This window comes from Polaribacter sp. HA6-7 (genome assembly GCF_055693625.1).
Map to the genome: position 1 here is coordinate 403,700 of NZ_CM146338.1, position 57,671 is coordinate 461,370.

The 57,671-nt window shown below is 31.2% G+C and carries 42 protein-coding genes and 14 pseudogenes (2 of these 56 running past the window's edge); 30 read left to right on the top strand and 26 right to left on the bottom strand.

The genetic code is table 11. The features are described 5' to 3' along the window. Both apaG and ACZ1HD_RS02345 read right to left on the bottom strand, forming a co-directional pair. Nucleotides 1–133 carry the start of a Co2+/Mg2+ efflux protein ApaG gene (apaG, locus tag ACZ1HD_RS02340; protein WP_472688545.1) on the bottom strand. 254 nt of this gene lie to the left of the window's left edge, so 133 of the gene's 387 nt are visible here — the first part of the coding sequence; the start codon lies at nucleotides 131–133; its stop codon lies off the left edge, out of view. 50 nt (nucleotides 134–183) lie between these two features. Beyond that, nucleotides 184–1,409: pseudogene (locus tag ACZ1HD_RS02345) on the bottom strand (type IX secretion system plug protein). 284 nt (nucleotides 1,410–1,693) lie between these two features. Between ACZ1HD_RS02345 and ACZ1HD_RS02350 the strand changes: the two are divergent. The 9 genes and pseudogenes from ACZ1HD_RS02350 to ACZ1HD_RS02390 all read left to right on the top strand — a co-directional run bounded on the left by ACZ1HD_RS02350 (nucleotide 1,694) and on the right by ACZ1HD_RS02390 (nucleotide 9,564). Further along, nucleotides 1,694–3,040, top strand: a pseudogene (locus ACZ1HD_RS02350) (Na(+)-translocating NADH-quinone reductase subunit A). A 4-nt stretch (nucleotides 3,041–3,044) separates the two neighbouring features. Next, on the top strand, nucleotides 3,045–4,256 hold the full coding sequence (locus ACZ1HD_RS02355) for an NADH:ubiquinone reductase (Na(+)-transporting) subunit B (protein ID WP_077811030.1): 1,212 nt from the start codon (nucleotides 3,045–3,047) through the stop codon (nucleotides 4,254–4,256). 2 nt (nucleotides 4,257–4,258) lie between these two features. Continuing rightward, nucleotides 4,259–5,062, top strand: a complete 804-nt coding sequence (locus tag ACZ1HD_RS02360) for a Na(+)-translocating NADH-quinone reductase subunit C (RefSeq protein WP_472688546.1) — start codon at nucleotides 4,259–4,261, stop codon at nucleotides 5,060–5,062. Next, nucleotides 5,004–5,655, top strand: a pseudogene (locus ACZ1HD_RS02365) (NADH:ubiquinone reductase (Na(+)-transporting) subunit D). The gene ACZ1HD_RS02360 and the pseudogene ACZ1HD_RS02365 overlap by 59 nt, the downstream one beginning before the upstream one ends. Before the next feature lie 27 nt (nucleotides 5,656–5,682). Next, a complete protein-coding gene (gene nqrE, locus ACZ1HD_RS02370; RefSeq protein WP_077811033.1) occupies nucleotides 5,683–6,408 on the top strand; it encodes an NADH:ubiquinone reductase (Na(+)-transporting) subunit E in 726 nt (241 codons plus the stop codon). Between the two features lie 4 nt (nucleotides 6,409–6,412). Next, nucleotides 6,413–7,725, top strand: a pseudogene (gene nqrF, locus ACZ1HD_RS02375) (NADH:ubiquinone reductase (Na(+)-transporting) subunit F). Between the two features lie 82 nt (nucleotides 7,726–7,807). Next, entirely contained in the window at nucleotides 7,808–8,599 is a 792-nt protein-coding gene (locus ACZ1HD_RS02380; RefSeq protein WP_472688547.1) for an alpha/beta hydrolase, read from the top strand. A 46-nt stretch (nucleotides 8,600–8,645) separates the two neighbouring features. Then, nucleotides 8,646–9,093, top strand: a pseudogene (locus ACZ1HD_RS02385) (retropepsin-like aspartic protease). A gap of 18 nt (nucleotides 9,094–9,111) precedes the next feature. Continuing rightward, nucleotides 9,112–9,564 carry a GatB/YqeY domain-containing protein gene (locus ACZ1HD_RS02390; protein ID WP_077811041.1) on the top strand — a complete coding sequence of 151 codons (453 nt, stop codon included), beginning with the start codon at nucleotides 9,112–9,114 and terminating at the stop codon, nucleotides 9,562–9,564. A gap of 69 nt (nucleotides 9,565–9,633) precedes the next feature. On the opposite strand, the gene ACZ1HD_RS02395 is transcribed toward ACZ1HD_RS02390, so the two are convergent. The 3 genes from ACZ1HD_RS02395 to ACZ1HD_RS02405 form a co-directional block, all read right to left on the bottom strand. Then, nucleotides 9,634–10,950, bottom strand: a complete 1,317-nt coding sequence (locus ACZ1HD_RS02395) for a T9SS type A sorting domain-containing protein (RefSeq protein ID WP_472688548.1) — start codon at nucleotides 10,948–10,950, stop codon at nucleotides 9,634–9,636. Nucleotides 10,951–11,203: 253 nt separating this feature from the next. Beyond that, complete coding sequence (locus tag ACZ1HD_RS02400) at nucleotides 11,204–12,910, bottom strand: hypothetical protein (protein WP_472688549.1); 1,707 nt, start codon at nucleotides 12,908–12,910, stop codon at nucleotides 11,204–11,206. Between the two features lie 227 nt (nucleotides 12,911–13,137). Continuing rightward, the gene (locus ACZ1HD_RS02405) at nucleotides 13,138–17,343 is read right to left on the bottom strand and encodes a beta strand repeat-containing protein (protein ID WP_472688550.1); all 4,206 of its coding nucleotides are present in this window, start codon (nucleotides 17,341–17,343) and stop codon (nucleotides 13,138–13,140) included. Between the two features lie 175 nt (nucleotides 17,344–17,518). On the opposite strand from ACZ1HD_RS02405, the gene ACZ1HD_RS02410 reads away from it, so the two are divergent. Then, nucleotides 17,519–17,731 carry a hypothetical protein gene (locus tag ACZ1HD_RS02410; protein WP_472688551.1) on the top strand — a complete coding sequence of 71 codons (213 nt, stop codon included), beginning with the start codon at nucleotides 17,519–17,521 and terminating at the stop codon, nucleotides 17,729–17,731. Between the two features lie 127 nt (nucleotides 17,732–17,858). Here ACZ1HD_RS02410 and ACZ1HD_RS02415 read toward each other — a convergent pair whose 3' ends face one another. Genes ACZ1HD_RS02415 through ACZ1HD_RS02425 form a run of 3 tightly spaced genes read right to left on the bottom strand, consistent with a single transcriptional unit; the run spans nucleotide 17,859 to nucleotide 19,316 of the window. Continuing rightward, nucleotides 17,859–18,101, bottom strand: coding sequence for a CshA/CshB family fibrillar adhesin-related protein (locus tag ACZ1HD_RS02415; RefSeq protein ID WP_472689439.1), 243 nt, complete (start codon nucleotides 18,099–18,101; stop codon nucleotides 17,859–17,861). Continuing rightward, nucleotides 18,071–18,541, bottom strand: coding sequence for a CshA/CshB family fibrillar adhesin-related protein (locus tag ACZ1HD_RS02420; protein ID WP_472688552.1), 471 nt, complete (start codon nucleotides 18,539–18,541; stop codon nucleotides 18,071–18,073). The genes ACZ1HD_RS02415 and ACZ1HD_RS02420 overlap by 31 nt, the downstream gene beginning before the upstream one ends. After that, nucleotides 18,501–19,316: a PA14 domain-containing protein gene (locus ACZ1HD_RS02425; protein ID WP_472688553.1), complete on the bottom strand. Its 816-nt coding sequence runs from the start codon at nucleotides 19,314–19,316 to the stop codon at nucleotides 18,501–18,503. Before ACZ1HD_RS02425 ends, ACZ1HD_RS02420 begins: the two co-directional genes overlap by 41 nt. Nucleotides 19,317–19,608: 292 nt before the next feature. Between ACZ1HD_RS02425 and ACZ1HD_RS02430 the strand changes: the two genes are divergently transcribed. After that, the gene (locus ACZ1HD_RS02430; protein ID WP_472688554.1) at nucleotides 19,609–19,803 is read left to right on the top strand and encodes a hypothetical protein; all 195 of its coding nucleotides are present in this window, start codon (nucleotides 19,609–19,611) and stop codon (nucleotides 19,801–19,803) included. A 390-nt stretch (nucleotides 19,804–20,193) separates the two neighbouring features. Here ACZ1HD_RS02430 and ACZ1HD_RS02435 read toward each other — a convergent pair whose 3' ends face one another. Further along, entirely contained in the window at nucleotides 20,194–21,792 is a 1,599-nt protein-coding gene (locus tag ACZ1HD_RS02435; RefSeq protein WP_472688555.1) for a hypothetical protein, read from the bottom strand. Nucleotides 21,793–22,175: 383 nt separating this feature from the next. Between ACZ1HD_RS02435 and ACZ1HD_RS02440 the strand changes: the two genes are divergently transcribed. Then, nucleotides 22,176–23,312 (top strand): PepSY-associated TM helix domain-containing protein, encoded by a 1,137-nt coding sequence (locus ACZ1HD_RS02440; RefSeq protein ID WP_472688556.1) that lies wholly within the window; start codon nucleotides 22,176–22,178, stop codon nucleotides 23,310–23,312. A gap of 55 nt (nucleotides 23,313–23,367) precedes the next feature. On the opposite strand, the pseudogene ACZ1HD_RS02445 reads toward ACZ1HD_RS02440, so the two are convergent. From ACZ1HD_RS02445 to ACZ1HD_RS02455, 3 genes and pseudogenes are all read right to left on the bottom strand, one after another. After that, nucleotides 23,368–24,713, bottom strand: a pseudogene (locus ACZ1HD_RS02445) (exonuclease domain-containing protein); the annotation flags it as partial. Continuing rightward, nucleotides 24,714–25,370, bottom strand: coding sequence for a ribulose-phosphate 3-epimerase (rpe, locus tag ACZ1HD_RS02450; RefSeq protein WP_077811045.1), 657 nt, complete (start codon nucleotides 25,368–25,370; stop codon nucleotides 24,714–24,716). A gap of 220 nt (nucleotides 25,371–25,590) precedes the next feature. After that, nucleotides 25,591–26,453, bottom strand: a pseudogene (locus tag ACZ1HD_RS02455) (sigma-70 family RNA polymerase sigma factor). Nucleotides 26,454–26,626: 173 nt separating this feature from the next. Between ACZ1HD_RS02455 and ACZ1HD_RS02460 the strand changes: the two are divergent. After that, a complete protein-coding gene (locus ACZ1HD_RS02460; protein WP_077811046.1) occupies nucleotides 26,627–27,229 on the top strand; it encodes an RNA polymerase sigma factor in 603 nt (200 codons plus the stop codon). A gap of 512 nt (nucleotides 27,230–27,741) precedes the next feature. Here ACZ1HD_RS02460 and ACZ1HD_RS02465 read toward each other — a convergent pair. After that, nucleotides 27,742–28,533, bottom strand: a complete 792-nt coding sequence (locus ACZ1HD_RS02465; protein ID WP_472688557.1) for a THC0290_0291 family protein — start codon at nucleotides 28,531–28,533, stop codon at nucleotides 27,742–27,744. A 105-nt stretch (nucleotides 28,534–28,638) separates the two neighbouring features. Further along, complete coding sequence (locus ACZ1HD_RS02470) at nucleotides 28,639–28,791, bottom strand: hypothetical protein (RefSeq protein ID WP_472688558.1); 153 nt, start codon at nucleotides 28,789–28,791, stop codon at nucleotides 28,639–28,641. Nucleotides 28,792–29,152: 361 nt separating this feature from the next. Between ACZ1HD_RS02470 and ACZ1HD_RS02475 the strand changes: the two genes are divergently transcribed. Further along, nucleotides 29,153–29,314 (top strand): hypothetical protein, encoded by a 162-nt coding sequence (locus ACZ1HD_RS02475; protein WP_472688559.1) that lies wholly within the window; start codon nucleotides 29,153–29,155, stop codon nucleotides 29,312–29,314. Nucleotides 29,315–29,353: 39 nt separating this feature from the next. Here ACZ1HD_RS02475 and ACZ1HD_RS02480 read toward each other — a convergent pair whose 3' ends face one another. After that, nucleotides 29,354–30,109, bottom strand: coding sequence for an Ig-like domain-containing domain (locus ACZ1HD_RS02480; protein WP_472688560.1), 756 nt, complete (start codon nucleotides 30,107–30,109; stop codon nucleotides 29,354–29,356). A 161-nt stretch (nucleotides 30,110–30,270) separates the two neighbouring features. Further along, entirely contained in the window at nucleotides 30,271–30,762 is a 492-nt protein-coding gene (locus ACZ1HD_RS02485; RefSeq protein ID WP_472688561.1) for a ComF family protein, read from the bottom strand. 351 nt (nucleotides 30,763–31,113) lie between these two features. Between ACZ1HD_RS02485 and ACZ1HD_RS02490 the strand changes: the two are divergent. Together ACZ1HD_RS02490 and ACZ1HD_RS02495 are read left to right on the top strand one after the other, a co-directional pair. After that, nucleotides 31,114–32,654 (top strand): annotated as a pseudogene (locus ACZ1HD_RS02490) (glycine--tRNA ligase). A gap of 193 nt (nucleotides 32,655–32,847) precedes the next feature. Next, on the top strand, nucleotides 32,848–33,288 hold the full coding sequence (locus tag ACZ1HD_RS02495; protein WP_472688562.1) for a hypothetical protein: 441 nt from the start codon (nucleotides 32,848–32,850) through the stop codon (nucleotides 33,286–33,288). 82 nt (nucleotides 33,289–33,370) lie between these two features. Here the strand turns inward: ACZ1HD_RS02495 and groL are convergent, their stop codons facing one another. The 7 genes and pseudogenes from groL to miaB all read right to left on the bottom strand — a co-directional run bounded on the left by groL (nucleotide 33,371) and on the right by miaB (nucleotide 39,950). Continuing rightward, nucleotides 33,371–35,008: a chaperonin GroEL gene (gene groL, locus ACZ1HD_RS02500; protein WP_472688563.1), complete on the bottom strand. Its 1,638-nt coding sequence runs from the start codon at nucleotides 35,006–35,008 to the stop codon at nucleotides 33,371–33,373. 118 nt (nucleotides 35,009–35,126) lie between these two features. Beyond that, nucleotides 35,127–35,403: pseudogene (locus tag ACZ1HD_RS02505) on the bottom strand (co-chaperone GroES). 175 nt (nucleotides 35,404–35,578) lie between these two features. Continuing rightward, nucleotides 35,579–35,908, bottom strand: a complete 330-nt coding sequence (secG, locus tag ACZ1HD_RS02510; RefSeq protein WP_472688564.1) for a preprotein translocase subunit SecG — start codon at nucleotides 35,906–35,908, stop codon at nucleotides 35,579–35,581. Further along, the gene (locus ACZ1HD_RS02515) at nucleotides 35,905–36,672 is read right to left on the bottom strand and encodes a hypothetical protein (RefSeq protein ID WP_472688565.1); all 768 of its coding nucleotides are present in this window, start codon (nucleotides 36,670–36,672) and stop codon (nucleotides 35,905–35,907) included. Before ACZ1HD_RS02515 ends, secG begins: the two co-directional genes overlap by 4 nt. Before the next feature lie 15 nt (nucleotides 36,673–36,687). Then, a complete protein-coding gene (locus ACZ1HD_RS02520; protein ID WP_472688566.1) occupies nucleotides 36,688–37,194 on the bottom strand; it encodes an LptE family protein in 507 nt (168 codons plus the stop codon). 2 nt (nucleotides 37,195–37,196) lie between these two features. Then, nucleotides 37,197–38,420: a sigma-54 interaction domain-containing protein gene (locus ACZ1HD_RS02525; protein ID WP_472688567.1), complete on the bottom strand. Its 1,224-nt coding sequence runs from the start codon at nucleotides 38,418–38,420 to the stop codon at nucleotides 37,197–37,199. Nucleotides 38,421–38,502: 82 nt separating this feature from the next. Continuing rightward, nucleotides 38,503–39,950, bottom strand: a pseudogene (miaB, locus tag ACZ1HD_RS02530) (tRNA (N6-isopentenyl adenosine(37)-C2)-methylthiotransferase MiaB). Nucleotides 39,951–40,331: 381 nt separating this feature from the next. Here miaB and topA point away from each other — a divergent pair. The 7 genes and pseudogenes from topA to ACZ1HD_RS02565 all read left to right on the top strand — a co-directional run bounded on the left by topA (nucleotide 40,332) and on the right by ACZ1HD_RS02565 (nucleotide 49,886). Further along, nucleotides 40,332–42,851: a type I DNA topoisomerase gene (topA, locus tag ACZ1HD_RS02535; protein WP_472688568.1), complete on the top strand. Its 2,520-nt coding sequence runs from the start codon at nucleotides 40,332–40,334 to the stop codon at nucleotides 42,849–42,851. A gap of 38 nt (nucleotides 42,852–42,889) precedes the next feature. Then, nucleotides 42,890–44,050 (top strand): formimidoylglutamase, encoded by a 1,161-nt coding sequence (locus ACZ1HD_RS02540; protein WP_472688569.1) that lies wholly within the window; start codon nucleotides 42,890–42,892, stop codon nucleotides 44,048–44,050. A gap of 105 nt (nucleotides 44,051–44,155) precedes the next feature. Next, a pseudogene (gene porK, locus ACZ1HD_RS02545) lies at nucleotides 44,156–45,528 on the top strand (T9SS ring complex lipoprotein PorK/GldK). Between the two features lie 32 nt (nucleotides 45,529–45,560). Next, entirely contained in the window at nucleotides 45,561–46,205 is a 645-nt protein-coding gene (gene porL, locus ACZ1HD_RS02550; protein WP_077811061.1) for a type IX secretion system motor protein PorL/GldL, read from the top strand. 40 nt (nucleotides 46,206–46,245) lie between these two features. Further along, entirely contained in the window at nucleotides 46,246–47,778 is a 1,533-nt protein-coding gene (gene porM / locus ACZ1HD_RS02555) for a type IX secretion system motor protein PorM/GldM (protein WP_472688570.1), read from the top strand. Nucleotides 47,779–47,792: 14 nt separating this feature from the next. Next, nucleotides 47,793–48,645 (top strand): annotated as a pseudogene (gene porN, locus ACZ1HD_RS02560) (type IX secretion system ring subunit PorN/GldN). Nucleotides 48,646–48,839: 194 nt separating this feature from the next. Further along, a complete protein-coding gene (locus ACZ1HD_RS02565) occupies nucleotides 48,840–49,886 on the top strand; it encodes an NAD(P)/FAD-dependent oxidoreductase (protein WP_375241084.1) in 1,047 nt (348 codons plus the stop codon). 2 nt (nucleotides 49,887–49,888) lie between these two features. Here ACZ1HD_RS02565 and ACZ1HD_RS02570 read toward each other — a convergent pair whose 3' ends face one another. Further along, entirely contained in the window at nucleotides 49,889–50,299 is a 411-nt protein-coding gene (locus tag ACZ1HD_RS02570) for a DUF983 domain-containing protein (protein WP_472688571.1), read from the bottom strand. Between the two features lie 46 nt (nucleotides 50,300–50,345). Between ACZ1HD_RS02570 and ACZ1HD_RS02575 the strand changes: the two are divergent. From ACZ1HD_RS02575 to ACZ1HD_RS02595, 5 genes and pseudogenes are all read left to right on the top strand, one after another. After that, nucleotides 50,346–52,266: pseudogene (locus ACZ1HD_RS02575) on the top strand (ABC-F family ATP-binding cassette domain-containing protein). A gap of 92 nt (nucleotides 52,267–52,358) precedes the next feature. Further along, a pseudogene (locus tag ACZ1HD_RS02580) lies at nucleotides 52,359–53,296 on the top strand (1-aminocyclopropane-1-carboxylate deaminase/D-cysteine desulfhydrase). After that, entirely contained in the window at nucleotides 53,296–53,787 is a 492-nt protein-coding gene (locus ACZ1HD_RS02585) for a glucosaminidase domain-containing protein (RefSeq protein WP_472688572.1), read from the top strand. Before ACZ1HD_RS02580 ends, ACZ1HD_RS02585 begins: the two are co-directional and overlap by 1 nt. Nucleotides 53,788–53,794: 7 nt before the next feature. Further along, complete coding sequence (locus ACZ1HD_RS02590; RefSeq protein ID WP_472689440.1) at nucleotides 53,795–54,145, top strand: LysM peptidoglycan-binding domain-containing protein; 351 nt, start codon at nucleotides 53,795–53,797, stop codon at nucleotides 54,143–54,145. Between the two features lie 6 nt (nucleotides 54,146–54,151). Next, nucleotides 54,152–54,667, top strand: a complete 516-nt coding sequence (locus ACZ1HD_RS02595; RefSeq protein WP_472688573.1) for a gamma carbonic anhydrase family protein — start codon at nucleotides 54,152–54,154, stop codon at nucleotides 54,665–54,667. A 232-nt stretch (nucleotides 54,668–54,899) separates the two neighbouring features. Here the strand turns inward: ACZ1HD_RS02595 and ACZ1HD_RS02600 are convergent, their stop codons facing one another. Beyond that, a complete protein-coding gene (locus ACZ1HD_RS02600; protein WP_472688574.1) occupies nucleotides 54,900–55,289 on the bottom strand; it encodes a hypothetical protein in 390 nt (129 codons plus the stop codon). 298 nt (nucleotides 55,290–55,587) lie between these two features. On the opposite strand from ACZ1HD_RS02600, the gene ACZ1HD_RS02605 reads away from it, so the two are divergent. Both ACZ1HD_RS02605 and ACZ1HD_RS02610 read left to right on the top strand, forming a co-directional pair. After that, the gene (locus tag ACZ1HD_RS02605) at nucleotides 55,588–56,073 is read left to right on the top strand and encodes a hypothetical protein (RefSeq protein ID WP_472688575.1); all 486 of its coding nucleotides are present in this window, start codon (nucleotides 55,588–55,590) and stop codon (nucleotides 56,071–56,073) included. Further along, nucleotides 56,061–57,215, top strand: a complete 1,155-nt coding sequence (locus ACZ1HD_RS02610) for a mechanosensitive ion channel family protein (RefSeq protein ID WP_472688576.1) — start codon at nucleotides 56,061–56,063, stop codon at nucleotides 57,213–57,215. The genes ACZ1HD_RS02605 and ACZ1HD_RS02610 overlap by 13 nt, the downstream gene beginning before the upstream one ends. 7 nt (nucleotides 57,216–57,222) lie before the next feature. Here ACZ1HD_RS02610 and ACZ1HD_RS02615 read toward each other — a convergent pair whose 3' ends face one another. After that, a protein-coding gene (locus ACZ1HD_RS02615) for a tRNA-dihydrouridine synthase family protein (protein ID WP_472688577.1) crosses the window boundary here: on the bottom strand, nucleotides 57,223–57,671 show its 3' end. Its footprint extends 505 nt past the window's final position; the window shows 449 of its 954 coding nt (coding positions 506–954); the start codon falls outside the window, past its right edge; it ends in the stop codon at nucleotides 57,223–57,225.

A 57,671-nucleotide genomic window follows, 5' to 3' on the forward strand; every position in this document is an offset into this window, starting at 1 on the left:
CCTTGTTTTCACTTTGATTTGTAATCGATATAGTGTAAGAAAAAACATGATGAAGCCTGTTGTTTCTATAACTAGAACCATTGTAGTTAGTTTTTACAGAAATTTTTATGCCTTTTGTTACTAATTCTATCATACATAGTAAAAGTAGTTTTTTTGATTTGTTTTTACAAATCAATTTATAAATTAGTTATTTTGATTAAAGTAGCCTTTGCCTACACCAATAACTCTATCATACAAACTACCAATAGGTTTATAATACACCAAAACAGTGTACTCGTTTTCTGTTTCAAAAAAACTGCCGTTAATTTCGTTGGTGTTTAGAACGTTGTCTTTTCCTACGGATGCAAAAGTATAATTGTAAAAACCTTGTTTTAGTAGAATATTTGCTCTGTATGTATTTGTTTTTGGGTCAAAATACATTCTGTTTTCATCAGAAATAGTAAAATTATTAAAAGCGCCATAAATATAAAGTTCCTTTTCTTTAAACATTTCTTCTACTTCTAATGTAAAATGCATTAAAGCGTAATCTGCTTCTGTGTTACTGTTGTTTACTTCTAAATTTCTGACTAGAAATTGTCCGTTAATATCAGGGTTGTAACTATATTGTCTGTATTTGTTATAAGTAAAAGGATAAATATAATGATGATAAATATCGTCTCTTAAAACTTTTACAATATTTAAACTTGTATTTCTTATTAATTTACTATCAAAGTTTAAATATTCATTTCCGCCCCAAAAATTTGTTTTATTTGTGTAAGTATATAATAACTGATTCGGTTTATAAAAAGTAGGCGATAAATTGCTAATTGTTTCTTGCCAATTGTTATTTTTTAAAACGGTAACATTAATTTCTTGGTTAGGATTATTTATTCTCAATCCGTTATAATTTACTGAAAATTGAACAGTTTGTTGTGTGTTTAGCGTCTTCGTATTTCTGCTTCTAACCACAGAAACTGGCACAATTGCTTTATTTTCAGACAATACAAATCTTCTAGAAAATACAACTTCATCATAAGTATTTAAAACTGATATTAAGTAATTGCCGCTTTTAGTAATTGCTGTATTTGCGTTAGGTATTTTAACTTTATAATGTGTGTAATTTTGCAGTGTATTAAAAGAATTTGTAACATTTATAATTGTATTTTGATCAAAACCATTTATAAACTGGCTAGAAAGTAATCGGCTTTTTTCCAATCGTGCGTTTTTCTTTCTATTTTATATTGATATTCTTTACTATCTGCATCTAAATCATCAAAAGAAAGTTCTAAAGTTGTGCCTAGAGGAACAATAGCAACAAAATTGTTTTCTTGTAGCGGCCTTAATTGAATTGTTTTAATGTTTTGCGCATTTGTAAGTGAGCAAAAAATTAAAAAAATAAAAGTTAATTTCTTAAGGATGAATTTTATCATTTTTTTTAAAATACTAAATTTATTACACTGTTATTAAAAGCAAAGACTGTACCTTTTTTATTAAAATTGTAAAATTAATAAGAATAATTATTCAAATATCAATTTTAATTAGGATGTTTTTATTTTTATTAAAAAAACAAAAAGGTTTTCTAAATAATAAATTATTTAGAATAAATATAAATAAGAATATTTAACCAAGATTAAGCCTCATTTATGTGAATCTTCATCGTCAAAATCTTTATTTTTGCTTGATTTTTTTAGATAACTAAACATTCCAATTTACTATGTCAAAAGACATTCGTATTAAAAAAGGCTTAGATATTAAGCTTGTTGGCGTTGCAGAAAAAAATACTACCAAGGTTTCTCAAAGTAGTGTTTATGCAGTTAAGCCAGAAGATTTTCACGGAATAATACCAAAACTTACAGCCAAAGAAGGTACAGAGGTAAAAGCAGGAGAATCACTTTTTCATTCAAAAAGTGACGAACGTATTTTATTTCCTAGTCCGGTTTACGGTAAAGTAGTAGAGGTAATACGTGGGGCAAGAAGAAAAGTTTTAGCAGTTAAAATTGCTGCAGATGCTACACAAGTATATAAAGAATTTGGTACTAAAGATGCAAGCAATATGTCTGCAGAAGAGGTAAAAGATTATTTATTTGCTTCGGTTGTTGGCCATTTGTAAAACAACGTCCTTATGACATTGTTGCAAATCCAAACCAAGCACCAAAAGCAATATTTGTTTCTGCATATGCAAGTGCACCTTTAGCAGCAGACTTAGATTACACTCTTGCAGGTAAAGAAGCAGAATTACAAGCAGCTATAACAGCTGTTTCGAAATTAACAGCTGGTAAAGTACACGTATCTATTGGTTCAAATTCAGTTTCTCCTTTATCAAAATTAACAGGAGTAGAATTGCATAAAGTTTCGGGCCGCATCCATCCGGTAATGTTGGTACTCAAATTGCAAAAATAGATCCTATTAATAAAGGTGAAGTTGTTTGGGTTATTACACCACAAGATTTAGTGATTATTGGTGAGTTATTCTTAACAGGAAAGTTAAATTTAACTAGAACAGTTGCTTTAACAGGTTCTAAATTTAGCAAACCTCAATATGTAACAGCAATTGCTGGTGCATCGATAGAAGATTTAGTTGCTAATAATGTAGAAAACGATAATACTAGAGTTATTTCGGAAACGTACTTACGGGTAAAGAAGTAAAGTTAGATGAGTTTTTAGGTTATTACGATAATCAAATAACTGCAATTCCAGAAGGAGATGATTATGAATTTTTTGGTTGGAATAAACCAGTTTTTAATAAAGTATCTACTTCTAGAGCATTAACTTTTTCTTGGTTAAACCCTAAGAAAAAATACGATCTTAACACCAATACTAATGGTGAGCATAGAGCCTTTGTTGTTACAGGTTCTTACGAGCAAGTTTTTCCTTTAGATATTTATCCAATGCAATTATTAAAAGCATTTATGTATAAAGATTTAGATGAAATGGAAGCTTTAGGTGGTTACGAAGTAGCGCCAGAAGATTTTGCACTAACAGAATTTATTTGTGTATCTAAACAACCACATCAGAAGATTATTCGTGAAGGTTTAGATTTAATGAGAGAAGAATTAGGATAAAGTTATGAGCTTAAAACAAAACTTACATAATTTAAAAGAGAAATATAAAGGAACAAAAATGGCTCCTGCGTTTAACGCAATCCATACCTTTTTATATTTGCCAAATGAAGTTACTCACGGAGGAACTCATATTAAAGCAGCAGATGATTTAAAGCGTACAATGAATATTGTAATTATGGCTTTAATACCATGTTTGCTTTTCGGAATGTTTAATGCAGGTTATCAGCATTATGCCGCTATAGAAAGAGCTCAAGGTATTACATCAGAATTTACAGTGTTAGGTTCTTTTTTAACTTGGGATAATCTATGGATAGGTATCATTAAAGTATTGCCTTTAGTAATCGTTTCTTACGGAGTTGGTCTTATTGTAGAATTTATTTTTGCTGTAATTAAAGGTCATGAAGTAGAAGAAGGATATTTAGTAACAGGTATGTTAGTGCCATTAATTGTACCAATTGACACACCTTTATGGATGTTAGCAGTTGCAGTTGTATTTGGAGTTGTAATTGGTAAAGAAGTATTTGGTGGTACAGGTATGAATATTTTAAATCCAGCTTTAACTATTAGAGCATTTTTATTCTTTGCATATCCAACATGGATGTCTGGAGATAAGGTTTGGGTTCATGATGCAGTAAATAGAGTAGGTACTGCAGATGCAATTTCCGGAGAAACTATTTTAGGTAGTTACGCACAAAATCAAGAAGTTATTTATTCTACTTGGGACAAGTTTGCAGGTTTTATTCCTGGTTCTGTAGGAGAAACATCTACATTGTTAATTCTTTTAGGAGCAGCCTTTTTAATTTTTACTAAAATAGGAAGCTGGAGAATTATAGTTTCTACATTTATAGGAGCAGCAGTTATGGGATTAATTTTTAACCAAATTGTAGCAGCAGAAATTATTACAGATTCTAGTAAGTTCTACGGATTAATGAACACTGTTTGGTGGGAACACTTAATGATTGGTGGTTTAGCATTTGGTGCTGTATTTATGGCAACAGATCCTGTAACAGCATCACAAACAAATAAAGGTAAATGGATTTATGGTTTCCTAATTGGTTTTATTTCAATTATGATTCGTGTATTTAACCCAGCTTACCCGGAAGGAGTATTTTTAGCAATCTTATTAATGAATGTATTTGCTCCAACAATAGACCATTATGTGGTTCAAGGAAACGTAAAAAGAAGATTAAAACGTACTAAAGTTAAAACTGCCTAATTATGAGTAAGAGAACAGATAGTAATGGTTATACAATGGTTTTTGCCGTAGTAATGGTATTAATTGTTGGTTCTTTGTTAGCCTTTTTAGCATCGTCTTTAAAGCCTACAATCAAAGAAAATGAAAGAATAGAAAAGCAACAAAATATTTTGTATGCTATGGGTGTTAATGAAAACGACGAATCTAGTGCAAACTTTGTATCTACATCAATCGCAGGAGAAGAGTTTTCTAAATACATAAAAAAACAAATTGTTATCGAAGGAGACAAAGTTTCTGAAAGTGATGATGCGTATTTAATTGATGTTAAAAAGCAGCAAGCAAACGCTAAAGCAGGTAAAGTAAGAAAATTACCTTTATTTGTTGGAGAAAAAGATGGTAAAACATATTACGTAGCTCCTATTAGAGGAAAAGGTTTATGGGATGCTATTTGGGGATATGTTTCTATGGATGAAAACATGATTGTTCAAGGTGCTTATTTTGATCATAAAGGAGAAACACCTGGTTTAGGAGCAAACATCAAACAACGTTATTTTATGGACGACTTTATTGGCGAACATTTAATGACAGAATCTGGTGCTTTTAAAGGGATTACTGTTGCTAAAGGAAACAACGATCCAAAAAACGAAGACAAAACAGATTATGAAGTAGACGCAATTGCTGGTGCAACAATTACTGGTGATGGTATTTCTGCTATGATAAAGAAAGATTTAGCACTTTATGTGCCTTACTTCAAAAACTTAAAAAATAATTTATGGGACTTTTATCAAAAAAGACGCAGTATTACTTACAGACCCATTAGCAGATAATAACCCAATTACTATACAAGTATTAGGTATTTGTTCTGCATTAGCAATTACAGCAGAGTTAAAAGCATCTATTGTAATGGCAATTTCTGTAATGTTTGTATTAGGTTTAGGAAACGTAGTGATCTCTTTAATGAGAAACATTATACCATCAAAAATTAGAATTATTGTACAACTAATAGTAGTTGCAACTCTTGTAATTATTGTAGATTTAGTTTTAAAAGCTTTTGCTTACGAACTAAGTAAAACACTATCTGTTTTTGTGGGATTGATTATTACAAACTGTATTATAATGGGACGTTTTGAGGCTTTTGCTTTAGGTAACGGGCCATGGAGATCTTTCTTAGACGGTATAGGTAATGCAGTTGGTTATGGTGTAATATTAGTAATTGTTGGTTTCTTTAGAGAATTATTAGGTTCTCGGTACTTTATTAGGATTTAAAGTTTTAGGAGATCCAATAGAGAAAACAGGATTGTATGCAATTGGTTATGAAAATAATGGTTTTATGCTATTATCACCAATGGCATTAATTGTTGTAGGTATTATTATCCGGATACAGCGTTCTAAAAATAAATCATTAATAGAAGAAAACTAGACGCTAAGCGTTTAAATAATATAGAATATGGAACATATAGAATTATTTTTCAAATCGATATTTATAGACAACATGGTATTTGCTACATTCTTAGGGATGTGTTCTTACCTTGCTGTATCTAAAAAAGTAGCCACAGCTGTTGGTTTAGGTGCTGCAGTAATTTTTGTACTTGCAGTAACTGTACCTTTAAACTGGTTATTAGATCAATATATTTTAAAAGAAGGAGCATTGGTATGGTTAGGTCCAGAATATGCAGCTTACGACTTAAGTTTCTTATCTTTTATCATGTTTATTGCAACAATTGCAACAATGGTACAATTGGTAGAAATTATTGTTGAAAAATTTTCACCATCATTATACAACTCATTAGGTATTTTCTTACCATTAATTGCGGTAAACTGTGCAATCTTAGGAGGAAGTTTATTTATGCAATCAAGAGAGATTCCTACGTTAGGTTTAGCATTAACTTATGGTGTAGGTTCAGGAATTGGTTGGTTTTTAGCAATTTTAGCTATTGCTGCAATTCGTGAAAAAATTAGATACTCTAGTGTTCCACCTGCTTTAAGAGGATTAGGAATTACATTTATAATTACTGGTTTAATGGCAATTGGATTTATGAGTTTCGGTGGAATGTTAACTGGAGGTGATGAGAAGAAAGAAGGAGAACCAGTAGAAGAAGCTAAAGTGCAAAAAGAAGAGAAAATTAAAGAGGCTAAAGAAATTGTAGCTGAAAATACAAATATAAACCAATAGTAGCATGATATTAGCAGCAGGTACAACAGGAACCATTATTGCAACAGTAGCAGCTTTTTTACTATTAACTTTAGTATTAGTAGCATTACTACTATTTGTAAAACAAAAATTATCACCATCTCGGTCCTGTAAAGATTATGATTAATGGTGAAAGAGAAATTGAAGTAGCATCTCGGAGATTCTTTATTATCGACTTTAGGTAGTAATAAAATCTTTTTACCATCTGCTTGTGGTGGTGGTGGTACGTGTATTCAATGTGAATGTCATGTAAACTCCGGTGGTGGAGAAGCTTTACCAACAGAATTACCTCATTTTTCTAGAAAAGAATTAAAAGAAGGAGCACGTTTAGCTTGTCAAGTTAAAGTGAAACAAGACATGAATATTTCAATTCCAGAAGAAATTTTCGGAATTAAGAAATGGGATGCTGTAGTTGTAAGAAATTACAACGTAGCTTCTTTTATCAAGGAATTTGTTGTTGAAATTCCAGAAGATATGGGTTACAAGGCCGGAGGTTATATTCAAATTGAAATTCCACCTTGTGAGATTAAATATGCAGATATGGATATTACAGCTCACCCAGAAGAACATGAAACACCAGATAAGTTCGAAGCAGAGTGGAACAAGTTCAAATTACGTCCGTTAGTAATGAAAAATATTGAAACTGTTGAAAGAGCTTATTCTATGGCTTCTTACCCAGCAGAAGGTAGAGAAATTATGTTAAATGTTCGTATTGCAACACCTCCTTTTGATAGAGCTAAAGGCGGATGGATGGATGTAAATCCTGGAGTAGCATCATCTTATATTTTTAACTTAAAGAAAGGTGATAAATGTGTGATCTCTGGACCTTACGGAGAATTCTTCATTAACGAATCTGATGCAGAAATGTTATATGTTGGTGGTGGTGCAGGTATGGCACCAATGCGTTCTCACTTATATCATTTATTCAGAACTTTAAAAACAGGTAGAAAAGTTACATATTGGTACGGTGGTCGTTCTAAAGCAGAATTATTCTATATCGAACATTTTAGAGCTTTAGAAAAAGATTTTCCAAACTTTAAATTTTATATAGCTTTATCAGATCCTTTAGAGGCAGATAACTGGAAAGTTAAAAAAGACATTCATGATGAATCTGGAGACGGTTTTGTTGGTTTCATTCACAATTGTGTTATCGATAATTACTTAAATCACCACGATGCACCAGAAGATTTAGAATTATATTTCTGTGGACCTCCATTGATGAACAAAGCGGTTCAGAAAATGGGTGAAGATTTTGGTCTTGCAGACGAGAATATTCGTTTTGATGATTTTGGAGGATAAACCTCAATTACTTTATAAAAAAACCGATACTAATTGTATCGGTTTTTTTATTGCTTTAATTTTGTAGAAACTTTATCTATTTATGATTGTGTTGTATTTTTCTTTACCATTTTTCATTATCATCTATTTTCTTGTTTTATACTTTAATCAGGAGAAATTTATATTCAAGAATGGAGAAAAATTAGATAGAAATTACAATTTTAATTTTGAAAATACTTTTGAAGAAGTTTTTATCAAAACTTCTCAAGACAAGGAAATCAATGCAATTCATTTTAAATTAGAAAAACCTAAAGGAGTAATTTTATTCTGCCACGGAAATAAAGGTAATTTATCTACTTGGGGTAAAAGAGTGCAATTTTTTCTAGATAACAATTACGAAGTTTTAGTATTCGACTATAGAAATTATGGTAAAAGCACCGGTGATTTTAATGAAAACGCAATGTATAAAGATGCTCTTTGTGTTTATAATCATTTAAAAAATCAGTTTAAAGAAAATAATATTATTGTGTATGGTTTTTCTTTAGGAGGAACTTTTGCAACACATATCGCAAGCCATAACCAACCAAAAATTTTAATTTTAGAAGCTCCGTTTTTTAATTTAGCCAAAGCAATACATAACTATTCTAAATTTATTCCGCTTTTTTTAGTTAAATATAAATTTAGAACAGGTAAAGATATTATTAAGGTAAAATCACCAATTATAATATTTCATGGTAATAGAGACGTTACTACTTCTTATAAAGATTCAATAGCTCTAATTAATCTACATATTTCTAAACAAAATAGTTGTTTTATTATTGATGGTGGGACGCACCATAATATTAAAGAGTCTGATATTTACAAACACAAAATGAAAGAAATTTTATCGTATTAATTTTATAATTGTTTTAAATCGTATTTTTGATTTCTGATATTATTTTATGAAGAAATTAGAAAAAATATTAAAAAAAGAAATACGTAAAGGTTAAACTAAAAACCTTAGCTACTAATCATTTAGAATTAAAAGCTAAAATAAATGGTGTTAAAGGCCGATTTATATTAGATACTGGTGCATCTAATTCTTGTGTTGGTTTAAATGCCATCTCTAATTTTAAGTTAATTGCAGAAGAAAGTGAAACAAAAGCAGCGGGTGCAGGAGCTATTGATATGGATACTCAGATGTCTGAAAATAATAATTTAAAAATTGGTAGTTGGAAAACAAATCAATTACACCTTGTTTTATTTGACTTGTCGCATGTTAATACTGCTCTTAAACAGCATAATGCAGATGAAGTTGATGGAATTATAGGTGCAGATATTTTACAGAAAGGTAAAGCCTTTATAGACTACAACAAAAATGTTTTATATTTAAAAAAGACAAAAAAATAATAATTTAATAAAGTAAATATGAGTTTGCAAAAAGAAGTAATGAATAAAATGAAAGAAGCAATGAAAGCAAAAGATACTGTTGCTTTACAGGCTTTAAGAGCAGTTAAATCGGCGTTTTTATTAGCAAAAACAGAATCTGGTGTTCAAGAAGAATTATCAGAAGAGCAAGAAATAAAAATTATTCAGAAGCAAGTTAAACAACGTAAAGATAGTGCTGCTATTTTTATTAAGCAGGGTAGAGAAGACCTAGCGGCACCAGAACTTGCAGAATTGGCTGTATTAGAACAGTTTTTACCTGAAGCTTTATCAGAAGAAGAAATTGAAGGAGTAGTTATTGCTACTATAGATGATTTAAACGCCTCTGGGATGCAAGATATGGGTAAAGTTATGGCGGTTATGCAAGAAGAATTAGCAGGACAAGCAGATGGTAAAATTATTTCGACCTTAGTAAGAAAGCATTTGATGAAGTAATTTTTAAAGAATAAAAAAAGCCCAAACTTTTATAAGTTTGGGCTTTTTTATTTTTATGTATTTCTATAACTATTTGTTATACAAAACCTTTTTACTGATAACACCTTTTTCAGTTTTAATGTTTACAATATATACTCCGTTAGCTATATTCTTAACTTTAAGTCTGTTTTCACTATCAGTAGAATCAATGTTCCAACTGTTTGTTTTTTGACCTAAAAGGTTAAATAATACTACGTTTTCGATGTTTAAATTGTTTTTATTATCAATTACTAACTCTTTAGTAGTTTTGTCTAAGAAAGTAGTTATTAAATCATTTATTGGATTCTCTAGATTTGCATCATCAACACTTAACACAGTGTCTTGACTAAATACTATCGAGAATCTATTTAAATACTCTCCTTTATCTAATTGTAAAACAACTTCGTTATTTGTAATGTCGTATGTTTTGTTATTCAATTTATCTTTTACAAAAATAGTGTTGTTTACCTTTTTGATATCATCTAAATTTAAAATAACAGCACCTTTATAATCCATTATTATTTCAAAAGGAATCTCTAAAGAATTTGAAACACTTTGAATTCCTGCAATAACATACTTGTTGTCACTATTTTCAAATTTCCAATAAACATCCGTTGCACCTAAATCGTTTATAGGACTATCAAAACCTTTTTCAAATTCAAAAGTATTGTTCGGGCTAAAAGACACACCAATTTGCCTGTGTAATGGCTCTCTATCTTCGCTAACAAAGTCCATTCCTATTTTTAATAAAGGCAATGTGTTAAAGTCACCATTATCTTGTTCTACAACCTTTTTTCTTGTAGATTTAAAGAATACAGCATTCCCACTATCTTCTGTAACATATTGTCTTTGACTGTTGTTAAACACGATTGGTCCACCGTCAGAATCACCTCCAATAAAGAATCCTTGACCGATAGGAATGTAAGTTCCAGGAGTTTTAAACAAACTACTATCTGTACCACTTGATGGTGCACAGGAAACATCTCCATCATCGTCATTCATTTCTATAAAGTCAATATCAATTGTTTTAGAATCTAAAGATTCAAATCTTATAGTAGAACCAACAATAACACAATCGTTAATAGTAAATGTTTCATAACCTGATGTTGCAGGTAAATCATAAGTACCAACTTCTACATTGTCTTTAAGGAAAACTAAAGTCTTACCTGTAGCAGATTTGTAATTAATATTTATTTCATCTGTAGCTCTTGTAATTCTATTAAATTCTAAAAATTCTATACTTGTATTCAATCTTACAACCTCTCTTGATTGGTCTGTAATTGAAGAAGTATTAGTTGTCGCTTGTTCAGCTTCTAAGGTAATGCTAAACGCACCAACAGCAGGTTTACCTAAACTAGCTACAGCCATAGAAAGATTAATTGTAGAGTAACCACCAACATAACCTTGGTAATTATGTCCGCTAGTTTCAGAACTAGTGTTTTCTTCGCCTACATGATCCCGAAGTATAAACTACCATCGATAGAATTGATATTGTCTTTAATGAATTTTAAAGCATTCATAGCAGACGGAAATGGGTTTCCTATTAAATAAGAGTCACTTCCTCCAACTGCTGTAGTTAATTCTCCATCATTAGGATTACCAACAAAAGTATAGTTTTGTGCTACTTCGGTCCTTTAAAAATATAACCATCTGTTGGCGCTATTGTTCCTGACTTATACTTGTGTTCATAATTAGATCTTTGTCCTCTTGTACTAGCAAAAGTATAAATCCAGTAATCTGCAATATTTATTGGTGTACCTGTACTACCATCATAACCGCCTACAAAATTAATATCTCTTGCAATGTTTGATGCTCCTTGACCAACAATACCTGCAAAACTAACCGGGTTTGTACCGTCTTTTAAAACTGATTCTATAGAATACGTTTGTAAATCGACTGTTCTTACAGGAGAACTCATATAATTGTATCTATAAATATTTGCAAGTTCAGAGTTTTGTTCGACATACATTTTTCCGTTACCTGTAATATCGGCAACTCCTGTATGCGTTTGTACAAACTGACTTTTTCCAACCAATCGAATCTCTGCATTTGTGGTAATATTTAAATTATTAGTTACCACTAACAATTGATTATCTATTGCTAGAATATTAGAACCTAATATCTCTAATTTACGCGCACTCAATCTTTCATTTTGATGTTCGTAATTTTCATTAACAGAAACATATCTAGATCTATCAGGATAACCATTATTCCAGTTACCACTAGTTCTTGTTGTTTTTTCTATTCTATGCAATCCTAATAAGGTATTTGCATCTGAGTTCGAACTTTCAATCTCCGAAATTAACGGATCATGCGGATGTCTCTCAGCAGAATCAATTAAGAAATTATAAGGATCTAACGCATCATCTACAAAAACTACCCATTCGCTTTCTGTATAATTTACATTAGGTTGTAGCGTTTCATCTATTCTTACATACGATGTTTTATCTTTAAAAGATTCGATAATATCATATCTGTTTTCGTAAGAAGAAACTCCATTTACTTTTGATAAAGTAATAATATCATTAGCACCACTAATATCAGTTAAGTCGTTGTTTTTAACAGCAATTGCATTACTATTGATATTAGTTAACGTATTGTTAGAGTTACCAAAGATAACCGATTGACCTGGAGCTAATGCAGATGTTACTGTGTGCGTTACATCTGGCGCAGTAGTTTGCACACCAGTTTTATCTTTATATAATTGTATATTGATAAGGTTAGCAGCAATACTTTTTGTTGGATGGATATTTGTAATCTCAATCCATCTTTCTGCGTCAAATTGATATACTTGTGTTATCATAGGAATTCCATCATCTGTAATATCTCTATAATCTACATCACCAACAGTTAAAACATCTTGATCGTTATCGTCAAAATTATCTGTTTGTGTATTGTCGTACTCTCCGTTGATATCTGTATAACCTAAATCTGTATCTCCAGTTTCAGCTAAATCATTCAATCCGTTAGCACCAAATGTACCTGTTGATGTTCCGTTACCGTCATTTGGTAAACCGGCACCAGATTCTACAACATCAAATAAACCATCACCGTCTGAATCAAGATCTAAATAATCTGGAGTTGTATCTGAGCCAACAGCCGCACTTGCATCTGTATTTACAGGAGCTAACCCTAAAGATCCTAAACCATTTGCATTACCATTTGGTGTTGCATCATAAGCGTCATCTAAACCATCGTTGTCAGCATCATTTCCGGATAGAGCAACGTAATCTATAGTAGATTGCCCTTCAATGTTATCTGGTATTCCATCATTATCAGCATCTAAATCTATGTGATTTGCAATTCCGTCATTATCAAAATCATACACATCAGGAATTCCATCAGAATTTGAGTCAGTATAATTAGTTACAGAACCATCACCAGCATTTCCATTATCTGTAGTATCTCTGTAATTAGGTGTTCCGTCTCCATCTTCATCACCATCAGCATCATTATTTCCATTTTCTACAAGATCTAAAATACCGTCGTTATCATCATCAATATCTATATTATCTGCGATACCGTCGTTATCTCTGTCTGATGTATCTCTATAATCTAAATCTCCAGCTCCAGGGAAGTCGTTATCTGCATCTCCGTAAGCATTTTCCGATTTGTAATATTTGTAACTTTATCACCGTTACCAAGACCATCATTTACAGTTGAACCTTGTATACTAGTATCATTGTTATCATCAAAATTATCATCTAAACCATCATTGTCTATGTCAGATCCAGATAAAACATTATCTGTATCTCCATTTTCAACAATATCTAAAATACCGTCATTATCAGAATCTGAATCTAAATAGTCTGGTATGTTATCTACACTACTATCAGTATTTACAGGAGTTAAACCTATTTGACCATCTTCATAATTATCGTCAACTCCATTGTTGTTAGTATCTGTAATAGATGAACCTATTCCACTAGGTGCTACATAATCATTTGAAGTTTGACCTTCTATATTATCTGGTATACCATCGTTATCTGCATCGATATCAATAAAGTCTAGTTTACCGTCATTATCAGTATCCCCGTTTGGATAAGAATTCGGCGTTCCATCGTTATTTGTATCAGCACCAGTAACTATTAAAACGTTATCAGTATTAGCACCATTGGCATCACTACCGTTAGCTAAAGCATTTGTAGGATCACCATCGACAACATCGTTAAATCCATCATTATCAGCATCCGTAAAGTTATCAGCTTTACCGTCACCGTTTGTATCTGTTCCACCAGCTTCAACAACATCAGCGATACCGTCGTTATCAGCATCTAAATCTAAATGATCTAAGATTCCGTCGTTATCAGTATCCCCGTTTGGATAAGAATTAGGCGTTCCATCGTTATTTGTATCAGCACCAGTAACGATTAACACGTTATCAGTATTAGCACCATTGGCATCACTACCGTTAGCTAAAGCATTTGTAGGATCACCATCGACAACATCGTTAAATCCATCATTATCAGCATCCGTAAAGTTATCAGCTTTACCGTCACCGTTTGTATCTGTTCCACCAGCTTCAACAACATCAGCGATACCATCGTTATCAGCATCTAAATCTAAATGATCTAAGATTCCGTCGTTATCAGTATCACCGTTTGGATAAGAATTCGGTGTTCCATCGTTATTTGTGTCAGCACCAGTAACGATTAACACGTTATCAGTATTAGCACCATTGGCATCACTACCGTTAGCTAAAGCATTTGTAGGATCACCATCGACAACATCGTTAAATCCATCATTATCAGCATCCGTAAAGTTATCAGCTTTACCGTCACCGTTTGAATCTGTTCCACCAGCTTCAACAACATCTGCGATACCGTCGTTATCAGCATCTAAATCTAAATGATCTAAGATTCCGTCATTATCAGTATCACCAGCAGGATAAGAATTCGGCGTTCCATCATTATTTGTGTCAGCACCAGTAACGATTAAAGCGTTATCAGTATTAGCACCATTGGCATCACTACCGTTAGCTAAAGCATTTGTAGGATCACCATCGACAACATCGTTAAATCCGTCATTATCAGCATCCGTAAAGTTATCAGCTTTACCGTCACCGTTTGTATCTGTTCCACCAGCTTCAACAACATCAGCGATACCGTCGTTATCAGCATCTAAATCTAAATGATCTAAGATTCCGTCGTTATCAGTATCACCAGCAGGATAAGAATTAGGCGTTCCATCGTTATTTGTATCAGCACCAGTAACGATTAAAGCGTTATCAGTATTAGCACCATTGGCATCACTACCGTTAGCTAAAGCATTTGTAGGATCACCATCCACAACATCATTAAATCCGTCATTATCAGCATCCGTAAAGTTATCAGCTTTACCGTCACCGTTTGTATCTGTTCCACCAGCTTCAACAACATCAGCGATACCATCGTTATCAGCATCTAAATCTAAATGATCTAAGATTCCGTCGTTATCAGTATCACCGTTTGGATAAGAATTCGGTGTTCCATCGTTATTTGTGTCAGCACCAGTAACGATTAACACGTTATCAGTATTAGCACCATTGGCATCACTACCGTTAGCTAAAGCATTTGTAGGATCACCATCGACAACATCGTTAAATCCATCATTATCAGCATCCGTAAAGTTATCAGCTTTACCGTCACCGTTTGAATCTGTTCCACCAGCTTCAACAACATCTGCGATACCGTCGTTATCAGCATCTAAATCTAAATGATCTAAGATTCCGTCATTATCAGTATCACCAGCAGGATAAGAATTCGGCGTTCCATCATTATTTGTGTCAGCACCAGTAACGATTAAAGCGTTATCAGTATTAGCACCATTGGCATCACTACCGTTAGCTAAAGCATTTGTAGGATCACCATCGACAACATCGTTAAATCCATCATTATCAGTATCCGTAAAGTTATCAGCTTTACCGTCACCGTTTGTATCTGTTCCACCAGCTTCAACAACATCAGCGATACCGTCGTTATCAGCATCTAAATCTAAATGATCTAAGATTCCGTCGTTATCAGTATCACCAGCAGGATAAGAATTAGGCGTTCCATCGTTATTTGTATCAGCACCAGTAACGATTAAAGCGTTATCAGTATTAGCACCATTGGCATCACTACCGTTAGCTAAAGCATTTGTAGGATCACCATCCACAACATCATTAAATCCGTCATTATCAGCATCCGTAAAGTTATCAGCTTTACCGTCACCGTTTGTATCTGTTCCACCAGCTTCAACAACATCAGCGATACCGTCGTTATCAGCATCTAAATCTAAATGATCTAAGATTCCGTCGTTATCAGTATCACCAGCAGGATAAGAATTAGGCGTTCCATCGTTATTTGTATCAGCACCAGTAACGATTAAAGCGTTATCAGTATTAGCACCATTGGCATCACTACCGTTAGCTAAAGCATTTGTAGGATCACCATCCACAACATCATTAAATCCGTCATTATCAGCATCCGTAAAGTTATCAGCTTTACCGTCACCGTTTGTATCTGTTCCACCAGCTTCAACAACATCAGCGATACCATCGTTATCAGCATCTAAATCTAAATGATCTAAGATTCCGTCGTTATCAGTATCACCGTTTGGATAAGAATTCGGTGTTCCATCGTTATTTGTGTCAGCACCAGTAACGATTAACACGTTATCAGTATTAGCACCATTGGCATCACTACCGTTAGCTAAAGCATTTGTAGGATCACCATCGACAACATCGTTAAATCCGTCATTATCAGCATCCGTAAAATTATCAGCTTTACCATCACCGTTTGAATCTGTTCCACCAGCTTCAACAACATCTGCAATTCCGTCGTTATCAGCATCTAAATCTAAATGATCTAAGATTCCGTCGTTATCAGTATCACCAGCAGGATAAGAATTAGGTGTTCCATCGTTATTTGTGTCAGCACCAGTAACTATTAAAGCGTTATCAGTGTTTGCACCATTGGCATCACTACCGTTAGCTAAAGCATTTGTAGGATCACCATCGACAACATCGTTAAATCCATCATTATCAGCATCCGTAAAGTTATCAGCTTTACCGTCACCGTTTGAATCTGTTCCACCAGCTTCAACAACATCTGCAATTCCGTCGTTATCAGCATCTAAATCTAAATGATCTAAGATTCCGTCGTTATCAGTATCACCAGCAGGATAAGAATTAGGTGTTCCATCGTTATTTGTGTCAGCACCAGTAACTATTAAAGCGTTATCAGTGTTTGCACCATTGGCATCACTACCGTTAGCTAAAGCATTTGTAGGATCACCATCGACAACATCGTTAAATCCATCATTATCAGCATCCGTAAAGTTATCAGCTTTACCGTCACCGTTTGAATCTGTTCCACCAGCTTCAACAACATCTGCAATTCCGTCGTTATCAGCATCTAAATCTAAATGATCTAAGATTCCGTCGTTATCAGTATCACCGTTTGGATAAGAATTAGGTGTTCCATCGTTATTTGTGTCAGCACCAGTAACGATTAAAGCGTTATCAGTGTTTGCACCATTGGCATCACTACCGTTAGCTAAAGCATTTGTAGGATCACCATCGACAACATCGTTAAATCCATCATTATCAGCATCCGTAAAGTTATCAGCTTTACCGTCACCGTTTGTGTCTGTTCCACCAGCTTCAACAACATCAGCGATACCGTCGTTATCAGCATCTAAATCTAAATGATCTAAGATTCCGTCGTTATCAGTATCACCAGCAGGATAAGAATTAGGCGTTCCATCGTTATTTGTGTCAGCACCAGTAACGATTAACACGTTATCAGTATTTTCTGAAGTACCATCTTGACCAACATCACCATCGACAACATCATTAAATCCGTCATTATCAGCATCCGTAAAGTTATCAGCTTTACCGTCACCGTTTGTATCTGTTCCACCAGCTTCTACAATATCTGCAATACCGTCATTATCTGAATCTAAATCTTGGGTATTGGGAATACCATCTCCATCAGAATCTAAGTTAGGTATTGTATTACCACCGTTATCAACATCATATAAATCATCTAAACCGTTATTGTTAGCATCATTAATTAAAGTACCATTGGCATTAATATTGTCAACTTTACCGTCACCGTTTGTGTCTGTTCCACCTACCTCAACAATATCCGGAATTCCATCGTTATCAGAATCTAAATCTAAATGATTTGGAATTCCGTCGTTATCTGAATCTATAGGTAAACAGTCTAAGAAAATTCCGAAAGCAACACCTTGTGAAGAACCATTTACAGTGTTTTTAAGAACAACTCTAATTGTATTTGCTTTATTTGATTTTAAAACATAAAAACCATTTCCTCCAGAGCCGAGTCATTTCCTTCTAAAAATGCTTCTTTAGCATTTATACTAGAATTTGTAAAAGTATTAGGTATATTATCTAATAATTCCCAGTTTGTACCCGAAGTATAGTATTGTGCTTTTTCTGTAATTTCATCTGTACTTTCACCATCTGCAACTACAAGGTTTGGTGTGAATACAATATTATTATTTAAACCTGTGAATCGAATTGTAAAGTCGATTTCAGAAGAAGGTTTACCGAAGGATTGTAAATAACTTCATTATCTGGTGTTGTATCGTAATATTGTTTTAAATGTGGATTTGGATTTGCATCCCAAGCAGCCATATCTACAGGTACAAAATCTGTTGTTAACCCATTTTTAGCTGATGCTGAAACAACAGTAGCTGTTATAGTAGAGCCATCTGGCATTGTAAATGTTTTGCTGTCTCCTAAGTTTATACCGTTTGTGAAATCTCCATCCCAATTTAACCAAAAGATATTGTCTCTAAAAGCACCCAATAAAGGAGCTGAATTACCTAGGTTATTACCACTACAATCCATTTCGTCTACATCAGGTATACCATCATTATCGTTATCTAAATCGAAAAGATCTGCTACACCATCATTATCAATATCATTTTTATCTCTGTAGTCTAAATCGCCGAGAACCAGGAAAATCATTGTCTTGATCGCCGTAAGCAGTATCTAGAGTAGCTGCATTAGTAACTTTATTACCAGTACCTAAACCATCATTTACAGTAGAACCTTCTGTGTTACTATCGTCATTGTCATCAAAATTATCGTCTAAACCGTCACCATCAGTATCATTACCAGATGCGCCATTATCAGTATCTCCATTTTCTAAAACATCATCTATACCATCATTATCTGAGTCTAAATCTAAATAATCTGGAATAGAATCGTTTGAAGCATCTGTATTAACAGGAGTTAAGCCTACTTGACCATTTTCATAATTATCATCTACACCGTTATTATTTGAGTCTGTAATTGATGTTCCGATTCCGCTTGGTGCAACATAATTATTTGAAGTTTGACCTTCTATATTATCTGGTATACCATCGTTATCTGCATCTATATCTAAATGATTAGAAATTCCGTCGCCATCAGTATCACAATTAGGTGATAATATTGAAAATGGTAAATTTCTTCTTGAAATGGTTGAACTAGAGTATTCTACATCTAATGAATGCGCACCTGTATTTTCAAAAAATAAAACAGTAATTTCATGTAAACCTTCTTTTAAAGGAATGTTGTCTCCAGTAACTAATCCACCGGCTCCATGTAAACCGTCGTAATCTACTACCTGATTTCCGTCTATAAAAAGTTTAGAACCATCATCAGAATTTAAGTAAAAAGTATAATTTGTAGTTGATGGAATATTTATATAACCACTATATCTAATACTATACGTTTGGTTATCTGATGGTGTAACCATTTCTTGTAAAGCCGTTACATCAAAATTAGTAACTGTACCAGTAGCAGTAGCACCAGTAGTAGGAATATTATCTACTGTATTTCCGCTAGGAACACTATCATAAAATTCATAATTTAAACTACCTACACAAGAGGCTATTTCAACTGTATCTAAAATACCATCATTATCATCATCTAAATCATCAGAATCTACAATTCCGTCTTTATCAGAATCTTTAAAATCTCTATAGTCTAAATCTCCGTCTCCAGGATTAAAGTTGTCATCGTTATCACCATAAGCATTTTCTAATGAGTTGATATCTGTAACCTTGTTACCACTGTTTAATCCATCATTAACTGTAGCACCAGAAATGTTAGAATCGTCATTATCATCAAAAGCATTGTCTAAACCGTCATTATCTGAATCTGAACCAGTTAAAGAGTTATTGTTATTTCCATTTTCTCTGATATCTGTTATGCCATCATTATCTGAGTCTAAATCTAAATAATCTGGATTGTCTATACCATCTGTGTTTTCTGGATCGAAACCTATTATTGCACCAGATTCATAATTATCATCTACACCATTATTATTAGTATCTGTAATATTACTTGCGATACCACTTGGCGCGATGTAACCATTTGAAGTTTGTCCTTCTATATTATCTGGAATACCATCATTGTCTGCATCAATATCTAGATGATTTGGTAATGTATCAGAATCTGAGTTAGCAGGAGTATTTCCTGTGCCAGCAGAACTAGGTACACCATTTGTAGTACCGGATGTACCAACATTTCCATCTGCTTGACCATCTCTATTAGTATCTGTGCCACCAGATTCGATAACATCTGTTATTCCGTCGTTATCAGAATCTAAGTCTAAATAATCAGCAATTCCATCACCATCTGTGTCTCGGAGCTAAACAATATTTTAATTCGTAAAGTTGCATGGTAACATTACCCGCATTACCATTATATTTACCTGTTACAAATGTAATTTTATTAATTGGTTGTGCAGTTGAAACAATTACACCGTTATTAGGTGCATTACCTGCATTAGCAATACTATACACCGATTGGTTTTCTATTAAAAAAGTATTGTTAGGTAATGTGTTATTATTTACTACTAAAGGTACATTCGTACCATCTAAACTACCTATAAAATCTACTCTATCTTCATTGTCTAAACCGGACCACTTTAATTCTAAATTATATACAGGCTTGTTAAAAGTTAAGGTATAAACGGCTACTTTTATTGAGCTAGCATTATTTTGATAATTTGAACCGTAAGGAAAATTTGTGTCTTTAGATTGTACATTAACATAATTACCATCAACCCCCGTTGTTGGTCCTGCACTAGCAACACCGCTAGACCAAGTAGCTCCGTTTGTTACTTCGTAAGATAAAGTTGCATTTGCATCATTAAAGGAATACGTGTTTAAAACTGTTCCTGAATTTGTACCACCATTTGTATTTGTATTGGCATTGGTAAAACTTTGATCTAAATTAACATAGTTAGAACTAGGACACGTATATCCTTCATCAGTATCTAAAATACCATCATTATCATTATCTAAATCTACATCGTCTGCAATACCATCATTGTCATTATCCGGAGGTGTTACGGTTATTGTAACAGAAGCTGTATCACAATTAGAGGTTGAAGCTTTTTCACATATTCTATATACTAATGTATAGGTGCCAACAGGTGTATTTGGTGAAACATTTACAGCGCCTGTAGATGTGTTTAAACTAACATTAGAATTAGTTGTACTTACTTGTGTTAAATTAACTGTTGACAGCGTTGGTGCTACAGTTTTTAAAATATCATTTGACAAGACATTATTTATAGCAGTACCACCAATGCCATAAGTAGTAGTAGCAGAGTCATTTACTGCATCTATTATATTTGCGGTTGTTAATGTAAAATTGCCTAAAAACCCTGCTCCTCTTGCTCCGTTTGAATTATTATTATCTGTATAAACAATTGTAACCGTTCTTACTGACTTAGAACCAAAATCTACAATGATAGACCCGTTATCATTATTGTTTGAATCTGCATTTGCAGTTGATGATTGTGCAGAATTAATTGTTGTAGAAGCTACCGTAGTATTTGGTGGGTCTACTATTGTTATTGAGTTTGGTGAGCCTGCATTACTTGTAACAGTAACTCTATCTACCCTAGGATTACTATGATCTATGTCTGATATACCAAATCTAAGGTTTGTTATATTTTGACTAAAATTTAATGTAATGGTTACAGGTGAATCTGCATTTGTTCTACCAGTATCTGCTGGGTCAAACGCAACACCAAGATCGTCAACACCACCAAATACACCACCGGAAGCACGATCTATTCTTGGAAAAGTTCCGGTAGCAGCACTTGAGAAAAAATTACCATCATTTGCATTACGAGTAATGTTAATTGTAACCGATTCTTGTTTAAAACCAGCAGGCGTTGTTAAATTAACAGTACCGAAGTAGAACCTTGTGGCCAATTTGCTGTACTCCAATCTATACTTGATTGAGCTAAAACATTAGATGAATTTAAAATACCTATTAGTGTGAATAGGACTAGGGTAGTATGCAGTTTAAAACGAAGTATTCCCCCAAATATTTTCGCTTTCTTTACATATGTTAACATAAAATAAAAAAATTTTTAAGAGCACAAAAGTAATCATTATTTATCATGCATCATTATTTTGACACCAATAAGTTATAATGGTCACATAAATATTAACTATAATTAAATAAAAATGAAGATATTTACTATAGAATAATTATTTATATTAATTCTAAATAAAATTGTATTTGTCAAAGTAATTTTTATATTTGCATTCATTATTTAAAGTGAGTCTAAATAAATACATAATTTCTATTGATGAAACAAAAAACTACATATACTTTTAGAAAACTAATTAACGATATTCATCTTTGGCTTGGTTTAGCCAGTGGAATTGTACTTTTTGTGGTCTGTTTAACGGGTACAGTTTTAGCATTTGAACACGAGATAAAAGATTTTTTTGCTGAAAAGCTTACAATTGAAAAAACAAATGAAAAAATAGCCATTTCTTCTCTTGTTAATACGCTAAAAGAAAAAGAAATAGGCTTTGTTACTGGAGTTACACTTCCTACAAATGATTTAAAGCCTTATGTTTTTACTGTAAAAAAAGATTTAAAAGAAAGAAGAGGCGCAAAAGTATTGGTAAATCCTTTTAATGCAGAAGTAAAGAAAGTACAAAAAACAAGTGCAGATGCTTTTTTACTTGTTTTGTTTAAATTGCATAGGTGGTTAATGTTAGATACAACTGTTGGTAGACCAATTGTAGGTATTGCTACAATAATATTTTTGATTCTTTCTATTACCGGAATTGTTCTTTGGTTTCCAAGAAAAATTAAATTAAAAAACTTTAAGCAAGGATTTAAAATAAAATTCAACGCAAATTGGAAAAGAATAAATCATGATTTACATAATACTTTAGGTTTTTACGCTTGTATTTTTATTGTAATTATGGGTTTAACTGGTTTATGTTGGTCTTTTGAAGGTTATAGAGAAGGTTTAAGCACTGTTCTTGGTACAAAGGTTTTTAATCGTTCTAGTGTTAAACTTAATGTAGATAAAATACCTACCGATAAAATATTAACTGTAGATGAGTTGATTGCTACTGCTAATAAAACTTTAGATTATAAAGGTGAACTGTCGGTAACTTTTCCGAGTAACAGAAACAACTATTATAGTTTTAGAAAGTCTGATGATTCTAGTTTTTCACCGGTTTTTACTGATAAATTATATTTAGATGCCTCAGGCAAAGTTTTGGCTGTAGATTATTTTAAAGACAAACCGTTTAATGTAAAAATAGCTTCTTTAATAAAACCGTTACATACAGGAGAAATATACGGAATGCTTTCTAAAATTATATATTTCTTAGCATGTTTAATTGCAACAAGTTTACCTGTTACCGGAACAATAATTTGGTTGAATAAATTAAAGAAAAATAAAAAAGAAGTAGAAAGATAATAAACTTATACTTTTTCTGAAGATTCAATACTATTGATGTCTTCATTAAAAGTATTTTTTTCTTTAAATATGCTGCAATAATTCTTTGTACATCTCTGTTGTCTTTTTTAGGCTGAACAAAAAATTGATAATCTTCTGGATTAGTTAATTGATTCGCTTGATCAGAATCTACATAACCAAAACCTTTGTAAATTCCGTCTAAAATTAAAGCAAAACCTACTTCATTTTCTGATCTTCCAGTTTCTTTAATTACTAGATTTTCTGCTCCAATTCCTACAGAGTTTATTGCTTCTTTTACGCGTAAATTATAATTTTCTACAGATTCTTTACCGCAACAAACTCCTTTACATTCTTTAATCTGATAATGAAAACAGCTAGATACATTTGTTTGTAAATGGCAATATTTCGGACAAAGTTCAAATTCTTCGCACAAATTTTCTATGTGCTTTCTAGCTTCTGCAACAGAGTAATATTTCATCATTGCATTCGGAATTAATTTTAACCGATTATATGCTAAATGAATGATTCCTTTTTGGTCTTCATAAGAAAATAAACCAACGGCTTCTCCAGATTTTCTTTGTGCTCTATTGTACTTTGGGTAAATGCTTTTAATTTCTTCCGATTCGTACAATAATGCTAATAATTCACTACCTGTTTTGATAAAAGAAATATCAGCAGTTTCTAAACACATGTTTTGTTCTTTCTTCTTTTTGTCATAAAAATGACTAATAACACGCTGTTTTATATTGTTAGCTTTACCAACATAAATTACTTCTTTATCGCTATTCTTAAAATAATAGACACCAAATGTTTCAGGTAAATTATCTACAATTTTTTTATCTAATAAAGGTGGTAAGGTTGCTTGTCTAGAGCGAGGGTTTAAAAAAGAATTAATTATAAAATTATCATCTCTTTCTATCAATCGTCTAAATAATTCTGTAGTTGCTTCGGCATCGCCTTTTGCTCTGTGTCTACCATTTATAGGAATGTTTTCTACGGTACAAATATTACCCAAACTGTAAGAATTTAAACCGGGCATAATTTTTCTAGATAAACGAACCGTACACAGTTTTTTTCGTTTAAAATTAAAACCTAAATTTTTAAACTCTTCGTGAATTATATTATAATCGAAATTAACATTGTGTGCCACAAAAACAGTGTCTTTTGTAATTTCTTCGACCTTTTTAGCAATCTCATAAAACTTCGGTGCATTTCTAACCATGGCATTTGTAATACCAGTAAGATTGGTTATAAATGCAGGTATGTTTTGTTCCGGATTTACTAAGGATGTAAACTCATCTACAATTTTTTTCCGTCGAAAACAAAAATGGATATTTCGGTTATTTTCGAACCTTTATATCCATTTCCTGTGGTTTCTATGTCTACTACTGTATATAGCAATTACTGTATAATATTTTTTAAATCGGCAATTGTTTCTGTAGGGTTTTCTGCTCCAAAAACATAACTGCCGGCAACCAAAACATTTGCTCCAGCTTCTATTAATTTATTAGCATTTAAGTTAGTTACACCACCATCTATTTCTATTTGGCAAGAAGATTCTGTAAACTCTATTAAATGTTTTAATTGACTTACTTTTTTGTACGTATTTTCTATAAATGATTGTCCTCCAAAACCTGGGTTAACACTCATAATACAAACCAAATCTAAATCTGCAATAATGTCTTCTAAAACAGCAATAGGTGTGTGCGGATTTAAGGCAACTCCTGCTTTCATTCCGGCAGCTTTTATGGCTTGCACTGTTCTGTGTAAATGTGTACAAGCTTCATAATGCACTGTTAAAATATCTGCACCTAAATCTGCAAATGTTTGAATGTATTGATCTGGATTTACAATCATTAAATGTACGTCGATTGTTTTAGTAGCGTGTTTTTTAATGGCTTTTAAAACAGGCATTCCAAAAGAAATGTTTGGTACAAAAACGCCATCCATAATATCTATATGAAACCAATCTGCTTCACTATTATTAACCATTTCTATATCGCGCTGTAAGTTGGCAAAATCTGCTGCTAAAACCGAAGGTGCAATTAAATTACTCATGTATTTGTTGTTGTGTTGTTATTTAGTTTTGCAAAGGTAATTAATCGAAGGTCGATAGCCAAGGTTTTAATTTTTTGGCGTTTTGTTTGATAAGAAAATAAGCGAGTACTGAAAGCAGGAAGTAGCTTCAAAAAAAACTCCCGAAAAGAATTTCGAGAGTTTTAAGTTTTTTATACTTTTTTAAGAGTATGAATGAAATATTTAGTGCAATTTGTAGTTGCTAACCTAAGTAAGTCATTAAAATTTTAGATCTAGACGTGTGCTTTAATCTTCTAATTGCTTTTTCTTTAATTTGACGAACACGTTCTCTTGTTAAATCGAAAGTTTCACCAATTTCTTCTAAAGTCATTGGTTGGTGCTCACCTAAACCAAAGTATAACTTTACAACATCTGCTTCTCTTGGAGTCAATGTTTCTAAAGCTCTATTAATTTCTATACGTAAAGATTCGTGTAATAAAACTCTATCTGGGTTTGGTGATTCACCGGAGTTTAAAACATCGTATAAATTAGAATCTTCACCTTCAATTAAAGGTGCATCCATAGATACGTGACGTCCGAATTTTTCATAGACTCTTTAACGTCATTAACAGTCATGTCTAATTTCTTAGCAATTTCTTCTGCAGAAGGCGGACGCTCGTTTTCTTGTTCTAAGAAAGCGTACATTTTGTTAATTTTATTAATAGAACCAATTTTGTTTAAAGGTAAACGTACAATTCTAGATTGTTCTGCTAATGCTTGTAATATAGATTGACGAATCCACCAAACGGCATAAGAGATAAATTTAAAACCACGAGTTTCATCGAAACGTTTTGCAGCTTTAATTAAACCTAAATTACCTTCGTTAATTAAATCTGGTAATGTTAATCCTTGGTTTTGATATTGTTTTGCAACAGATACGACAAAACGTAAATTGGCTTTAGTTAATTTTTCTAAAGCTCTTTGGTCTCCGGCTTTAATTAACTGTGCTAATTCTACTTCTTCATCGGCAGTAATTAAATCTACCTTTCCTATCTCTTGTAAATATTTGTCTAATGAAGCGGTTTCTCTATTAGTAACCTGCTTGGTAATTTTTAGTTGTCTCATCTAAATTCTCTCTAACCTTTTTTTAAGGATTAATACTCTTGCTACACTTACTTATACGGAAGAACGAAACATAATGTTACAAAAAGACACGATTTTTTTACAAAAAGATAATATTTAACCGTTTACCGATAAATAGTAACCGTTTATCTTTTTAAAAATTTTAAGTGTGACTTATGTTGTTATTTAGTGTCATAAAACCAACCGAAGTGAATACGATAGAATTAAAAATTACAGATGAAGAATTAGTTTTCGAAATAGTTAGAACTAATAATACAGAATTATTTGCAACATTATACGATAGATTTTCTAGCGTTGTATATAATAAGTGTTATGGTTTTTCAAAAAGCAAAGAAGAAGCAGAAGATTTAATGCATGATGTTTTTGTTAGACTATTTGTTAAATTAAAAACTTTTAAAGGTAATTCTAAGTTTTCTACTTGGTTGTATTCTTTTACATATAATTTTTGTGTAAATTATGTGCAAAGAAACAGCCATAAGAAAAAAGAAAAAGTTACAATTGTAACAGATCAAATTAAAGAGAATAACGATTCTTTTGAAGAAATTGAAGATGCTAATTTATTAGAATTAAAATCTGCTAAACTTGCAAAAGCTTTATCTTTAATAGATCCTTCGGATAAAATGATTTTATTGATGAAATACCAAGATGATAAGAGTATTAAAGAAATAAAAGAAGTTTTAAATATTGGTGAAAGTGCAGTTAAAATGAGAGTTAAACGAGCCAAAGCCAAGGTTGTTAAAGTATACGAATCATTATAAATAATTATGAGTAATCCATTCAAGAAAATTCTACCAAAGCATAAAGTTTCCTCTAACGTTAAACACAAGGTTTTAGTAGATGCTAGAATGATTAAACATACACTTGAAATAGCAGACCGATACGTCTTAAAATATCCAAGAACCCTAACTAATTTCTATATTAATTTAAAGTAAGTTATACTCTAAATTGCCCTCTACATTTAGAAATTTTTTCCCTTTTAAATTTTTACCTTATATAGTAGTCAAGTTTGAATAAATTCAATTCTTTGATTAAATTTTAGTTTTTGATACAGAACGTTAAAACTATATTTAGCACAAGTTAGTATGCTGAAAACTATCTTACTTAAATTCCCTCTTCAAATACTAAATAGTTAGTAAAACTATTTTATACTGAATCTTAATTTTTTAAAATAATATGATAGTGTTTTTTGACTAAATATCTTCATGTCAAATAAAAACAACTATATCAATTTATAGTGATTTTATTCGATTTAATAAAGATATTATTAGCTTTAATAGAATAACGGAGTACTAAAGTTAAGGTGATATATTAAACCAACTTGCATGGTTAATGCCCATTCATTGTTTCTGTTTTCAAAAACTTCTGCTTTTAACCCATCTATTGTGTCAGAAAAGAAATAAGAATAATTAAATTGAGCAGATAAGTCTAGTTTTTCAGTAAGTTTATATCCGGTTCCTAAACCAATATTAAAAGCAAAAGCTTCTCCGCTACCAATATCTAAAGAATTTTCTTCTGTATATTTTTTAGGTAAGACCGCTATATCTTCTTGCCAATTACCAAGTTCAGATTTTAAACTATTGTTATAAAATGAATACTGAATACCAAAAGTAAAAAATGGATTGAAAGAAATATCTGTGTAAGGATAAACAAATTCTTCTAGAGGTCTTAAAAAGTATTCTAAATGCAAACCTAAATTTATCATTCTTATACTTCCTTTCATGGCCCTTAGTTGCTCACCACCATAACTTTGTTTAGAAGCCCAATAGCCATGATGTTCTAGCTCGGTATTTTTTATATACTGAATTTCTGTTTTAACCATTAAGTGATTTCTCATTATGTCATTAGGATCCCAACGCAATGTTCTGTTGAAAAAATGAAGATAATGAGCAACAGCAAAAGACATACCTTTGTTGTTATACTCGCTTCCAAAATGGTTTCTCTCACCGTAATCTGTTTGTAAACTAGTGGTGCCAACAAAACCACCGATATCGTGTGTGTAATGCTGCGCCTTAAATTCTAGAATAAAAACAATTACAAAAATAATTGTTATAGGGGTTCTCAAGATTTAGGGGTCTTAAAAGTAAAAAAACAAAGATAAATAAATTTTTTACAGTTGCAAGATTATTTTAAGTTTTTAACTATGAATGTGTTACCCTCTAAAAAATAGTTAGCTCTTACTTTTAGCTCTTCTTGATAATAAATAATGTTTTCTCGGCTTTTGTCTTAATAAAAAGTTTCCAGTGTCCCACTTTTTATTATTGTTTTTATCAATTATTGCCCTAACCACATAAGTATTGGGTTCTAAAAATGTAAAAACCAATTTTTCTGTTTTGTTTAAATATTTTCTTTCAACAATTTGATCAAAATCTTTGCCAGCTAGTAAATCAATAATTAAGTTTTCTGAATCTTGATTTACAACGTTTAAGGTAATTTTACCATAATCTTCTAACTCTAAAGTTTTAAAATTATAATTTAAGGTGTCGTTTTCAATATTATAAATATCAGTAAAACTTCCTGGTAATGCTTTTAATGTGTAGTTTTCTTTTTGATTTTTCTTAAATATAAAACCAATTTTGTTTTCTTTTTTAGAAAGAAAACTCGAGTAATTTACTGCAATTGTATCTTTATCTATAAGTGAAATTTTAGTGGTATCTAATTTTGTAATCGGGTTGTTACTTTTTATGAAAAAGGTGTCTCTAAATTGTAAGGTGCCACCAACAGAAGGTTTTAGAGTTAAAGAATCTAGTTTTTTCTTTCTAAATTTAACTGTTACTGTATCTATAAAAATATCATTAGTAACTAGAAAATTAAGTGAGTCTAATTCTAAAGGTGTATACCAATAGTTTAAAGTATCTTTATCTGTTTCGAACTTTGAAATGCTCTTAAAATCTTCTCGGAACTTTTGATAATAGAGAAACTTTAAAATCTTTTATTTCACCTTCGTATCCAAATTCTATTTTACCTTTTGTAATTTCTTTAGCCCTTTTAAAAGCGTAAGGTTGTTTTTCTTTAAAAAGTGTAATAGGTATATTAATAATACTATCTTTTGGTAATGTAATTGTGTCTGTATAAAAACCAATTTTATCTAATTTAGGATTAAAAATATAATCGCTAGTAGATTCTTCTAATGCCATTAAAAGATATTTTCCTTTTTTTAAATTTGTAAACCTAAAAGTGGTTGTGTCTATAGCAGTAGTTACGTAATTTGGTTTTTGTTTGTAAATTATAGAATCTGTGTAAGTACTGTCTAACTTATACAATACAACACTTGTGTTTTTTGGTTTTTTGTTTAAAAAAGCGTCTTTAATAGTTCCCGATGTTTCAAGAGAATCAATATAACTTCCTGTAGAAAAGATGTATTTAAATTGTTCTAATTTGTTGTTTTCATTATTATCTTCGATAGCATTACCAAAGTTAAAAATGTAAGTTGTGTTTTTTGCTAAAGTATCTAAGATTTCTATTTTTAAAAACTTACTAGCTGTTCCTTGAGGTGTTACCAATAATGGATTTTTTAACGGCGGAGAAACTACTAATTGTTTGTTTAAATCTTTTAGTTTTATAAACTCGTTAAACTCTAATTTAACTTCTTTTTTATTAAAGTTGATTGTTTTATAAGGCGGGTTTGAGCTTACAAACAAAGGAGCCTTTTCATCTTTAGGTCCACCATCTGGTCTACCTGTTTTTGCACAACTAACTATTAAAATAGCAAGAACAATAAAAAAAGAGATTTATAAATGAATTTCACAAAAGTAAATTTTCTACAAATTAACAATTTATTTTTCAAAATAAATCACAAAATTTAATCTGTGTAAGCCATTGCTAAAATGCTAATTTTAATTCCGGTAGATTTTAAAAGTTCTTTTGCGCAAGCCTCTATTGTTGCTCCTGTTGTAATTACATCATCTATAATTAAAATGTGTTTATTTTTTAAAATTGAATTGTCTGTAATTTCAAATTTAGCTTCTAAATTGTTAAATCGTTCAAATCTACTTTTTCGGGTTTGTGTTATAGTGTCTAAATTCCGAATTAAAACACCTTCAACCAACGGTATGTTTAAATGTTTGCTTAAAGTCTCACCAAATTTGGTAACTTGGTTATAACCTCTTTTACGTTTTCTTTTAGCGTGAATAGGTACAGGAACAATGCAGTCTATTTTAGAAAATTCTTTATTATTTGCTAATACTTCACCAAGCCAATTTCCAAAAAACAAGCCAATATCTTCATTGTTTTTATATTTAAGCTCGTGAATTAAATTTTTTGTAATACTTTTTTCTGAAAAATAATAATGCATTTGCTTTTTCAATTAAAACTCTACCTTTAAAAGAGTTGGTAATTTTATTATCAGTATAACTATCAAAATTAGTTAAAGGTAAATCGTGTCTGCATAATAAACACAATATGGTTTCATTTCTAAGCAATTGATTTTGGCAATTTGCACAAATTTCAGGATAAAAAAGATGTAATAAATCCTTTAAAAATTTCATTTTTCCTCGTTCGCTTTTTTTATTAAAGATACTTTATTTTTTTTAGTCTGATTTTTAAGTTTCACTATGATTAATCGGAATAATAACCTACTATTTTTGTTAAAATGAAATTATTTTTTCTTGAAAAAGTTGTCTAAACGTTTATCTTTGTCGCCATTATGGCAAAACAAGAAGATCAATTTAAAAAAGTATTATCGCACGCTAAAGAATATGGTTATGTATTTCAATCATCTGAAATTTATGACGGTTTAAGTGCGGTTTACGATTATGCTCAAAATGGTGTTGAGTTAAAGAAAAATATTAGAGATTATTGGTGGAAAGCAATGGTGCAAATGCACGAAAATATTGTTGGTATAGATGCATCTATTTTAATGCACCCAACAACTTGGAAAGCTTCGGCCATGTAGATGCATTTAATGATCCTTTAATTGATAATAAAGATTCTAAAAAAAGATATAGAGCAGATGTTTTAATAGAAGATTATTGTGCCAAAATTGAAGGTAAAATAAACAAGGAAGTAACCAAAGCTGCAAAACGTTTTGGTGATGCATTTAATAAGGAAGAATTTTTAGCTACTAATGGTAGAGTTCTTGGTTATCAAGAAAAAATTAATACTATTTTATCTAGAATGGGTAAATCTTTGGAAAATGAAGATTTAGCTGATGTAAAATTATTAATTGAAGAATTAGAAATTGCAGACCCGTTAACAGGTTCTAAAAACTGGACAGAAGTTAAGCAGTTTAACTTAATGTTTGGTACTCAAATTGGTGCGTCAGCCGATAGTTCTACACAAGTATATTTAAGACCAGAAACTGCACAAGGTATTTTTGTGAATTTTTTAAATGTTCAAAAAACCGGACGAATGAAAATTCCTTTCGGAATTGCTCAAACTGGTAAAGCATTTAGAAATGAAATTGTTGCAAGACAATTTATTTTTAGAATGCGTGAGTTTGAACAAATGGAAATGCAATTTTTTGTGAAACCTGGTACACAAAAAGAATGGTATAATCAATGGAAAGAAACGCGTTTAAAATGGCATTTATCATTAGGTATGGGTGCAGATAATTACCGTTTTCATGATCATGATAAATTAGCTCATTATGCAGATGCTGCTGCAGATATCGAATTTAAGTTTCCTTTCGGATTTAAAGAATTAGAAGGAATTCATTCTAGAACAGATTTCGACTTAAAAGCTCACGAAGAATTTTCCGGCAAGAAATTACAATATTTCGATCACGAAGAGAACAAAAATTACACACCTTATGTAGTAGAAACTTCTATTGGTTTAGACAGAATGTTTTTAGCTGTTTTTTCTAATTCTTTACAAGAAGAAGCTTTAGAAAATGGTACAACAAGAACAGTTTTAAAATTACCAGCAGTTTTAGCGCCTTTTAAAGCAGCAATATTTCCGTTAGTTAAAAAAGACGGTTTACCAGAAGTTGCAAGGCAAATTATGGATGACTTAAAATGGGATTTTAATGTTTTTTATGATGAAAAAGATGCCGTTGGTAAACGTTACAGAAGACAAGATGCCGCAGGTACACCGTTTTGTATAACAGTAGATCATGATTCTTTAGAAGATAAATCTGTTACAATAAGACATAGAGACACTATGGAGCAAAAGCGTGTTAAAATTTCTGATTTAAAAGATATTATAAAAGCAGAAGTAGATATTAAAACTTGGTTGCAAAAAATGTAATTAAATTTTAACTATAAAGTATAAATACCTCATCATAATCGATGGGGTATTTTACTTAAGTACAAGTACTAGAATTTATAAAAAGAGTAATTACACGCTAAAATTATCAATTGTTTTATTTCAATTTTACAACTCTAAAAAGGTGGAATCTGAAAAACCTACAACAGAGTAAGAAGCTATAAAACAATTTATTATGTCTGGAATTGCAAATATTGAAAATGAAGTTAAATTAGGAGGAGGAGCTCAGTTTTGGGTTTATATATCACCACAAAATGATACGGCAAATGTTGTAAAAGGTTGGTCGGTTACATTTTCTCAAGGAAGTTGGAGTGATACAATAACTTCAGAAAACCCTACAAAACAAATAAAAACTCCAAATTTATCAGGAGACTTTAATATTGAAGTTACTGCATTAAATTCATCTACAAATCCACCTATGAGAGTTAATGTTCCTGCACAATCTGGTAGTAAAAATGTAATTGGCTGTAATGCTAATTGTGCCTCTTTTGTTGGTTTAATAGCCGATGAAAAACCTTTAATGGGAGGTGTTAATGTGAAATTCGGACAACTTGGGACGCAATGTGTTCTCGAGGTTAATCGATATTTTATTAAAATTAAAAATCCGTTAGAATAATAATTCTAACGGATTTTTTTATTTAATATTTCTCTTTAAAATCAAAATGATAAAAGAGGAATTTATTTGTAGAAGTATGTTACTACATCATTCCTGGCATTCCACCACCCATTGGAGGCATTCCGCCACCTGCAGGTGCATCTTCTTTAATATCAATTAAAGCACATTCTGTAGTTAAAATCATTCCAGCAACAGAAGCTGCGTTTTCTAAAGCAACACGAGTTACTTTTTTAGGATCGATAATACCAGCATCTAACATATTTACATATTGATCTGATTTTGCATCATAACCAAAGTCTTTTTTACCTTCTAAAACTTTGTTTATTACAACAGAACCTTCGCCACCAGCGTTTTCTACAATAGTTCTTAAAGGAGCCTCAATTGCTTTGTTAACAATTTGTACACCTGTTGTTTCATCTAAGTTTTCTGTAGCTAATTTTTCTAATACTTTTTTAGCACGAACTAAGGCAACACCACCACCAGCAACAATACCTTCTTCTACAGCAGCTCTTGTTGCATGTAAAGCATCATCAACTCTGTCTTTCTTCTCTTTCATTTCTACTTCAGAGGCAGCACCAACATATAATACAGCAACACCACCAGCTAATTTAGCTAAACGTTCTTGTAATTTTTCTTTGTCGTAGTCTGATGTTGTAGTTTCTATCTGAGCTTTTATTTGACTAACTCTTGTTTTAATAGTATCTGCATCACGAGAACCATTTACAATTGTAGTATTATCTTTATCAATAGTAATGCTTTCTGCTGTACCTAATAAATCTAAAGTTGCGTTTTCTAAAGAGAATCCTCTTTCTTCAGAGATTACAGTTCCGCCAGTTAAAATAGCGATGTCTTCTAACATTGCTTTTCTTCTGTCTCCAAAACCAGGTGCTTTAACAGCTGCAATTTTTAATCCACCTCTTAATTTGTTTACTACTAAAGTTGCCAATGCTTGTCCATCTACATCTTCAGCAATAATTAATAAAGGTCTACCAGATTGAGAAACTGGTTCTAAGATTGGTAAAATTTCTTGTAAGTTAGAAATCTTCTTATCGAATAATAATACATAAGGATTTTCTAAATCTGCAATCATTTTATCGGCATCTGTAACAAAGTATGGCGATAAATAACCTCTATCAAACTGCATACCTTCTACAACATCTACATAAGTATCTGTTCCTTTAGCTTCTTCTACAGTAATTACACCTTCTTTACCAACTTTACCAAAAGCAGTAGCAATTAAATCTCCTATAACTGCATCGTTATTTGCAGAAATAGAAGCTACTTGTTGTATTTTTTCTGATGAATTACCGACTTTTTGAGTTTGCTTTTCTAAATCTGTAACAATTGCTTCTACAGCTTTGTCAATTCCGCGTTTTAAATCCATAGGATTTGCGCCTGCAGCAACATTTTTTAAGCCTTCTTTTACAATTGCTTGTGCTAAAACAGTAGCCGTTGTTGTACCATCACCAGCTAAATCGTTTGTTTTAGATGCAACTTCTTTTACCATTTGAGCTCCCATGTTTTCAAGCTCATTTTCTAATTCAACTTCTTTTGCAACAGAAACACCGTCTTTAGTTACAGTTGGTGCACCAAAAGATTTAGAAATAATTACATTTCTTCCTTTAGGACCTAACGTTACTTTTACGGCATTTGCCAATGCATCTACACCGCGTTTTAAACCATCTCTTGCTTCAATATCAAATTTTATATCTTTTGCCATTGTTTTTATTTTTTGATTTTAGCTTTTTGCTTTTTGCTCTTGGCTTTTAGCTAAAATAATTTGTTTTTACTTTATTGTTCTTTGCTTTAGGTAAATAGTTAAAAGCAAATAGCATTATTTATATGATCGCTAAAATATCAGATTCGCGCATCATTAAATAATCTTTACCTTCTAGTTTAAGGTCTGTTCCGCCATATTTACTGTATAAAACAGTATCACCAACTTTTACAGTTAATGGCTCGTCTATTTTACCATTACCTATGGCTACAACTGTACCTTGTTGTGGCTTTTCTTTTGCATTGTCTCGGAATGATTAATCCGGAAGCTGTTTTTGTTTCTGCAGGTGCAGGTTCTACAAGAACTCTGTCTGCTAAAGGTTTAATGTTTAATCCCATTTTTAATACGTTTTATTGATTAAATTAATTTTTTTACACTTTCATAATAGTCAGAAATTATGCCATTAGATTATAACTGACATTTTTTCAATATTAGAAATAATTAAGTTGATTTTTGTGCAAAAAAATGCCAACGTGTCATTTACGTTGGCATTTTAAATTTTATAAATAATAGTTATTTTAAACTATCGTTTGTGCTTGTAGTTGGTTCTGTTGGCGTTGTAGTTTCTACACCGTCTAAAGTATTGTCTAATTGAAAATTATTATCGCCATCTCTAGGAATTGCAAAATTTGCTAATAAAATTAAAGCAAACATAGCAATTGCCAACGTCCAAGTTGTTCTGTCTAAAAAGTTGTTTGTGTTTTGCACACCACCTAAAGATTGTGCACCACCGCCACCAAAAGAAGAAGATAATCCTCCACCTTTAGGGTTTTGTACCATAACAATTAGGATTAAAGCTACTGCTACAATCAAAATAAGGATTAAAAAAGCTGTATAACTCATGATTTATTTTTTTGTAAAATTTGTATTCTTTTAATTTGGTCTGCAAAGAAACCACTTTTTTCTGGATATTTCAAACTTAAAATTCGATAAGCTTGTATTGCGTTTTCATACTTCTTTTGTTCTAGATAAACTTTGGCTAAAGTTTCTGTCATTAAAGCAGCGTCTTGTTTGTTTTTTGTAACTGGTACAGCAATCGTTTTTCCTTTTTCTAAAGGTTCTATTTTAGGATTATTTTTAATAAATTTATTAATAATATCTTCTGCTTTGATTGTCTTTTTTATTGGTTTTTCTTCTGTTCTTACAATCGCCTTTTTAGTAGATAATTGTAGCCATTGTTGAAAAGAGTGACTTTCTGAGTTAGAGAATGACAATGGTTTGCCTATTTCTAAATTTTCTTCTGCCTTATCAATAATCGTTGTTGTATTCGTTTCTTCATCAGCATTAACAGAAAGAATAGTTTCTTTTTGATGATTGTTTTCTAGTTTAGATGAAATTTGTTCGTGAATAGTTTCTTCTTTAGAAATTTCACTTTTAAAAGATGTTATGTAATTAAATAAAACAGTTCTGTCTGTTGTATATGCTGCAGTTAATTTTAACTCATTATTATACTTAAAACTGTCTTGGTTTTTTAAGCCTTTTAAATACAAAGCTCTTGCTGCTTGAAAATAAGGAAATTCTTCGATTACAGATTTTAATTCGGCAGTTTCTATCTGCTGAATATCTGTTTTGCCTTTGGCGATTTGTATGAATGTAGAAGATTTCAATATTTAAAATTTAGTTTACCATTTACCAACAGAAGCATTGAAAATATCTTGCGTAATTCTGTCTATAATTTCTTCAAAAGCTGCTTCTTGCACGCTGCCGGTTAATTGAGATGTTGCTGGATAATCAGAATAGAATGAAAACGATTTTTCGAAATCTTTTTTCTCATCCATATTATTAATATATCTAACGTTTACGGTAATTGTTAACCTGTTTTGGGCAGAAGTTTGCGCAGATGTTGCACTCATAGGCGCAATTCTGTAACTTGTAATTTCTCCGCTGAAATGCAAGTCTCCGTTATTTGGCGTTAATGTTAAATTTGTTTGCCTTGTGAATAAATCTTGTAATTCGTTTGTGAATTGCTGACTTAAAGTTGGCTCTATTAATTGGGCTTGATTAGGAAAAAAATCTACTTGAATTGTTTTTGCATTACCAACATCACCACCTGTAAAACCGTAAATTCCGCAACCAATTAATAAAAAAGAACTAATTGTAAAAAGTACTGTATAAATTAATTTTTTCATAATTATAAATTGTATTGTTTAATTTTTCTGTACAATGTTCTTTCAGAAATACCTAGTTCCTTAGCAGCAAGTTTTCTTTTATTATTGTTCTTTTCTAAAGATTTTTTTATCATTTCAATTTCTTTGTCTTGTAATGATAAAGATTCATCTTCTTCTATAGTTTCTATAAAATCGTATTCTTTGTCTTCAGAATTATTTTGCGGAATATTTAGAACTTCGATATCGTGTTCTTTTAATTCTTTATCGCTATAAATTTTTTCTAATAATTGATGATTTTCTTCTTGTACTTGTTCTATGTCTCCGTTTTTCATTAAATCTAACGTTAACTTTTTTAAATCGTTAATGTCGTTTCTCATGTCAAACAAAATCTTGTACATAATGTCTCTTTCCGTAGAAAAATCATTTTCTTTTTTACCGCCAACAACTGCTGGCAAATTACCGTTGTTATTTGGTAAATATTGGTTTAGCTTAGAAGCTGTAATGGTTCTACTTTCTTCGATTACAGAAATTTGTTCTGCTAAGTTTTTTAACTGACGAATGTTACCCGGAAAGCGATAGTTTAATAAAACATTTACTGCATTTTCATCTAATCGAATAGAAGGCATTCTATATTTCTGAGCAAAATCTGCTGCAAATTTTCGAAATAATAAATGAATATCTTCATTACGATCTCTTAAGGCAGGTAATTGAATTTCTACAGTGCTTAATCTGTAATACAAATCTTCTCTAAAACGTTCTTTTTCTATAGCTGCTTGCATATTTACGTTAGTTGCAGCTACAATTCTAACGTTCGTTTTTAAAGTTTTAGAAGAACCAACTTTTATAAACTCTCCGTTTTCTAAAACACGTAATAATCTTACTTGGGTTGTTAAAGGTAACTCACCAACTTCATCTAAAAATATGGTACCACCGTCAGCTACTTCAAAGTATCCTTTTCTGTCTTGTGTAGCACCTGTAAAAGATCCTTTTTCGTGACCAAAAAGTTCGCTATCAATAGTTCCTTCCGGTATTGCACCACAGTTTACAGCAATGTATTTTGCATGTTTTCTATGAGATAAAGAATGTATTATTTTAGGAATACTTTCTTTACCAACACCACTTTCTCCGGTAACTAATACAGAAATATCTGTAGGTGCAACTCTTACGGCTTTTTCTAAAGCTCTATTAAGTTGCAAATCGTTACCAATTATGCCAAAACGTTGTTTGATTGCTTGTAAGTTTTCCATTTTCTTTTTCTTAGAATAGAGAAAAAAGAATAAAGAGATAAGTTTTTTCTTAAAACCTATCTCTAGATTTCTTTTCTAAAAATTAATTATTATCAGAATACCCAATAACAGTTCCTTTTAAGGTTGCAGAAGTACAATCTTCTATTTTAACCATTACAAAGTCTCCTAATTTATAGTTTCCTTTATCAAAAACAGCAACGGTGTTTTGGGTATTTCTACCTTTCCATTCGTTAGGGTTTTTCTTAGATGTACCTTCAATTAAAAACTCTTCTACTTTACCTAAATGTTGTTGAGTTCTGTATAAGGCATGTTCTTGTTGTAAATCTATAACCTCTTGTAATCTTCTTTTTTAACTTCTTGCGGTACATCATCTTCCATTTTGTTACCGGCTAAAGTACCTGGTCTTTCAGAATAAGAAAACATAAAGCCAAAATCGTATTTTACATATCTCATTAAGTCTAAAGTATCTTGATGATCTTGCTCTGTTTCTCCGCAGAAACCAACAATCATATCTTGAGATAAAGACATTTCCGGTACAATTTTAAAAATATTGTCAACCAGTTCCATATATTCTTCTCTAGTATGTTGTCTGTTCATTGCTTTTAGCATGGCGTTACTTCCGCTTTGAACAGGTAAGTGTAAATATTTACAAATATTTTTATGTTTAGCCATTACATGAATAACGTCTAAATGCATGTCTTGCGGATTCGATGTAGAAAAACGAAAACGAGTTTTTGGAAATTTAGTAGCACAAATATCTAACAACTCTGCAAAACCAACTGCAGTGGCTTGTGCCATTTCAGAAGCTTTTTTAAAATCTTTCTTTAAACCACCGCCATACCATAAATAACTATCTACGTTTTGACCAAGCAAAGTAATTTCTTTATAATTTTGATCTACCATTTGACCAATTTCTTCTAAAATACTTTTAGGATCTCTACTTCTTTCTCTACCACGTGTAAAAGGAACTACGCAAAAAGTACACATATTATCGCAACCTCCGGTGATAGAAACAAATGCAGATACACCGTTAGAATTTAAACGAACAGGTGCAATATCTCCGTAAGTTTCTTCTTTAGATAAAATTACATTTACGGCATCTCTACCTTCATTAACTTCTTCTAATAAGTTAGGTAAATCTTTATAAGCATCCGGGCCTACAACTAAGTCTACAATTTTTTCTTCTTCTAAAAATTTTTCTTTTAGACGTTCTGCCATACAGCCTAAAACGCCTACTTTCATATTTTTATTAGATTCTCTTTTTACTCTATTGTATTTTTGTAAACGTTTACGAACAGTAGTTTCTGCTTTTTCTCGGATAGAACATGTGTTCACCAAAACCAAGTCTGCTTCTTCTAATATTTGGGTTGTATTATAACCTTGCTTGTCTAAAATAGCAGCAACAATTTCACTATCATTCATATTCATTTGACAACCGTAGCTTTCAATAAATAATTTTTTAGTGTTTTGTTCTTTATTTTCTGTAACAAGTGCTTTACCTTGTATTCTTTCGTCTATTACTTTTTCGATTTGCTCCATAATTCAAAAAATGAGATGCAAATATACAACCAAAATTCAAATTGAATGACAAATTGGCAGAAAACAAATAATTATCAATTATAAATTAACAGAAATATAAAGAACATTCATTTTTTCTAATTTTTATTCAATCTTTTGAATCCTGTTTTTAAGATTTACTTTGATATACTTCAAAATAAATCAAAAAAATAAAATTTATAAAACAGAATATAAAAGTGTAATTAATGTAAATTTAAGTTGATTTTAAAGGTCTTTTTGTATTAAAAATGATGTAAAAAGAAACTAAAAAAAGAATTAATAAAAAAACTACATACTTTTGCAGTTGGATAAAGTGCGATTTCGATTGCATTAATTACGAAAACAGAAAGATAAATGGCAAAGAATTTAGTAATTGTAGAGTCACCAGCTAAAGCGAAGACGATAGAAAAATTTTTAGGAAAAGATTTTCAAGTAGAGTCTAGCTATGGGCACATTGCAGACTTACCTTCTAAAGAATTAGGAATTGATGTAGATGGAGACTTTAGTCCTAAATATATAGTATCAGACGATAAAAAACCAGTTGTAAAAAAGTTAAGAACTTTAGCGAAAAAAGCAGACACTGTTTGGTTAGCAAGTGATGAGGATCGAGAAGGAGAAGCTATTGCGTGGCACTTAAAAGAGCAGCTAGATTTAAAAGACGATAACACAAAACGTATCGTTTTTCATGAAATTACTAAAAATGCCATTTTAAAAGCGGTTGATAATCCTAGAGATATAGACTATAATATGGTGAACGCACAACAAGCGCGTAGAGTTTTAGATAGGCTTGTTGGTTACGAATTATCGCCAGTTTTATGGCGTAAAGTAAAAGGAGGATTATCCGCAGGTAGGGTTCAATCTGTTGCTGTAAGGTTAATTGTAGAAAGAGAACGTAGTATTTTAGATTTTAAACCAGCTACACATTATAAAGTAGTAGCACAGTTTTCTAATTTAGAAGGAAAATCTTTTAAAGCAACAATACCAAAAAACTTCGACTCTAAAAAAGCGGCAGAAAGTTTTTTAAATTCTTGTGCAAATGCAGATTTTAAAATTGCAGATTTAACTAAAAAACCGGCAAAAAAATCTCCAGCAGCACCGTTTACAACTTCTACATTACAACAAGAAGCATCAAGAAAATTAGGGTTTCCGGTAGGTAAAACAATGCAAGTAGCACAGCGTTTGTATGAAGCCGGTTTAATTACTTATATGAGAACAGATAGTGTTAACTTATCTGTAGACGCAAGAAATGCTGCCGAAGAAGAAATAAGCAATTATTACGGAAAAGAATATAGTAAGCAACGTGTTTTTAAATCGAAAGCAAAAGGAGCCCAAGAAGCTCACGAAGCGATTAGACCAACAAACATGAAAATGCATTCTATAGATACAGAATACGATCAAAATAGATTGTATGATTTAATCTGGAAAAGAACATTGGCGTCTCAAATGAGCGATGCACAATTAGAACGTACAAACGTTAAAATAGAAAATTCTGAAAACGATAAAATCTTTACTGCAAACGGAGAGATGATTAAGTTTGAAGGTTTCTTAAAGGTTTATTTAGAAGGTAATGATGATGAAGATGGTGAAGAACAAGCTGGTATGTTGCCAAATTTAAAAGTAAACGATGCTTTAGAATATACATTTATAAACGCAACACAGCGTTTTACGAGTCCGCCATACAGATTTACAGAAGCTTCTCTGGTAAAACAATTAGAAGAATTAGGTATTGGTAGACCATCTACGTATGCACCAACAATTTCTACGGTTCAAAGAAGAGGTTATATAGAGAAAGGACAAAACGAAGGTGTAGAAAGAGAATATCAGCAATTAATTTTAGCTAATGGTGCCGTAAAAAGCGAAACGTTATCAGAAAAAACAGGTTCTAATAAAAATAAATTAGTGCCAACAGATATTGGTAATATTGTAAACGACTTTTTGGTAGCTAATTTTTCTAATATTTTAGACTTCGGATTTACAGCTCGAGTAGAAAATTCTTTTGATGATATTTCTGAAGGAGATGAAGATTGGATAGAAATGATTAAAAGTTTCTACATCAAATTTCATGATAATGTTGAAGATGTTAAGGAAAACGCAGAAAGAGAATCCGGAGAACGTATTTTAGGTAAACATCCAGAGTCCGGCAAAACAGTTTTAGTGCGTTTGGGTAAATTTGGTCCTATAGCGCAAATTGGTGCGCCAGAAGACGAAGAAAAACAATTTGCGAGTCTTAACAAAGATCAGCAATTAGGTACAATTACTTTAGAAGAAGCTTTAGAATTATTTTTGTTGCCAAAAACTTTAGGTACATACGAAGGCAAAGAAGTTATTGTTTCTAATGGTCGTTTTGGGCCATACATCCGTTTCGGAAAAATGTTTGTTTCTCTTGATAAAGGAGAGAATCCGATGGAAGTAGATTTGCCAAGAGCAGAAGAATTAATTGTTGCTAAGCAAAAGGCAGATGCGCCAATTTATCATTACGAAGATTTACCAGTACAAAAAGGTGTTGGGCGTTTTGGGCCATTTATTAAATGGAACTCAATGTTTATCAACGTAAATAAAAAATACGATTTCGATAATTTATCTGATGATGATATTGTTGAGTTAATCGAGGTGAAAAAGCAAAAAGAAATAGATAAAGTTATTCATAATTGGGAAGACGAAGGTATTCGAGTTGAAAAAGCAAGATGGGGTCGTTTTAATGTAATAAAAGGTAAAATTAAAATTGAATTACCTAAAACTACAGCTATAGAAAAACTAACCAAAGCAGAAGCTATCAAAATGATAGAAGCTAAAGCACCTAAGAAAAAGGCAGCAAAGAAAAAACCAGCGGCTAAAAAGAAAACTACAGCTAAAAAAACGACAAAGAAGAAATAATTAGTTAGTATCTTGCATACTTTATTTACAAAAAATTGATGAGCCAAGACTTTTTAACCCCTATAAAAGATTCGGTTGTTGCAAGTTTATTGCAGCAATCTCAGTCGTGTTTGGGGCAACATATTCAAATTCATTCTAAAGAAGAAGGCTTTCCTGATTTAGAAAATGTTCAAATCGCTATTTTCGGAGTAAAAGAAGATCGAAATTCACATAACAACTTTGGTTGTGGTGAAGATTTGTTTAAAATCAGAGAAAAGTTTTATCAATTATTTCCAGGAAATTGGCACACAAATATTGCAGATTTAGGAAATGTAGAAAAAGGTAATAAGGTTTCTGATACTTATTTTGCCGTTAAAGAAATTATAACTTCTTTAATCAAAGAAAACATTATTCCTGTTATTATTGGTGGTGGTCAAGACATTACTTACGTAAATTACAGAGCTTATGACGAGCTAGAGCAATCTGTAAATATTACGGCTGTAGATAGTAGGTTCGATCTAGGTAATTTAGAAGGCGAATTAAATTCTCAATCTTACTTAAGTAAAATTATTATGCAAGAGCCTAATAATTTATTTAATTACTGCAACGTTGGGTACCAAACCTATTTTAACTCGCAAGAAGAAATAGCATTGTTAGATAATTTATTTTTTGATGCATATCGATTAGGAAAATCTAAAGAATTAGAAAATATAGAACCAGCATTTAGAAATGCAGATATTGTTTCTATAGATATTGGTGCTATTCGACAAAGTGAAGCACCAGCTAACAATAATGCTTCTCCAAACGGATTTTACGGTGAAGAACTTTGTGCAATTTCTAGATATGCAGGTATTAGTGATAAAGTTTCGTCTTTTGGTATTTACGAATACAATTCTAAGCTAGATAATAACAATCAAACAGCACATTTAATCGCACAAATTATTTGGTATTTTATAGAAGGAGTTAACTACAGAGTTAAAGATTATCCATTTTCAGGAAAAGAGAATTATCAGAAATTTACAGTTTTATTTGATGATGATGAACCTTTAACTTTTTACAAGAGTAATAAATCTGGTAGATGGTGGGTAGAAATAAATATTTTGTCAAATAATAAATACAAAAGACATGCGTTAATACCATGTACATACCAAGATTATACAGAAGCAACCAAGCAAATTATACCAGAAAAATGGTATAAAGCAATGAAAAAGATGGTATAGTTTACAGAATTATAAAAAATGAATACGTTAAATGCAATTTCAATATTGTTTTTTAACAAAAAAAATAATAGGTTTACGAACTTTTAGTTAAGATATAAACAGAATATGAAGAAAGCAGCAATATTTGCACTTTTATTAGCAGTAATTTACAGTTGTGGCTCTAATGATAGAGGAGAGTTGGTGGGTGTTAAAGTTAAGAAGAAATGGTTTTCAGAAAAACCATACGGTATGGCTTTAATTCCTGGTGGTTCATTTACAATGGGTAAGCAAGATCAAGATATTATTGGTACTATGAATGCACCAACAAAAACAGTTACTGTTAGGCCTTATTATATGGATGAAACTGAAGTTACTAACAATGAATATAAAGAATTTGTTCATTGGGTTAGAGATTCTATCGTAAGAACAAGATTGGGATATCAAGCAGAGTTTGCCGCTTTAAGTGCTACTCCAAATCCTGACGGAGCTTTACCTTCGGTGGAATACATGAGTATGCTTTTGCTACAGTAGATACTACAGATGCAACACCTTACCAAAGATATATGTATGAAAACTACTGGAGCTTAGGCGATGGTATCGATTCTATAAAACCATTAAATTGGGAAACTGAATTAGTTTGGAAAAAAGAAGAATATCCAGATATCGATTATGTAGAGGTAATGGATTCTCTTTATATTAGTAGAGAAGAAGCTGTAGATGGTATTAGAACTTTTAATCCTAAATTCTTAAAGTATAGATATTCTTGGTTTGATAGAGATAATGCTGCAAGAAAAGGAGGGAATAGAAAAGATTTTGTTCAAACTGAAGTTTTAAATATTTACCCGAGATACAACTGCTTGGGTAAAAGATTTTAATTATTCTTACAATGATCCTATGCACCAAGATTATTTTTATCACCAATCTTATGGAGATTATCCTGTAGTTGGTATAACTTGGGAGCAAGCAAATGCTTTTGTAATTGGAGAACTAAAAAGAAAAATGATTATTTAAAAGGAAGAAAAAACGCTACTCAAGTACCAGATTTTAGATTGCCTACAGAAGCAGAATGGGAATATGCTGCACGTGGAGGTTTAGAATTTGCTACATATCCATGGGGAACAGGAGGAACAACTAGTGATAGAGGTTGCTTTTTAGCAAACTTTAAGCCTGTAAGAGGTAATTATGCGGTAGACGGTGCTTTATATACTATGGAAGCTAAGTCTTTTAATGCAAATGATTACGGTTTGTACAATATGGCTGGTAATGTTTCTGAATGGACAAATACAGCATATAACTTATCTTCTTACTACATGGCTTCTACAATGAACCCTAATGTTGAGGATAGAAAAAATAAAAGAAAAATTGTAAGAGGTGGTTCATGGAAAGATGTAGCATACTTTTTAGAAGTAAGTTCTAGAGATTATGAATATGCAGATACTGCAAGAAGCTACATTGGTTTTAGAACCGTTCAAAACTATATCGGAACAGGAAATAAATAATAATAAAAACCCCTAAATTAATTTAAAGAAAAATGGCACAGTCAAGAGCGTACAAAAAAGGAATGAATTTCGTTTACGGAATTGGAGCAGCAGTAGTAATTATTGGAGCTTTATTCAAGATTCAACATATAAACATCGGGCCAATTACAGGTGGTTTAATGTTAACAATTGGTTTAATTGCAGAAGCGATAGTATTCTTAATTTCTGCTTTTGATGCACCAGAAGAAGATTTAGATTGGTCTAAGGTATATCCAGAATTAGCAGAAGGAGGAATTTCTTCTAAAAAAGAAACTAAAAAATTAGGAGCAGAAGGAATGCTTTCTCAAAAATTAGATAGTTTATTACAAGAAGCAAAAATAGATTCTAACTTAATGGCAAGTTTAGGTTCTAGTATGAAAAACTTTCAAAATGCAGCAGAAGGATTATCTGCAGCATCCGGTTCTGTTGCTTCAACTAATAAATACAACGAAGAAATGTCTAAAGCTGCATTACAAATGGAGTCTTTAAATAATTTATACAAAGTTCAAGTAGAAAATACAAGCAAACAAGCAGAATTAAATACTTCTGTTGTAGAAAATACAGAAAGATTACACGAGCAAATGAAAGCTTTAGCAAGCAACTTGTCTTCTTTAAACGGAGTATATGGTAACATGCTATCTGCAATGTCAAACAAATAATTAGTTTCACTAATGTATATTAACTTAAAAACTAATTAGAATGGCAGGAGGAAAAATGTCCGCAAGACAGAAGATGATTAACTTAATGTATCTTGTATTTATTGCAATGTTAGCAATGAATATGAGTAAAGAAGTTTTATCTGCTTTTGGATTTATGAACGAAAAATTAGTAGAAAACAACCTTTCTACAGCAGAAAAAAATGCTTTAGCTTATACAAATTTGGCAACAAAGGCTTCTGAACAACCAGAAAAATTTGGACCATTAAAGCAGAAAGCAGACAAAGTAAAAGAATACTCTTCTGAGTTTTATCAATATTTAGCAGGTTTAAAGTCTAAAATGACTGCAGATATAGAAGATAAAGACAATTATGAAGAGATGGACAAAACAGATTGGTTAGATGCTTATTTCTTTAAAGGAGACAATTATACAGCAGAAGGGCAAGAGTTTTTAGATAAAATGGATGGTTACAGAAATAATGTTTTAAATGCATTAGGATCTGATAGTAAATTTGCACCTGTCTTAAATAACAGGTTTTCTACAGACGATGTAGTAGATCAAGAAACAGGGAAAGAAATTCCATTTTTAAGAGCAAGGTATGAAGGTTTTCCAATGGTAGCTTCATTAACAAACTTTACACAAATACAAGCTGACGTAAAAAATACTGAAAGCGATATAATTTCAGATTTATTAGGCGGACAATTAGAAAGTGAAGTTTCTATGTCTAATTATAATGGTGTTGTACAACTTGATAAGAATGCTTTTTATCCTGGTGATAAAGTTACAGGTAGTGTTGTTTTAGGAAGATATGACCCAAGTTTAAAACCTAGTAGAGTAGAATTAAATGGTAAAAAATACGATAACTTTAAAGATGGTAGCGTAGTTTTAGATTTAAGAGCTGGTAGTGTTGGAGAAAAAGATATTAAAGGAACAATTTACTTTATGGAAAACGGAGAAGAAGTTCCGGTTCCTTTTAAAAGTTCTTATTCTGTAATATCTAAACCAAACGCGCCTGTTGTATCTGCAGATAAAATGAATGTAGTATATAGAGGTTTATCAAATCCTATATCTATTTCTTTACCAGGTGTGCCAGATAAAGATGTTAGAGCAAGTGCACCAGGATTGCAAAAAACTGGTTCTGGTAAATACATGATGAGACCAAAAGCAGGAAATACAGTTAGTATTAATGTTTCTGCAAAATTAGCAGATGGTAAAAATGTAAACACAAAAACTGTGTTCAGAATTAAAGATATACCAGCAGCAATGGGAACTGTAAGAGGACAATTTGGTACAGTAAGAATGCCTAAATCCGGTTTAGCAAATACGCCAATAGGTGCAGGTTTGCCAGATTTCTTATTCGACTTAGATTTAAGAGTAACAAGCTTTAAAGTAAAAGTGCCAGGTCAATTAGCAATAATTGTAAATGGTTCTAAATTAAATGCAGCAGCCAAAAAAGCACTTTCTAAAGCAAGAAGAGGAGATATAATAAATATTTTCGGTATTCAAGCAGTAATAAAAAATAACTCTTATAAACTAAAAAAAGTATTACCAGTTAATATAGAGTTAACAAACTAGAAATAAACATAGTTATGATTAAAAATTGTGTAATAATAGTATTCGCTATCCTAACAACAGGTTTTGTAAATGCGCAAGCAAATTTACTAAACGCAAAATCTGTAGACCAAATTGGTGTAAAAAGCGATCAGCAATTGGCAGCAGATAATGATGGTCCAATTCCTTATGGTTACGTAGACGACAGAGACGTTTTATGGTCTAAAGTTGTGTGGGAATTTATCGATTTAAATCAAAAGATAAACCTACCATATTACTTTCCTATAGATACAACTAATATTTCTTCTGATAGAAGATCTTTGTTTCACACAATCATAAAAGGTATAAAGCAAGGTAAAATTAAAGAAGCATACGACGATTCTTTTTTACTTCAAAAATTACACAACAAGAAATAGACCAACGTTTAATTAACGTTCGTGAAGAGAATGGTTATACAGATACTTTTAGAATCCAAACAGAAGATGTTGCAGGTTATATGATTAAAGGTATGTGGTATTTTGATAAGCGTCAAGGCGAGTTAAAATACAGAATGTTAGCTTTAGCGCCAATGGGTAAAGATGTTCAAACACTAGGCGTTCAAGAAATTGAAGACGATGAGTTGTACGAATTATTCGGATTTTCTTTCCTTCGGCAAGAGAAGTATTACACGATGCTAAAGTTTTTAATCCAAAAAATGCATCACAACCAATATCTTTCGATCATTTGTTAAATGCAAGAAGGTTTAGCTCTACTATTATTAGAGAAGAAAATATTTACGGTAATAGAGCCATAGAAGACTATGTTAGAGGTAATTCTTTATTTCAGTTGCTAGAAGCAAACAAGATTAAAGAAGACATTAGAAACAGAGAAATAGATATGTGGAATTATTAATTCGCAATTTAAATTCATACAAAACGTTTGCGTAAGCAAGCGTTTTTTTATTTGAAGCTATTTCCTGCTTTCAACACTCGCTTTTTTCATTCTTCAAAAAGAGCTCAAACAAATGTTTCAATCAGGGCTAAACTTGTTTGCAAACAATTAGAAATACTAGCTTATTAAAGCTTATTTATGTACTATTAATTATTATGAAAGTAGATTATATTATAGTTGGTTTAGGTTTAGCAGGTTTAGCTTTTGCAGAAGAGTTATTAAAAGTCAACAAAACATTTATTGTTTTTGAAGATGCGTCGCAAACATCATCTTTAGTTGCTGGCGGAGTTTATAATCCTGTAATTTTAAGAAGATTTACACCTGTTTGGCAAGCTGCAGAACAATTAGCAATTGCAATGCCATTTTATAAGCGTTTAGAAGAGAAATTACAAGAAAAATTTGATCAGAAAATAGAAATCAAAAGAGCATTTAAGTCTGTCGAAGAACAAAATAATTGGTTTTCTGCATCAGATAAAACAAGATTAAAAGAATTTTTAAATTCAGATTTAGAACATAAAAAGGTAGATGGCGTAATTGGTGATTTTGGTTTCGGAATTGTAAATGAAACCGGAAGAATTGATACGTTAAAACTTGTAAATGCATATCGTAACTATTTAGAAGACAATAATGCAATTCAATTTGAAAAATTCGATCACGCTCTTTTAGAAATATCAGAAAATAAAATCAGTTATAAATCAATTACATCTTCTAAAATTGTTTTTTGCGAGGGCTTTGGTTTAAAAGAAAATCCTTTCTTTAATTATTTACCTTTAGATGAAGTAAAAGGAGAGTTAATTACAATTCATGCTCCGGAATTAAATATCGATTTTTTATTAAAATCAGCGTTATTTTTAATCCCTTTAGGTGAAAATAAATACAAGGTTGGTGCAACTTTTAATCATAAAGATAAAACATCAGTGGCATCAGCATCCGGTAGAGAAGAATTGGTGTTAAAACTTAAAAAAGTTATAGACGTACCGTATACAATATTAGATCAAACTGCTGGTATTCGACCAGCCACTGCAGATAGAAGACCTTTTGTAGGAGTGCATCCAACGCATAAAAACTTGGCAATTTTAAATGGCTTAGGCACAAGAGGTGTAATGATAGCACCCAAACTAGCTTCTAATTTGTATGATTTTATAGAAAATAATATTGCTTTAGATGAAGCAGCAGATATAAAAAGATTTCAGAATGTATAAAACTACTTTTTAGTTTTAGGATCGTAAGAAACAAACATATTAATCCATAAAATTCTAGACAATCTTAAATTTACTGGTGCCAATAAAATTAAAGTGATAATGATAGCAGCAAAAGATTGCAATAAGCCTAAGTTAAATATTAAAGATGAAATTAAAAAGGTAGCTACAGAAAGCGCAACTGTAATACCATAATTAACATACATTGCTCCATAAAAAAATGAAGGTTCCATCATATATTTTAAATTACAGTTTGGGCAGTTATCGTGCAATTGTGTAATTTTAGAAGGATTAAAAGTGAATTTATATTTAAAAAAATCACCTTCGTGGCACTTAGGGCACTTTCCTTTAGCAATACTATATATTTTTGTTCCTTTTTTAAACATCTTAACCTTAAAATTTATATACTTTTGCAAAGGTAAATTTTTTACATCTTTAATTTAGTAACAATTATTACATTTCATGCTAAACGTTCATAATTTAACAGTTTCATTTATGGGAACTGATTTGTTTTCTCGGTATTACTTTCAAATTAAATAAAGGAGACAGAATTGGTTTAATAGGTAAAAATGGAGCAGGAAAATCTACACTTTTAAAAGTTCTTTCTAAGGATATTGAAAGTAGTGGAGGTACAATGGCGTTTGATAAAGATGTGCAAATTGGTTTTTTAAGACAAGATATAGATTTTGTTGAAGGAAGAACTATCTTAGAAGAAGCATATCAAGCATTCGAAGAAATTAAAGAAATAGAACTACAATTAGATCAAATAAACGAACAATTAGCTACAAGAACAGACTACGAAAGTGAATCTTATAGCCAATTAATTATTGATTTAACAGAAAAAACAGAACGTTACGAACTTTTAGGAGGTTACAACTATCAAGGAGACACGGAAAAAATTTTACAAGGTTTAGGTTTTAAAAGAGAAGACTTTGACAAACTAACCGATACTTTTTCCGGAGGATGGAGAATGCGAATTGAATTGGCAAAATTATTATTACAAAATAATGATATTTTGCTTTTAGATGAGCCAACAAACCACTTAGACATCGAATCTATTATTTGGCTAGAAAATTTCTTAAAAGGATACGCTGGTGCAATTGTATTGGTTTCTCACGATAAAATGTTTTTAGATAACGTAACAAATAGAACTATAGAAATTTCTTTAGGGCAAATTTACGATTACAAAAAACCTTATTCAGAATTTTTGCTTTTAAGAGGAGAAATTAAAGAAAAGCAATTACAAGCTCAAAAGAATCAAGAGAAAGAAATAAAGCAAAAGCAACACTTAATAAACAAGTTTAAAGCCAAAGCTAGTAAAGCTTCTATGGCGCAATCTTTAATGAAACAACTAGATAAAGTTGAGTTGATTGAAGTAGATCAAGACGATAATCAGGCAATGAATGTTCGATTTAACATTTCTAGAGAACCTGGTAAAATTATTGTTGAAGCAGAAAATTTGTGTAAAAGCTATGGCGATAAACACGTGTTAGAAGGTGTAGACTTATTAATAGAAAGAAATAGTAAAATTGCTTTTGTTGGTCAAAACGGACAAGGAAAATCTACACTGGCAAAAATGATGGTTGGAGAAATTCCGTTTGAAGGTCATTTAAAATTAGGTCATAATGTAGAAGTTGGTTATTTCGCTCAAAACCAATCAGAACATTTACCACCAGAAAAAACAGTTCTAGAAATCATGGAAGATGCAGCAACAGATACTAACAGAATGCGTGTTAGAGATATGTTGGGGGCTTTCTTATTTGGTGGAGATGCTGTAGATAAAAAAGCAAAAGTACTTTCCGGAGGAGAAAGAAATCGATTGGCATTATGTAAATTATTATTGCAACCATTTAATGTTTTAATAATGGATGAGCCAACAAACCACTTAGATATTGCCTCTAAAACAGTTTTAAAAGAAGCTTTAAATAACTTTAATGGTACATTAATTGTAGTTTCTCACGATAGAGAATTCTTACAAGGTTTAACTACCACAGTTTATGGTTTTAAAGACAAAGAAATTAAAGAATATTTAGGTGATATCGATTATTTCTTAGATCAACACAAATTAGAAAATTTAAGAGAAGCAGAAAAAAGAACGGTTGTAAAAGTAGCTAAAGATACTTCTAAAAAAGAAGCACATTTATTATCTAGAGAACAAGAAAAAGAGCTGAAAAAACTAAATAATAAACTCTCTAAAGTAGAAACCGAAATTGCAGATTTAGAAAAAGAAATAGAAAAAATAGACTTAGAATTGGCTAATAATTACGATGAAGTTTCATCTAGACCAAATTTCTTTGAAAAATACAAAGCTAAAAAAGCAAAATTAGATGCTGCAATGGAAGAATGGGAAAAAATAGAAGCGCAAGTTTCTAACTTCTCATAATTCTATCTAAATTTTATTCCTGATTTTAATCAGGAAACTTAAACTAAATACTAAAATTTTAAAAATTCTTGTAGTCGCAAGAATAAATGCCCATGGATTTAAACGCAACAATTGTATCAAAAAACGAACAAATAGAACTCTCTCTATTAAAAGAAAAAAATGTAGAACTTTTTATTAAAAGAGAAGATTTAATACACCCGTTTGTTTACGTAACAAGTTTAGAAAACTAAAATATAATATTGAAGAAGCAATTAAGTTAAAGAAAAAATCTGTCTTAACATTTGGTGGCGCATACTCTAACCACATCGCTGCAACTGCTGTAGCGGGTAAGTTAGCAGGTTTAAAAACGTTTGCTGTAATTAGAGGAGACGAGTTAGGTAAAAATATTAAAGAAACTTTAGAAGGAAATCCAACTTTAAGAAAAGCAGCAGAAAATGGAATGAAATTTCATTTTGTGTCAAGAGAATTGTACAGGCAAAAAACGTCTTTTGGTTTTATAGAAAAGATGAAAAATAAATGGGGAGATTTTTATATGATTCCTGAAGGAGGGACCAACGGTTTGGCAGTAGATGGTTGCCAAGAAATTTTAACAGAACAAGATTCTAAATTCGATTATATTTGTGCTGCTGTTGGTACTGGAGGTACTATTTCTGGAATTATAAAATCTTTAGAAAAACATCAAAAAGTTATTGGTTTTCCTGCTTTAAAAGGTGCTTTTTTATCCGAAGAAATTAAAAAATATACCATTCGTAAAGACAATTGGAGCTTGCAAAAAAAGTATCATTTTGGTGGTTATGCAAAATTTAATGATGAGTTGATAGAGTTTATCAATACATTTAAAGAAAAAACAGGTGTTTTATTAGACCCAGTTTATACAGGTAAAATGTTGTTTGGTATTTTAGATTTAATTAAAAAAGATACTTTTGAACAAGGCACTAAAATTTTAGCAATTCATACTGGTGGTATACAAGGAATTGATGGTTTTAACGCAAACTTAGTTAAAAAGAATCTACAAATTATAAATGTGTAATGAAGTTAAAAATTATTTTTAGTTGTGTTTTTTTATTGATTTTATGTAGCTGTGGAGCTAAGAAAAAGGTCGTAAACAAGAAAAATCCGGGTGTGGTAATTGTAGAGCCAGCACCTATAGATTTGCCATCTGTTAATGAAGTAGAATTAACAAAAAAACTAAACAAAAATAATCCTAGATTAAATAAAGAAACGCTTTCTTATATTAGAAAATATGCGCCAATTGCAGTAAAAGAAATGCACGAATATAAAATTCCGGCAAGTATAACTTTAGCTCAAGGAATTTTAGAATCTAGTAAAGGTAAAAGTGAGTTGGCTTTAAAGTCTAATAATCATTTCGGAATTAAATGTCATACTGCCTGGAAAGGTGAAAGAGTCTATCATGATGATGATGAAAAAGGAGAGTGTTTTAGAAAATACGTTTATCCGAAACTTCTTATAACGACCATTCACTTTTTTAACACAAAGAAGTCGATATGCTTTTTTATTTAATTACAATATTAAAAACTATAAAAAATGGGCTTATGGCTTAAGAAAAGCAGGGTATGCAACAGATAGAAAATATCCTGTTAAGCTTATAAAAATAATTAAAGACTATCAACTTTATGAGTTTGACAAAATTAAGAAAGGAAATTTTGTTGAAAAAGTAAAAAACCTGAATGAAGGAGAAAAGTTAGAAAAACCAATAGTTATACCAAAGGTTAAAAGCAGTTTTTATAAAGTAAAAAAAGGAGATACTTTGTATTCTATTTCTAGAAAATTTAATATATCTGTAGCCAACTTAAAAGCAATTAACAATTTAGACAGTAATATTATTTCTGTAGGACAAAAATTGTTGGTAAAAAAGTAAAAAAATATGGCAATAATAAAACCAGTAAGAGGTAAACATCCACAAATTCCATCAGATTGTTTTATAGCAGAAAATGCAACAGTTTTGGGCGAAGTATCTTTAGGTAAAGAATGTTCAATTTGGTATAATGCGGTAATTCGTGGCGATGTACACTTTATAAAAATTGGCAATAAAGTAAATATTCAAGATGGTGCTGTAATACATGCAACGTATCAAAAATCGCCAACAACTATTGGCAATAACGTATCTATTGGACATAATGCAATTGTGCACGGTTGCACAATTAAAGACAATGTTTTGGTTGGTATGGGAAGTATAATTATGGATGATTGCGTAGTAGAATCTAATTCTATAATTGTTGCAGGCGCTGTGGTTACAAAAAACACAATAGTAGAAAGTGGTAGTATTTACGCGGGCGTACCTGCTAAAAAAGTGAAAGATATTTCAGAAGAATTAATTTCTCGTGAAATAAACAGAATTGCAGACAACTACGTTACCTATTCTAGCTGGTTTAAAGAGTAATTTTTTTGGCGTTACACAAGGTCGGGCTTTACATTATATCTTTTTTTCGTTCCTCAAAAAAGGATGCCATTTCAATCCCTAACGCAATCCCAAGATTTTTAAATTAAAAAAGACCAATTTCTTAACAGAAATTGGTCTTTTTATTAATCAACTAATTCAAATATTTATTTTCTAACTCTTCTACCTTCTTTACGGTTTTTCATCCCTTTTCTTTTCGCCATTTTTTCACCTTTCATAGCTCTTTTTTGTGCATTTTTTCAAATTTTTTAAACTGTTCGTCGTTTAAAATATCTTTCATGCTATTTCTCATTGCTATTTGAGCGTCTAATCTTTTATTTTGCATTGCAAAAACTTCATCAGAAGTAGGTCTTTTTTTATCTTTTCTAGCTTTCTTTCTCTTTTCCATCTCGGCTTTTCTTTCTGCAATTTGATTAGAAATTAAAGGCTTAATTTGATTTTGTTGCTTTCTAGATAAATCTAAAGCTAGGGTCATTTTTTTAACAGTTAATTCTGTTTGTTGTTCTGTTGTTAATCTTGCACGTTTATCAGTTTTACCTCTTTGGGCTTGCGTACTTACTGTAAATGCGAATACGAATACTAAAATGCTTGCTAATTTTTTCATGTTTTTATCTTTTTAATTATTTTAATTTTATACTTTTAAGACTGTGCAAAATTGAAAAGGTTTAATTTATATTTCTAATTAACAGTATTTTAAGGTTTGTGTTTAAAGCAAAAAAAACTCGAATTCAATTAAGAATTCGAGTATTACAATATACTAATTAATCAACCCAAAAAATTAGCAACTGTTAAGCTTTATTATTGTTGTAAATGGTTTATTTTTTTAATATTTATACTTCTTTGACTGTAAAAAAGTCAAAAGGTTTAAATTTGTAATTAAATTTTTCAAAATTATTATTTCTATGCGTAAAATATTTTGGTTATTATTTTTAGTATCATTTACAATAAACGCTCAAAAAGATTCTGTAAGAGTAGATTTAAGTAACCCTAATGCTACTTTGTATACGCATTTATATTTTTTACAATCAGATTCTTATCAACCTAAAAAATCTGCTAAGACAATTTTAGGTTTACCGGAAAAAGAAGCGATAAAAAAAGTTGTAAGAATTAAAAAGGTTTTAGACGGTAAAGGTCTTTATGTAGATTTTAATAAAGTACCAAAAAATGCCAACTATAAAGATACTGTTCGATATTCTTCTTATGGAAAATATACACCTTTTCCGCAGCGAATGCCGGAAATATCTGTAGAAAAAATAGAAAACAAATGGTATTATTCTTCTGAAACGGTTGCTAAAATAGATAGTTTATACAATGCTGTTTTTCCTTGGTATGTTCAAAAGATTCAAGATTTTATTCCGAATTTGGACATAAAAAATTGTGGGCCATAGAATATTGGCAATTATTTTCTGTGCTTATTTTTATGGTATTAACCGTACTTATCTTTTTTGTTTTTACAAAATTAACGTTTGTAATTTTAAATAAAATACAGCAAAAAATTACGAAAACTACTGATATTACTTTTGATCAATCTTTAAAAAAATTGGCAAGACCAATTAGTTTATTAATTGCTATTAGTTTTTTAGATAGTGTTTTTCCTTCGTTATACTTTAGTTTAGAAATTAATAAATGGGTTTTCTTGTTTATAGATATTGCTAAGGTTGTTTTTTGGACATACGTTTTAATAAACTTAGTTCATGTTTTAATGAAGTTTTACAGTGTTTTTACAGAAAAAACACATAACCGATTAGACGATCAATTATCACCAATATTGCACAACTTCTTTGTTGGCTTGGTTATATTTATTGGTATTTTAAGGTTAGTAGCTTTATTTGGTGTAGATACTACAACAATTTTAGCAGGTGCTACTATTGGTGGTTTGGCTGTTGCTTTGGCGTCTCAAGACACAGTAAAAAATCTAATTGGTACAATTATGATTTTTTTAGACAAACCGTTTCATATAGAAGATTGGATTGAAGCCGGAGAAGTTGTTGGTACTGTAGAAAAAGTAGGTTTTAGATCTACAAGTGTACGTGCAGCAGATACATCTGTCTACCAAATACCCAATAGTAAACTATCAGAAATTGTTATAAATAACAAAGGTTTACGTTTGTTTAGACGTTATAACACAAATTTAGGTTTGCGCTATGATACTCCGCCAGTAATTAATCGAGGCGTTTGTAAAAGGCGTAAGAGAAATAATTATTGCGCATCCGAAACAAGATCTGATTCTTATAATGTAGAATTTACTGGTTTTGGAGATTCGGCATTGTTGGTAATGGTAAATGTATACTTTAAAAGTTTGGCTTGGGGTGTAGAGCAATCTTCTAAACATCGATTGCATATTGCAATAGTAAAGTTGGCAAAAGAATTAGGAGTAGATTTTGCTTTTCCGTCTACAACAGTTACTATAGAGCATTTTCCAGAGAAACAAGGTTTAAATCCTAAATATAACACGGATGCAGGTAGAATAGATACTGCAATTACAAAAGTTTTAGAAGAATTTAATAAAGAAAACCCTAAAGAAGATTAATTTTTAACTAACCGTTTTTAGCTTCTTTAAAAATTTCTCTAACTGCAATTTCGTATTTTTTTACGTTTTGAGCTTTTTTAATTTTTTTATAGGTTTTTTGCGGATTTGAAAAACTTTTAGAAAAATATTCCTGTAAACCAAGCATCTTCATTTTAATGGGAGTTGGTCCTGATAAAGCTGCATCATATTCAGTAAAAATTCGATCGTGAAATTCATTAAAAATATCAAATCTATTTTTTGGATATTCTAAAGTATCTTTCTTAATCATATTAGGTAAAAAAGGGTCAGCAATTAAGCCTCTACCAATCATCCAATGATCTATTGTAGGGAATCTTTCTTGTAGCTTTTTAAAGGCATTTACAGAGGTAACATCGCCATTATAATATAATTTGTGATTTGTATTGTCGATACATTTCTGAAAAGAATCTAAATCTGTTCCGCCTTTATACAACTGTT

Bases quoted from the DNA above. Each gene is read 5' to 3' on its own strand.
- rpe (WP_077811045.1), bottom strand. From the start codon at position 25,370: ATGAGTAATTTAATTGCACCTTCGGTTTTAGCAGCAGATTTTGCCAAC.
- topA (WP_472688568.1), top strand. From the start codon at position 40,332: ATGGCAAAGAATTTAGTAATTGTAGAGTCACCAGCTAAAGCGAAGACG.
- ACZ1HD_RS02605 (WP_472688575.1), top strand. From the start codon at position 55,588: ATGCGTAAAATATTTTGGTTATTATTTTTAGTATCATTTACAATAAAC.
- ACZ1HD_RS02495 (WP_472688562.1), top strand. From the start codon at position 32,848: ATGTCTGGAATTGCAAATATTGAAAATGAAGTTAAATTAGGAGGAGGA.
- ACZ1HD_RS02390 (WP_077811041.1), top strand. From the start codon at position 9,112: ATGAGTTTGCAAAAAGAAGTAATGAATAAAATGAAAGAAGCAATGAAA.
- ACZ1HD_RS02520 (WP_472688566.1), bottom strand. From the start codon at position 37,194: ATGAAAAAATTAATTTATACAGTACTTTTTACAATTAGTTCTTTTTTA.
- ACZ1HD_RS02380 (WP_472688547.1), top strand. From the start codon at position 7,808: ATGATTGTGTTGTATTTTTCTTTACCATTTTTCATTATCATCTATTTT.
- ACZ1HD_RS02585 (WP_472688572.1), top strand. From the start codon at position 53,296: ATGAAGTTAAAAATTATTTTTAGTTGTGTTTTTTTATTGATTTTATGT.
- ACZ1HD_RS02460 (WP_077811046.1), top strand. From the start codon at position 26,627: ATGTTGTTATTTAGTGTCATAAAACCAACCGAAGTGAATACGATAGAA.
- ACZ1HD_RS02355 (WP_077811030.1), top strand. From the start codon at position 3,045: ATGAGCTTAAAACAAAACTTACATAATTTAAAAGAGAAATATAAAGGA.
- porM (WP_472688570.1), top strand. From the start codon at position 46,246: ATGGCAGGAGGAAAAATGTCCGCAAGACAGAAGATGATTAACTTAATG.
- ACZ1HD_RS02475 (WP_472688559.1), top strand. From the start codon at position 29,153: ATGAAAAAGGTGTCTCTAAATTGTAAGGTGCCACCAACAGAAGGTTTT.
- porL (WP_077811061.1), top strand. From the start codon at position 45,561: ATGGCACAGTCAAGAGCGTACAAAAAAGGAATGAATTTCGTTTACGGA.
- ACZ1HD_RS02600 (WP_472688574.1), bottom strand. From the start codon at position 55,289: ATGAAAAAATTAGCAAGCATTTTAGTATTCGTATTCGCATTTACAGTA.
- ACZ1HD_RS02525 (WP_472688567.1), bottom strand. From the start codon at position 38,420: ATGGAAAACTTACAAGCAATCAAACAACGTTTTGGCATAATTGGTAAC.
- ACZ1HD_RS02440 (WP_472688556.1), top strand. From the start codon at position 22,176: ATGAAACAAAAAACTACATATACTTTTAGAAAACTAATTAACGATATT.
- secG (WP_472688564.1), bottom strand. From the start codon at position 35,908: ATGAGTTATACAGCTTTTTTAATCCTTATTTTGATTGTAGCAGTAGCT.
- groL (WP_472688563.1), bottom strand. From the start codon at position 35,008: ATGGCAAAAGATATAAAATTTGATATTGAAGCAAGAGATGGTTTAAAA.
- ACZ1HD_RS02425 (WP_472688553.1), bottom strand. From the start codon at position 19,316: ATGGTTACACCATCAGATAACCAAACGTATAGTATTAGATATAGTGGT.
- nqrE (WP_077811033.1), top strand. From the start codon at position 5,683: ATGGAACATATAGAATTATTTTTCAAATCGATATTTATAGACAACATG.
- ACZ1HD_RS02565 (WP_375241084.1), top strand. From the start codon at position 48,840: ATGAAAGTAGATTATATTATAGTTGGTTTAGGTTTAGCAGGTTTAGCT.
- ACZ1HD_RS02395 (WP_472688548.1), bottom strand. From the start codon at position 10,950: ATGGCTGTAGCTAGTTTAGGTAAACCTGCTGTTGGTGCGTTTAGCATT.
- ACZ1HD_RS02420 (WP_472688552.1), bottom strand. From the start codon at position 18,541: ATGATTTTCCTGGTTCTCGGCGATTTAGACTACAGAGATAAAAATGAT.
- ACZ1HD_RS02540 (WP_472688569.1), top strand. From the start codon at position 42,890: ATGAGCCAAGACTTTTTAACCCCTATAAAAGATTCGGTTGTTGCAAGT.
- ACZ1HD_RS02360 (WP_472688546.1), top strand. From the start codon at position 4,259: ATGAGTAAGAGAACAGATAGTAATGGTTATACAATGGTTTTTGCCGTA.
- ACZ1HD_RS02595 (WP_472688573.1), top strand. From the start codon at position 54,152: ATGGCAATAATAAAACCAGTAAGAGGTAAACATCCACAAATTCCATCA.
- ACZ1HD_RS02485 (WP_472688561.1), bottom strand. From the start codon at position 30,762: ATGCATTATTATTTTTCAGAAAAAAGTATTACAAAAAATTTAATTCAC.